The following is a 55,119-nucleotide window of genomic DNA, read 5'->3' as shown; positions in this document are numbered from 1 at the left end:
CGCGCTCTCGCTCGGCGCGAGCCAGGCGACGGTGTTCCGGCGCATCACGCTGCCGATGATCCTGCCGGGCGTCACGGGCGGCTGGATGCTGGCCTTCATCAACAGCTTCGACGAAGTGACGATGTCGATCTTCGTGACCTCGCCGAGCACGGTGACGCTGCCGGTGCGCATGTACATGTATGCGACCGAGTCGATCGATCCGCTGATGGCGGCGGTCTCGGCGCTGATGGTGGCGGTGACCGCCATCGCGATGGTGATCCTGGACCGGCTCTACGGGCTGGACCGCGTGCTGGTGGGGCGCAAGTAGATGGCATCGACCGCATCGCACGCGCTGCTGCATCGCGTGGCCGAGACCGGCCGCGCGGCCGTGGCCTTCACGCTCGATGGCGAGCCCGCTTCGGCGCTCGCCGGCGACACGGTGCTCACGGCCGTGCTCACGCAGGGCAGTCAACTTCGTCGCAACGAATTCAGCGACACGCCGCGCGCCGGCTTCTGCATGATGGGCGCCTGCCAGGACTGCTGGATCGCGACCGCCGAAGGCGAGCGCCTGCGCGCCTGCTCCACCTTCATCGCGCCGGGCATGGCGCTCGTGACCGGGCGGAGCGGCGCATGACGAATGCAGAACTTCAACCCGTGATTGTCGGCGCCGGACCGGCCGGCGTGCGCGCAGCACAAGCGTTGGTCGCGCACGGCTTGCGCCCCCTCGTGATCGACGAGGCCGCCCGTGCCGGTGGACAGATCTACCGCCGCCCGCCCGCCAACTTCATCCAGCGCACCGCGGCCACGCTCTACGGCTTCGAAGCCTCGCGCGCGAACGCGGTGCATGCCGCCTTCGATGCATTGCGCGATCGCATCGACTACCGCCCCGACAGCCTCGTGTGGAACGCGCAGGCCGGCGTGCTCGACGTGCTGCACAACCCCACGCGCACCACGACGCGCGTGCCGCATGGCGCGTTGATCGTCGCGACGGGCGCGACCGACCGCGTGCTGCCCGTGCCGGGCTGGACGCTGCCCGGCGTCTACACGCTCGGCGGCGCGCAGGTCGCGCTCAAGTTCCAGGGCTGCGCGATCGGGCAACGCGTGGTGTTCATGGGCACGGGGCCGCTGCTGTACCTCGTGGCCTACCAGTATGCGAAGGCCGGCGCGAAGGTCGCGGCCGTGCTCGACACCGCGCGCCTCTCGGACCAGATCGCCGCGACGCCCGCGATGCTGCGCCAACCCGCCGTGTTCGCGAAGGGCGTGTATTTCGTCGCGTGGCTGCGCGCGCACGGCGTGCCGCTGCACGGCGGCGTGCGTCCGTTGCGCGTGACCGGCGACGCCGATGCGCGCCGCGTCACCGGCGTCGCGTGGCACGACGGCCGCGAGGAGCGCACGCTCGACTGCGACGCCGTCGGCTTCGGCTACGCGCTGCGCTCGGAGACGCAACTCGCGGACCTGCTCGGCTGCCGCTTCGAGTTCGCGCCGATGCACCGCGCCCACCTGCCGATGCGCGATGCGGCGGGCCGCGCGAGCGCCCCCGGCGTGTACCTCGCGGGCGATGGCGCCGGCATCATGGGCGCCGATGCGGCCGAGTGGGCAGGCGAACGCGCCGCGCTCGCGCTGCTCGCAGATCGCGGTGTGGCCGTCGATGCCGCGCGCGCCGAAGCGCTCGAACGCAAGCTCGAAGGATTGACGGGCTTTCGCCGCGGACTGGAACGCGCCTTCCCGCTGCCGCAGGACTGGGCCGCGAACGCGCCCGACGACCTCGTCGTCTGCCGCTGCGAGAACGTCACCGCCGGCACGCTGCGCCAGACGGTCTCTTCCAACGGCGCCGACGAGATGAACCGCCTCAAGGCGCTGTCGCGCGTCGGCATGGGCCGTTGCCAGGGACGCATGTGCGGCGTGGCAGCGGCAGAGATCCTCGCGCATGCGACGGGCCAGCCGCTGCAGCAGGTGGGCCGGCTGCGCGGGCAGGCGCCGATCAAGCCGATTCCGATCCATCTCGCCGTGCATGCATCGGCCGAAGGAGCCGGCGCATGAGTTCGCTCCGCACCCTGCGCACCGATGTGGCCATCGTCGGCGGCGGCATCGTCGGCTCGTCGGCCGCGCTCGCGCTGCGGCACATGGGCATCGGCGTGGCGCTGCTGGAGCGCGACCTCTGCGGCTCGCGCTCTAGCGGCGTGAACTTCGGCGGCGTGCGGCGCCAGGGGCGGCCGCTGAGCCAGCTGCCGCTCGCGCAGCGCGCGCACCAGATATGGGGCCGCCTGCCCTCGCTGCTCGGCACCGACGGCGAGTACCTGCGCTCGGGCCATTTCAAGATCGCGCGCAGCGAATCGGACATGGCCTCGCTCGAACGCTACCGCGCACAGAGCCTCGATTTCGACCTCGGGCTCGAACTGATCTCCGCGGCGCGCCTGCGCGAGCGCTGCCCTTGGCTCGGCCCGCGCGCGGTCGGCGGCTCGCTGTGCGTGGAAGACGGGCAGGCCAATCCACGCCTCGTGTCGCCCGCGTTCGCGCTCGCGGCGCAGCGCGCGGGCGCGCAGATCTTCGAGCGCCACCCGGTCGACGAAGTGGCGCACGACGGCGCGATGTTCATGCTGCGCTCGGGCAATGCGCTCCAGGTGCATGCGCCGGTGCTGCTCAACTGCGCGGGCGCGTGGGCCGCGCCGTTCGCCGCCCAATTCGGCGAGATCGTTCCGCTGCGCGCGAGCCATCCCGTGATGGCGGTGACCGAGCCGATGCCGCACTTCATGGACTGGAGCCTCGGTGTCGAGGGCGGTGGCATCTACGGCCGGCAGGTGGCGCGCGGCAACCTCGTGCTCGGCGGCGGCCGGGGCTATGCGCTCGATGCCGACCGCGCCCGCGTCGACCGCGACGCCATCGCCACGCTCGCAATGCAGGCCATCGAGCTGCTGCCCGCGCTGCGCCATGCGCATTTCATCCGCACCTGGAGCGGCACCGAGGGCAACATGCCCGACCGCCAGCCGGTGCTCGGGCCCAGCCGCACGACGCCCGGCCTCTTTCATGGCTTCGGCTTCTCGGGCGCGGGCTTCCAGATCGGCCCCGCCGCGGGCGAGGTGCTGGCCGAGCTGGTGCGCGATGGCCGCAGCAGCACGCCGATCGATGCGTTCGCGGTCGACCGCTCCTTTCCCGACGAAGAGGGAGAAGGCGCGGACGAAGAACAAAGCCCTTCCTCGTCCGTCTCCAGTTCCACTTCCGTCCCCACCCTCCCCTGAAAGGCAACCACCATGTCCCGCACCATGTCCTGTTCCCAGAAGACCTTTTCCCTTCGCCGGACCCTGCTCGGGGCGGCGGCGGTGTCCTTGCTCGCGGCCACCGGCGCGGCCAGCGCGCAGACCAAGACGCTCTACATCGGCATGAACGGCGGCACCATGGAGAAGGCGTACACGCAGTACGTGTTCCCGGCCTTCGAGAAGCTGTACGGCGCGAAGGTGGTGGTGGTGCCGGGCACCTCGTCGGACATCCTCGCGAAGGCGCAGGCCAACAAGGACCGCCCGCAGATGCACGTGATGTTCCTGGACGACGGCATCATGGTGCGCGCCATCGGCATGGGCCTGTGCCAGAAGCAAAAGCCCAACCCGTCGCTCGCCGAGATCTACCCGGCCGCGCGCTTCAAGGACGACATGGCCAGCGGCGTGAGCCTGGGCATGACGGGTCTCGCCTACAACGCCAAGATGTTCAAGGAAAAGGGCTGGGCCGCGCCCACCTCGTGGATGGACCTGGCCGACCCGAAGTTCAAGGGCAAGGTGGTGTTCCAGTCGATGTCGTCCTCGTCGTTCGGGCTGCACGGCTTCTTGATGTTCAACCGCATCCAGGGCGGCAACGACAAGAACGTGGAGCCCGGCTTCAAGGCCTGGCCCACCACCGTCGGCCCCAACGTGCTGGAGTACATCCCCAGTTCGGCCAAGCTCTCGGAGATGGTGCAGACCGGCGAGGCGGCCATCTTCCCGCTCACGCCCACGGCCGTGGCCGCGCTCAAGACCAAGGGCATTCCGGTGGAGTACGCGCCGCCCAAGGAAGGCGCGGTGGTGCTGATGGTGGGCCAGTGCGTGATCGCCAACAACAGCGAGCCCGAGCTCTCGCAGAAGCTCGCCGAGTTCTTGCTCAGCCCGCTCGCGCAGGCCAACGTGCTCCAGTACGGCGCGCAGATCCCGACCAACCCGAAGGCGCCGGCCGTGGGCGAAGGCGCGACGCAGGTGGCGGACATCAACAAATGGATGAAGACTGCGATCACCATCGACTGGGAGAGCATCAACGCGAACCGGCCCGCATGGAACTCGCGCTGGAACAAGACGATTGAGAAATAGGCTCGCCCCCAGTCTTCGCGCACTTCGTGTCGCTTCGCCAACCCCCTACCGGGGGCAACACCTGAGGCCCGGCAAAGCCGGTTCCTCGGTGTTCTCGAAGGGGCGGGGCGGGCGGTTAGGTGGTTAGGCCTTCGTCTTTCGCATCAGCACCGGCAGACACAGCAGGTAGAGCACGGCGCCAACCAACCACACGATGCCCGGGAAGCGCACGCGGAACGCGAAGTAGAGCGAGCTGATCATGAGCGGGCCGACCACCGAGGCCAGGCTGGAGATGCTCGCGAGCACGCCTTGCAGCCGCCCCTGGTCGGCCTCGCCCACGCGCCGCGAGAGCATCGCCTGCAGCGCGGGCTGGCCGACGCCGCCCATGCACAGGAACGGCAGCAGCGCGAGCGCCATCCAGCCCTGCGAGGCGAAGGCGATCAACGCGTAGGCCGTGCAGTCCGAGAGCGTGCCGACCGCGATCGCCGCGCGCTCGCCCCAGCGCTCGACCAGCGGGCCCGCCAGGACGCCCTGCACCAGCGCATGGATCAGGCCGAAGCCCGCGAGCGAGAGGCCGACCGTGGTGCCGCTCCAGGCGTAGCGGTCTTCGCCGTGGATCACCCAGGTCGTGCCGGCCACTTCGCCCACCAGCACGAGCACCAGGAAGACACCGAGGATCGGCAGCAGCGCGGGAAAGCCTGCGGCCCAGCGCAGCGGCGCGAGCGGATGCAGCACGCCGCGGTCGAAGGGCTTGGACGCGAGCGCGGGCGGACGCGACTCGCGCAGCACCAGCAGGCCGACGAGAAAGGTGATGCCGTTGAGCACCGCGGCCGCCACGAACGGCAGCCGCACGCCGTGGTCGCCGAGCACGCCGCCGATCGCCGGTCCGGCGATGAAGCCCAAACCGAAGCACGCGCCCATGCGGCCGAACCAGCGCGCGCGCTGGTGCTCGGGCGTGAGGTCGGCGATGGCCGCCGAGGCCACCGCCATGCTCGCGCCGGTCATGCCCGCGATCGCGCGGCCCACGAACAGCATCCACAGCGAGGGCGCGAAGGCCATGAAGAGCGCATCGATCGCCGCGCCGGCCACCGAGACCAGCAGCACGGGCCGCCGTCCGAAGCGGTCGCTGAGCGCGCCGAGCACGGGCGCGCAGAGGAATTGCATCAGCGCGTAGAGCGAGAGAAAGGCGCCGAAGTGCCAGCCGAGGTCGCCCGTGTGGCCGACCTCGCGCAGCAGGCTCGGCAGGATGGGCATGACCAGGCTGATGCCGATGGCGTCGAGCGTGACGATCGCCAGGATCACCCCCTGCGCGTGGCGGCTGCCCGCGGCGGCAACCGAAGAAGATGTGTTGGAATTTATCATTGATAAGGAATTATCATCGATAAATTCCTGGCTGGGAAGTCCCCGTACCATCGGTCCGGAAACAGGCTTGGATCACAGGCACGGACATCGGCATGAAACTGGATAGCGAAACGATCCTCGAGGCGGCGCTCGCGCTGCTCGACGAGGTCGGCATGGACAAGCTCAGCACGCGGCTCCTGGCCGAGCGCCTGGGCGTGCAGCAGCCCGCGCTGTACTGGCATTTCAAGAACAAGCGCGCGCTGCTCGACGCGATGAGCGGCGAGATCCTGCGCCGCGCGCACGAGCGCCGGCTGCCGCTGGAAGGCGAGTCATGGGGAGAGTTCCTGCGCGAGAACGCGCGCAGCTTTCGCCGTGCGCTGCTGGCACGGCGCGACGGTGCGCGCCTGCATGCGGGCACGGAGCCCGATCCCGGCGACCTGGAAATGGTGGAGGCCCAGCTTGCAGCCGTGGTCAGCCGCGGCATGCCGGCGACAGATGCGATGGCGCTGATGATCGCGCTCGGCCGCTACACCGTGGGCTGCGTGCTGGAAGAGCAGGCCGCGCCCGACGACGCGCCAGCGCGCCAGCAGACGCTCGATGCCGCCGCGGCATCGCGGCCCCTGCTGGCCGAGGCGTTTGCCAGCTACCGCAAGGCCGGGCCCGATGCGATGTTCGACATCGGCGTGGAGTTCATGATCGAAGGCGCGAAGGCGCGCCTTGGGAACAAGAAAACCGAAGAGGGCAAGGAGCCCAAAGCCACGCGGCGCAAGCCGACACCGCGCCGCTGAGACGGCCTTTCACACGACCTCGCTTTGATCAACAAGAGCCGTTCGGGCTGAGCTTGTCGAAGCCTTGCGCGGCGCTTCGACAAGCTCAGCGTGAACGGATTTATTTTCTCAAGCGCAACTTGATTCAGCGGTTGGCTTCGACGATCCAGCCCGCGGCCTTCTCGGCCATCATCAACGTGGGGCTGTTGGTGTTGCCGCTCGTGATGGTCGGCATCGCGCCCGCATCCACCACGCGCAGGCCCTGGATGCCGCGCACGCGCAGCTTCGCATCGAGCACCGCCATCGCATCCCCGTCGGCGCCCATCTTGGTGGTGCCCACCGGATGGAAGATGGTGGTGGCAATGTCGCCGGCCAGGCGCGCGAGGTCTTCGTCGCTCTGGTACTGCACGCCGGGCTTCCACTCCTCGGGCTTGTACTTGGCGAGCGCGGGCTGCGAGGCGATGCGGCGCGTCACGCGCAGCGAATCGGCGGCCACCTTGCGGTCTTCGTCGGTGCTGAGGTAGTTGGGCGCGATGGCCGGTGCGTCCTCGAAGCGCCTGCTCTTGATGCGCACCGAGCCCCGGCTCGTCGGGTTGAGGTTGCACACGCTCGCGGTGAAGGCCGGAAAGCTGTGCAGCGGATCGCCGAAGGCATCGAGCGAAAGCGGCTGCACGTGGTATTCGAGGTTCGGCCACTCGTAGGCCTCGGAGCTGCGCGTGAAGGCGCCCAGCTGCGAGGGCGCCATGCTCATCGGGCCGCTGCGCTTCAAGAGGTATTCCAGGCCGATCTTCGCCTTGCCGACCATCGACGAGGCGAGCACGTTGAGCGTGGGCGCGCCGTCGATCTTGTAGACCGCGCGGATCTGCAGATGGTCCTGCAGGTTGGCGCCGACGCCGGGCGCATCGAGCACCACGTCGATGCCGTGCTGGCGCAAGAGCTCTGCCGGACCGACGCCCGAGAGCTGCAGGATCTGCGGCGAGCCGATGGCGCCCGCGGAGAGGATCACTTCGCGCTCGGCGCGCGCGGTGCTCATCTCGCTGCCGTTCCACACCTCGGCGCCGGTGCAGCGCTGCGTGCCGTCTTCGTTTTTCTCGAAGAGGAGGCGCGAGACCTGCGCGCCCGTCCACAGCTCGAAGTTGGGCCGGCCGTAGCAGGTGGGCCTGAGGAACGCCTTGGCCGTGTTCCAGCGCCAGCCGTTCTTCTGGTTGACCTGGAAGTAGCCCACGCCTTCGTTGCTGCCGCGGTTGAAGTCGGTGGTGTGCGGCACGCCGGCCTCGACCGCGGCTTCGGCGAACGCATCGAGGATGTCCCAGCGCAGGCGCTGCTTCTCCACGCGCCATTCGCCGCCGGCGCCGTGCAGCTCGTCGGCGCCCAGGTAGAAGTCCTCGTGCTTCTTGAACGCCGGCAGCACGTTCTGCCAGCGCCAGCTGTCGTCGCCGGTGAGGTCGGCCCACTGGTCGTAGTCGCGCGACTGGCCGCGCATGTAGATCATCCCGTTGATGCTGGAGCACCCGCCCAGCGTCTTGCCACGCGGATAGCGCAGCGCCCGGCCGTTGAGGCCCGCGTCGGGCTCGGTGTTGTAGAGCCAGTCGGTGCGCGGGTTGCCGATGCAGTAGAGATAACCGACCGGAATGTGGATCCAGTGGTAGTCGTCCTTGCGGCCGGCCTCGATGAGCAGCACGCGCTTGGTCTTGTCCGCGCTCAGGCGGTTGGCGATCAGCGAGCCCGCCGTGCCGGCGCCGATGATGATGTAGTCGAAGGTGTTGTCGTTGTCTCGCATGGTTCTTGTTGGTTGCTCAGGGTTGCACGGTCATCGATCTCTTGTTGCGGTCGGCCGCCATGCGCGCCGCTCAGGACTCCAGCATCGGGAACATCTCCGCCCAATTGCCGTGCGCCCCTTGTACCAGTGCGTTCAGCCGGGCCTGCAGCGCGCGTGCCACGTCGGCGACCTCGCGGCCCGGCGGCAGGGGTGTGTCGCCCGAGACGATGGCGATCTGTGCCTCGATGTCTTCCTGGCCATCGGCTGGTGGCGGCATGCCGTCTCCCGCAGCCACGAGCAGGTCGCACGGCAGCATGTCGAGCGCGAACTCGTACACGACGCGGTTCTCCCTAATCGCCAGCGCGAGCTTCGACACGCCCGCGACGAGCCGAATGCGAGTCAGCGCGCGGTCGAGCGGGTCCGGTCGCAGGTCGGAGGCGTTCTCGGACCACGTCACCAACTCCGCCCAGAAGGCCTCGTCCTTCGGTCCCGTCTTGCCGAGCAACCCGAACAGGCGCCCGGGAAAAATCGCCTGCATGTGGCGGCTGGCGAAGCGCGCCATCGCCGCGGCGTCGTCGATCGCCGGCGACAGCACCCGCCCTTGCTTGTGGTCGTAGCCGAAATAGAAGCGCTGGCGGTCGAGCGTGAACGACTCGATGCCGCCCGCAAGACCGGTGCGGCCGGCGATCGGTTCGGGTGCGTCGATATTTCCAGTATTCATGGACATGATGAGGGCTTCAGACCAGGATTTAGCCCGCGCTCCGAATGAAAGGCCAATGATTTCGGCGCCATTGGCTTATAAATCGGTCTTATATGACTGCCGCCGCCATCGATCTGCAGATTTTGCGCGCCTTCGTTCTCGCGGCGAAGGAAGGCAGCGTCTCGCGCGCCGCCGAGCGGCTGCACCTCACGCAGCCCGCGGTGAGCCTGCAGCTCAAGCGCCTGGCCGAGGAAACCGGGCTCGCGCTCTTCACGCGCACGCCGCACGGCCTGGCGCTCACGGCCGACGGCGCGGCGATGCTGCCGCAGGCCGAGCGGGTGCTGGCCGCCGTGGGCGATCTGCAGCAGGCCGCGCGCAAGCTCCAGGGCACGGTGCGCGGGGCGCTGCGCATCGGCACGATCCTCGATCCGGAATTCACCCGGCTGGGCGTGTTCCTGCGGGAGCTCGTCGAGGCCGCGCCGCAGATCGAGACCGAGCTGCGCCACGGCATGAGCGGCAGCGTGCTCGCGCAGGTGCTGCGCGGGGACCTGGACGTGGGGTTTCACCTCGATCCCGGCGAAGACGCTTCGAGCCCCACACCGGCTGCGCTCGCGGTCCGCACCCTCACCCGCTTCACCTACCGCGTGGTCGCGCCCGCCGGCTGGGGCCCGCAGGTGCAGGGCCGCGACTGGAAGGCGCTGGCCGCGCTGCCCTGGCTCGGGACGCCGCCCGAGTCGGCGCACCACCGGCTGCTGGAGCGCGTGTTCGCGCCGCTGGGCCTTTCGCCGCGGCGCGTGGCGCTGGTCGACCAGGAGGCGTCGATGCTCGACCTCTTGAAGTCGGGCATTGGCCTGAGCCTCGTGCGCGACTCGATCGCGATCCGCGAATGCCAGGCCCATGGCCTCGCGATGGCCGACCGGGTGCAGCTGGACTGCGCGCTGAATTTCGTCTCGCTGGCATCGCGGCGCGACGAGCCGGTGATCGCCAGCGCCTGGGACGCGCTGGGCAAGGCCTGGAGCTGAAGAAAAACTGAAGAAAACGGGGTGCCGCCCTACGTGAATGAGGGGTCTGGAGCACATGGGTGCCGGATGCACCCGGTTACGATGCGCGCATCCCCCGAACCCGGTTTTTTGTTTACTTTCCTGCTCATCCGTCCCATGCCTTCCGCCACCCCGACTGCCGACGCCCGAGCCGCCGACAGCGCGTTGCCGCGTGTCGCGCAGCAGGAGCAGGACGGCCGCTCCTGGACCGTGGCCAGCGGCCGCTGGACCGCGCTGGGCATGTCGTCGTTTCCCGCCTGGCAGGCGCTCTCCAAAAGCCTGGAAGCCGCGCCGCCCGCGGACGATCGCGCGTGGGACCTGCGCCCGATCGAGCAGCTCGACCACATCGGCGCGCAGCTCCTGTGGGAGCACTGGCGCCACGAATGGCCCGCCACGCTGGAGATGGAAGCGCAGCACAAGGCGGTGCTCGACCAGGTGGCGCAGTACACCGTCGCCACGCCGGACGAGCCGCCCAAGACGCTGGCCGACCGCATCCGCACCTTCTCGCACAACGGGCCGCGCGCGATGTACGTGGCGCGCGATTTCATCGGGCTGATCGGCCAGCTCGCGATCGACGTCGGCACGCTCATCCGCGCGCCGCACCGCGCGCCGTGGCGCGATTTCTCGGGGCACCTCTACCAGTTCGGCGCGACGGCGCTGCACATCACGGCGCTGGTGGGCCTTCTGATCGGCGTGGTGCTGGCCTACCTGATCTCGCAGCAGCTGCGCAACTACGGGGCCGAGGCCTTCGTGGTCAACATCCTGGGGCTCTCGCTGGTGCGCGAACTCGGGCCGGTGCTGGCCGCGGTGCTCATTGCCGGGCGCTCGGGCTCGGCCATCACCGCGCAGATCGGCGTGATGCGGGTGACCGAGGAGCTCGACGCAATGCGCGTCATGGGCATTCCGCACGGCTTTCGCCTGGTGATGCCGCGCGTGCTGGCGCTGGCGATCGCGATGCCGCTCATCAGCCTGTGGACCTCGATGGCGGCGCTGCTGGGCGGCATGCTCGCGGCCGATGCGGCGCTCGATATTTCGCCGGCGTACTTTCTCTCGGCACTGCCGCGCGCGGTGCCGATTTCGAACCTCTGGCTCGCGATGGCCAAGTCGGCGGTGTTCGGCATTTTGATCGCGCTGATCGGCTGCTACTTCGGCATGAAGGTCAAGCCCAACACCGAGAGCCTCGGGCGCGGCACCACCTCCTCGGTGGTGACATCGATCACCGCGGTGATCCTGGTGGACGCGCTCTTCGCGGTGCTCTTCAAGGGCATAGGGTTCCGCGGATGAACGCCGCGACGAACACCCGCGATGACCCGACCGTGGTCGACATCCGCAAGCTCTGGACGGTGTTCAAGAGCGCCGACGGCGAGCAGGTGGTGCACCGCAACCTGGACATGCACATCGACCGCGGCGAGGTGCTCTCGCTGGTGGGCGGCTCGGGCACCGGCAAGACGGTGCTCCTGCGCCAGATCCTCGGGCTGGAGAAGCCGACGCAGGGCGTGGTCGAGGTGCTGGGCCAGCAGCCGGGCGAGCTCAGCGCCTCGGGCGCGGCCAACGTGGGCATGCTGTTCCAGCACGGCGCGCTGTTCTCGGCCTTCAGCGTGCTGGAGAACATCGCCTTTCCGCTGCGCGAGCTCAAGCTCCTGCCCGACGAGCTGATCCGCCACGCGGCGCTCGTGAAGCTGCAGATGGTGGGCCTGGAGCCGCAGCATGCGAACAAGAGCCCGTCGGACCTCTCGGGCGGCATGATCAAGCGCGTGGCGCTGGCGCGCGCGCTCATCATGGACCCGCCGCTGCTCCTGCTCGACGAACCCACCGCGGGCCTGGACCCCGAGGCCTCCGACAGCTTCTGCAATCTCCTGCGCGGCCTGCACCGGGAACTCGGCCTCACGGTGGTGATGGTCACGCACGACCTGGACACGCTGTTCGACCTGAGCACCCGCATCGCGGTGCTGGCCGACCAGAAGGTCATCGTGAGCGGCACGGCGCGCGAGGTCATCGCCTACCCGCATCCGTTCATCCACGAATACTTTCTAGGGGGGCGCGGCCAGCGCGCCCTGGAGGCGCTGCATGACAAGCCAGCCACAGAACAACATGCGCCGCGGCCCGAAGCCGCGCGCGCCGAAAGGTAGGTAGCCACCATGGAAAACAAGGCCCATGCCCTCGCCGCCGGCGCCTTCGTGCTCGGCCTCCTGGCCGTGCTCGTCGCTCTGGTGATCTGGTTCACGCGCGACAACACCGTGCGCAACGTCTACGAGCTGTCCACCCGCGACGCGGTCAGCGGCCTGCAGCCGCAGGCCATGGTGCGCTACCGCGGCATCGCGGTGGGCAAGGTGGCGTCGATCGACTTCGACCCCAAGGTCAAAGGCAACGTGCGCGTGCGCATCACGGTGGACGAGCGCGTGCCGCTCACCACCTCCAGCTTCGCCACGCTGAGCTACCAGGGCGTGACGGGCCTGGCCTTCATCGCGCTGGACGACAAGGGCGAATCGCAGGTCGCGCTCAAGCCCAACGACGACGAGCCGCCGCGCATTCCGCTCAAGCCCTCGATGCTCGCGCAGCTGCAGGACCGCGGCGAAGCCATCATCAACCAGGTCGAGGAAGTGACCAAGCGCGCCAACCAGCTGCTCAGCGACCCGAACCAGAAGCGCGCGGCCGATGCGCTGGAGAACATCGCCGCCGCCTCGGCGAGCGCCAACACGCTGCTCAAGACGCTGGACAACACCGTGAAGACGGGCCTGAACCCGGCGCTGGAGAAGCTGCCCGACACGCTGGGCACGGTGAAGAAGGCCGCCAGCGACGTCTCGCGCGTGGCCAACAACTTCAACACCACCGTGGGCCGGCTGAACGCGCCCGACGGCCCGGTCGAGCGGCTGAGCGACGGCACCAAGGCGCTCGCGCAGGCGGTCGACTCGTTCAACGCGGCGACGCTGCCGCGCGTGAACCGCGTGGCCGACGACACCTCGCACGCCGTGCGGCGCCTCGGCCGCGCGGCGGACAGCATCAACGACAACCCGCAGTCGCTCCTGTTCGGCAACGGCGGCGCCGCGGCAGGGCCGGGCGAGCCGGGTTTCTCCGCGCCGGCCGCGCGTCCTTGATCGAAGGTGATGAGCATGAAGACAACCACCCATTCCCTTGCCGCTGCCTTCGCAGGCATGGCGCTGCTGGTCGCCGGCTGCGGCGCGCTGCCCGACAAGCCCGCGCGCGCGACGCTGTACGACTTCGGCCCCGGGCTCACCGCCACGGCGGCCGCTGCGGCCACGGCGCCGGCCGCCGCGCCCACTGCCGCGGCGCTGCCGACATTGGCGCTGGCCGAGTTCGAGAGCAACACGCGCCTGGACGGCACGCAGATCCTCTACCGCCTGGGCTACGCGGACGTCAACGAGCTGCGCCCCTACGGCCAGTCGCGCTGGAGCCAGCCGCCCGCGCAACTGCTGCGCCAGCGGCTGCGCGACAGCCTCGCCGAGCGCCGCATGGTGCTCGGCCCGGAAGAGAGCGCAACCATCGCCCGCAGCAAGGGCGAGGTGCCCGACACGTTGCGCATTTCGCTGGACGAATTCAGCCACTACTTCGATTCGCCCACGGCGAGCGTGGGCCTCGTGCGGCTGCGCGCCACGCTGATCCGCGGCACCACCGGCGGCGACCGGGTGCTGGGCCAGAAGACCATCACCGTGCGCCGCCCCGCGCCGAGCGCCGACGCGCCCGGCGGCGTGAAGGCGCTCGCGGCCGCCAGCGATGCGGCCGTGGCCGAGGTCACGCAGTGGATGGATGCGCTGCAGCGCCAGCCGCGGCAGTAAGCTGCGGCACCCACACACGAGGAGACCCGCCCCATGAACGCGACACGCATCGTCGGCATCCTGTTGATCGTGGCGGGCATCGCCGCGCTGGGCATGGGCAGCTTCAGCTTCACCAAGGAAACCCATCAGGCCAAGCTCGGGCCGCTGGAGTTCTCGGTGAAGGAAAAGCAGACCGTCAACTTCCCCGCCTGGGCCGGCGTGGCCGCCATCGTGGTGGGCGGCGCGCTGGTGCTGCTGGGCGGCAAGAAGGGCTGAGCGCCCAGCGCACCGCGAGCCCCAGGCAATACGTCACGCCGCGCGTGGCGCAATGGTTGCCGGATCATTTCCCGCGTTTTTTCGCCGCGAGCGCCCTCCCATAATCCGCCGCGACTCCCGATCCACGGGAGCGGGTTCACGGGAGGAACACATGTCCGCATTCCATGCCGCGCGAGCGCGCACCATCGCAACCAGCACCACGGTGATGCCGTCGGTTGCACACGGAAGGGCCACCGCATGAGCGCCCTTCAGATCATCCAGAACCACGACAAATGGCGCAAAGGCATCGGGGGCGCGCCGGCGGGCCTTGCAGGCGAGAGCGACGGCAATGCCTATGCCGGCCTCGATCTCAACCTGATCACCTTCGCGTCCAGCACGTTCAGCGGCAGCAGCTTCACATCGACCACTTTCCTGGATGCTGCCTTGACTTCGTGCCAGTTCAGCGCCTGCACATTCAGCCAGTGCGACATGCAGCGAATCAGCATCAGCGGCTGCGCCTTCGTGGGCTGCACCTTCGATGCATCGCTCCTGAAAGCCAGCACGCTCAGCCACTGCACCTTCACCCGATGCAACTGGACCGCACTGAATTTCGACGCGAGCCACTGGTCGCAGGTGAAGCTGCTCGACTGCAGGGGCCGGCAAGTGAACGCCACCGACCTGCAGGGCGAACAGGTCGACTTCACCGGCAGCCAGTTCGAGGACATGCAGCTCACCAACGCGCGCATCAACTGACTGAAGGGGCTGAAGGCGCGCGAAGCTAGGCGCCCATCATCCCCGCCAGCAATCGCGGCAGCAGGTCCTCCGAAGCGCCGCGCAACACCACCGCCGCCGCATCGTCCAGGTGCGGCAGCGGCTCCAGGTTCAGCGTGACGAGGCGGCTGCCGCGCGCCATCGCCAGCTCGGGCAGTTCGGCCGCCGGATAGACGATGGCCGTGCTGCCGACCACCAGGAAGAGGTCCGACTCCTGCGCGGCCACCTGCGCTTCGAGCAGCACGCCGGGGTTGAGCATCTCGCCGAACATCACCACGTCGGGCCGTGCGTGCGAGCCGCAGCGCAGGCACCGGTGAAAGGGCCACGGGCCGCTGCGGTTGCCGCAGTGGTCGCAGCGCCAGCGGCGCAGCGACCCGTGCAGCTCGAGCACGTCGAGCCCGCCCGCCTGGGTGAGGAGGCCGTCGACGTTCTGCGTGATGAGGCGCGTCGCCGGGCGCAGCCGCTGCAACTGCGCGAGCGCGCGATGGCCCGGGTTGGGCGCGGCCGATTCGACGACCGCCATGCGCCGGGCCCAGAACTTCGTGAAACCCGCCGGGTCGCGCTTCAGGTCTTCGGCGTGGGCGAACTGCAGGGCGTTCTGGCTTTTCCAGAGCCCGTCCGCGTCGCGGTAGGTCGGGATGCCGGAGGCGCGCGACAGGCCCGCGCCCGAGAAGACGACGATGCGCCGGGCGCCCCGCAGCAGCGCGACGGCGGATTCGAGCGGGGAAGAAGAGGGAATGCCGGTTGCGTCGGGTCGCGTCATCGCTCGGGTTTAGACGATCCGGAGGCGCCCGCGGCGGGCGCGCCGAGGCGCTGCGACACGGTGCCCGCGCAGGCCTTGAGTGCGCGCGAGAGCTCGCCGTCCCACGCGGTATCGAAGACGCCGGCCGGGCCGATGGCGGTCACGGCCAGCACGATGGCGCCGGTGTGGTCGAACACCGGCGCGGCCATGGCGCTCACGCCCTCGATCACCTCGCCATCGGAGCGGCTGATGCCGTGCGCGCGCACCTCCTTCAACTGGCGCTCGAAGTCGCTCCACGAGGGCAGCGGCTGCACCGGCGGCATGCCGGCAAGTGCCGCGAGCTCGGCGGCGCCCTTGCGCGGCTTCTGGCGCTGGCGCTCTTCCTCGAGCAGCTGCCGCACCGCGTCGGCATCCAGGTAGGCCGCGAAGATGCGGCCCGAGGCCGTGTTGGTCAGCGAGAACACCGTGCCGTGCCGCATGGTCACGTGCACCGGCGAGGGCGACTCGGCCGTGCGAACGATGGTCGCGCCGCGCGCGCCCCACACCGCCAGCGCCACCGTGTGCCCGATCTGCTGCGCCAGCGGGCTGAGCAGCGGGGTGGCCAGGTGCACCGGGTCGGCCTGCTGCAGGCTGATGAGCCCCAGTTGCAAGGCCAGCGGACCGAGCAGATAGTGGCCGCTGGCGCGGTCCTGCTCGATGAGCCCGAGCCGCCCGAAGCTCACCATGTAGGGGTGAGCCTTGGCGGGCGTCATGTCGGCTTCGCGCGCCAGGTCCTTCAGCGCCATCGGCCGGCCGTGGTGCACCAGCGCGCGCAGCAGTTGGCCGCCGACCTCGATGCTCTGGATGCCGCGCTGGGCGGCGCGGTCGGTGTCAGGGGCGTCGGGGGGGGTGTCGCCGCTGTCGCCGGTATGGCTGGAGTCCTTGGTCACAGGGCTGCCGATCGTTCGTTCATGAAGAAGGGATTAGACATTAACTGATCTGCGACGTACACTCCGAAAATTCGTTAACCGCAAATTCGTTCGCCTTAGACGAATTCAATTTCCACCCACACCCGACGGAGACAACACGATGAGCCAAGCCAAGAAGTTCGCCAGCCAGGCCGACATGGAAGAAAAGAAGATCACCTTCAGCCAGATCTCCGAGCACGCCTGGGCCTACACCGCCGAGGGCGACCCGAACACCGGCATCGTGATCGGCGACGACTGCGTGCTGGTGGCCGATACGCAAGCCACTCCCGCCATGGCGGCCGACGTGGTGCGCCGCATCCGCGAAGTGACCGACAAGCCGATCAAGTACGTGGTGCTCACCCACTACCACGCGGTGCGCGTGCTGGGCGCGGCAGGGTACTTTGAGAAGGGCGCCGGACACATCCTCGCGAGCCAGGACACCCGCGACCTGATCGTGGAGCGCGGCGAGGCCGACAAGGCCAGCGAAATCGGCCGCTTCCCGCGCCTCTTCCAGAACGTGGAAACCGTGCCCCCGGGCCTGACGTGGCCCACCATGACCTTCACCGGCAAGATGACGCTGTGGCTGGGCAAGCTGGAGGTGCAGCTGATCCAGCTGGGCCGCGGCCACACCAAGGGCGACACGGTCGTCTGGCTGCCAGAAGAGCGCACGCTGCTCTCGGGCGACCTGGTGGAATTCGGCGCCACGCCGTATGCCGGCGACGCCTACTTCCAGGACTGGCCGCAGACGCTGGACAACATCGCCGCGCTCAAGCCCGCCGCGCTGGTGCCGGGCCGCGGCGCCGCGCTCACCACGCCGGCCGAGGTGGCCGAGGGCCTCACGGGCACGCGCAACTTCATCTCCGACGTGTATGCCAGCGTGCAGGAAGGCGTGAAGGCCGGGCGCGACCTGAACACGGTCTACAAGGACACCTACGCCAAGCTCAAGCCCAAGTACAGCCAGTGGGTGATCTTCGATCACTGCATGCCGTTCGACGTGAGCCGGGCCTACGACGAGGCCTCGGGCCATGCCGATCCGCGCGTGTGGACGGCCGAGCGGGACATCGAGATGTGGAAGGCCCTGGAAGGCTGACAGGCCTTGCTCCCTCCCCCTCCGGGGGAGGGCTGGGGTGGGGGCAGGCAGAGCGCCCAAAGTGAACGCCGCTTGCCCCCATCCCAACCTTCCCCCAAAGGGGGAAGGAGCAAAGACCAAGGACACGGAGACAACACGTGATCGACTATCAAAGTCTGCGCTTCGACTACCGCCGCCACGCCGACCAGGACGCCGCGACGCCCGCCCATCACCCGGTGGTGATCGTGGGCGCCGGCCCGGTCGGCCTCACGCTGGCCATCGACCTCGCGCTGCGCCAGGTGCCTGTCGTGCTGCTGGACAACGACAACACCCTCTCCAGCGGCTCGCGCGCGATCTGCTTTGCCAAGCGCACGCTGGAGGTGTTCGACCGCCTGGGCTGCGGCGACCGCATGGTCGAGAAGGGCGTCTCGTGGAACGTGGGCAAGGTGTTCTTCCACGACGAGCAGGTCTACCGCTTCGACCTGCTGCCCGAGCCCGGCCACGAGCGGCCGGCCTTCATCAACCTGCAGCAGTACTACGTCGAGGGCTACCTCGTGGAGCGCGCCGCGGCGCTGCCGCTCATCGACCTGCGCTGGAACAACAAGGTAACGGGCATCGCGCAGCGCGACGACGGCGCCGTGCTCACCGTGGAGACGCCCGAGGGCGACTACCAGCTGTCGGCCGCCTATGTCGCGGCTTGCGACGGCTCGCGCTCCAACCTGCGCCAGTTGCTGGGCCAGGAGGCCAAAGGCCGCACCTTTCGCGACCGCTTCCTCATCGCCGACATCACGATGGATGCGCAGCTGCCGACCGAGCGCCGCTTCTGGTTCGACCCGTCATTCCATCCGGGACAGAGCGTGCTCCTGCACAAGCAGGCTGACGGCATGTGGCGCGTGGACTTCCAGCTCGGCTGGGACGCCGACCCGCTCGAAGAACGCAAGCCCGAGAACATCACGCCGCGCGTGCGCGCGCTGCTGGACAGCATCGGCTTTGCGGACGTGCAGTTCCAGATCGGCTGGGCCAGCGTCTACACCTTCGCGTGCCAGCGCATGGCGCGCTTTCGCCACGGCCGCGTGCTGTTCGCGGGCGACTCGGCGCATGGCGTGTCGCCCTTCGGCGCGCGCGGCGCCAACTCGGGCGTGCAGGACGCGGACAACCTCGCGTGGAAACTCGCCGCGGTGCTCCAGGGCGACGCGCCCGACGCGCTCATCGACAGCTACGCGAGCGAGCGCGAATTCGCGGCCGACGAGAACATCCGCCACTCCACGCGCGCGACCGACTTCATCACGCCCAAGAGCGACGTGAGCCGCCTGTTCCGCGACGCGGTGCTCGAGCTGACGAAGTACCACGCGTTCGCGCGCACGCTGGTCAACAGCGGCCGGCTCTCGGTGCCGGCGGTGCTGCGCGATTCGCCGCTCAACACGCCCGATGCCGACGCGTTCAAGGGCGCGATGGTGCCGGGTGCGGCAGCTGCCGACGCGCCGACCGTGCGCGCCGACGGCCGCACCGGCTGGCTGCTGCGCGAATGCCATGTGGCGCAGTTCACCGCGCTGGTGTTCGGCGCGGGCGAAGCCGCCGAGCGCAGCGCAGCGGCGCTGAAGGCGAGCGACCGCGCGCTGCACATCGTGCGCGTGCAGGACGCGACACCTGCGGGCGAGCTCGCCACCCAGCGCTACGACGCGCAGCCCGGCACCGTGTACCTGCTGCGGCCCGACCAGCACGTGTGCGCCCGGTGGCGGCACCCGACCGCCGCGGACATCCGCACGGCCATCGACCACGCATTGGCAAAGGCATGAACATGCAACACCTGAACACCGCGCCGAACCTGGAAGCGCCCGACGATTTCTACGAGGCGCTCATCGAGGCGCACCAAGGGCTTTCCGACGAAGAGAGCCACGCCTTCAACGCGCGCCTGGTGCTCGTGCTGGCCAACCACATCGGCTCGCTCGCCGTGCTGCGCGAGGCCTTCAAGGCCGCGCGCGGCTGAGCGGGGCACGCACCCCCATCTCATCGCGATTTTCGAAAGAGAACACCATGACCGACATTCACGCCACCGAACGGCGCTACCTGGGCGGCTTCGGCAACGAGCATGCCTCCGAGGCCGTGCCCGGTGCGTTGCCGCAAGGCCGCAACAACCCGCAGCGCGGACCGTTCGACCTCTACACCGAACTGCTCTCGGGCACCGCCTTCACCGCGCCGCGCCATGAGAACCGCCGCACCTGGCTCTATCGCCGCCAGCCCTCGGTGGTGTCCGGCCGCTACCAGCCCTATGCGCAGCCGCACTGGACGACCGGCGGCGACCGCGAAATCGCGCTGCCGCCTGAGCCGATGCGCTGGCACCCGATGCCGCTGGACGGCGCGGCCGAAGCGGACTTCGTCGATGGCATGCGCACGGTGGCGGCGAACGGCGATGCCGAATCGCAGGTCGGCATCGGCTCGCTGATGTACCTCGCAGGCCGCTCGATGGACAAGCGCGCCTTCGTCAACGCCGACGGCGAGATGCTGGTGGTGCCGCAACAAGGCCGCCTCGTCATCACGACCGAGCTCGGCGTGCTCGACGTGAAGCCCGGCGAAATCGCGGTGCTGCCGCGCGGCATGGTCTTCAAGGTGGCGTTGCCCGACGGTCTCTCGCGCGGCTATGTCTGCGAGAACTACGGCGCGCATTTCCGCCTGCCCGAACTGGGCCCGATCGGCTCGAACGGCCTGGCGAACGCGCGCGATTTCCAGGCGCCCGTGGCAGCGTTCGAAGAAGACGGCGGCGCCTATGAACTGGTCAAGAAATTCGCCGGCCGCTTCTGGAAGGCGCCGACGAAGCAGTCGCCCTTCAACGTGGTCGCCTGGCACGGCAACCTCGCGCCGGTGAAGTACGACACGGCGCACTTCATGGCGATCGGCTCGATCAGCTTCGACCATCCGGATCCGTCGATCTTCACGGTGCTGACCTCGCCGAGCGACACGCCCGGCACCGCGAACTGCGACTTCGTGATCTTCCCGCCGCGCTGGATGGTGATGGAGAACACCTTCCGTCCGCCCTGGTTCCACCGCAACCTCATGAGCGAATTCATGGGCCTGGTGCTGGGCGAATACGACGCCAAGCCAGGCGGCTTCAAGCCCGGCGGCGCGAGCCTGCACAACTGCATGGTGCCGCACGGGCCCGACGAGGAAGCCTTCGACAAGGCGACGCACGCGGACTTGAAGCCGCACAAGCTGGACAACACGCTGGCCTTCATGTTCGAGAGCCGCTACCGCTTCATTCCAACCAACTTTGCGCTGAAGAGCCCGGCGCTCGACACCGACTATGCCGACTGCTGGGCCGGCCTGAAAGATCAATTCAAGCCATGACGAAGAACGCCTTTGCCCTCACCCGCCGCGCGGCCGCCATCGCGTTGCTCGCCGCGCCCTTGCTGGCGCAGGCCGCGAACTTTCCTTCGAAGCCGATCCGCTTCATCGTGCCCTACACGCCCGGCGGCACCACCGACCTGGTGGCGCGCACCGTGGGCCAGAAGGTGTCGGAAAAGCTCGGCCAGCCGGTGCTCATCGACAACCGCGGCGGCGCGGGCGGCAACATCGGCATGGACGCCGTGGCCAAGGCCGCGCCCGACGGCTACACGATCGGCTTCGGCGCGATTTCGACCAATGCGCTGAACCCGCACATCTACAAGTCGATGGCCTTCGATCCGCGCCGCGACTTCACCGCGATCAGCCTGCTGGGCACCTCGACCATCGTGCTCGAAGTGCCGGCGAGCTCGCCGATCAAGTCGGTGCCCGACCTGATCGCCGCCGCAAAGAAGAACCCGGGCCTGCCCTACGCCACGGCCGGCGCGGGCACCTCGATGAACCTGGCGGGCGTGATGTTCGCGCAGATGACCGGCACCGAGCTCGTGCACGTCGCCTACAAGGGCAGCGGCCCGGCCATCACCGACATGCTGGGCAACAACATCGGCGTGATGTTCGACAACCTGCCCGCGTCGCTGCCGCACATCCAGGCCGGCAAGCTGCGCGCGCTGGCGGTCGCCGGGCCGTCGCGTTCGCCGTCATTGCCCGACGTGCCGACGATGGCCGAGGCGGGCCTGAAGGGCTATGCGCTCGATCCATGGTTCGGCGTGTACGGGCCGGCGAACCTGCCGGCGCCCATCGTGAAGGCGCTGAACGAAGCCTTCGTCGAAGCGCTTGCGATGCCCGACGTGAAGGCCAAGCTGCAGCAGGCCGGCTTCTCGCCGCGTGGCTCGACCGCGCAGGAGCTGGCGACGCTCACGCAGACCGAGTACCAGCGCCTGGGCGATGTGGCCAGGAAGGCCGGCATGACCGCGGACTGAAGCCACCCCAGCACCGTTCACGCTGAGCTTGTCGAAGCGCCGCGCAAGACTTCGACAAGCTCAGTCCGAACGGTTTCGCCACCGAACCGAACACAGAAAAGAAAGCCATCCATGACCATCGCACTGAACGCCACCCACGACCCGAAGCTGCGCAGCTGGGTCGCATCGGCCAACGACGCCGGCACCGACTTCCCGATCCAGAACCTGCCCTTCGGGCGCTTCCGCGCCGCGGGCAGCAGCGAGGCCTTTCGCATCGGCGTCGCCATCGGCGACCAGGTGCTCGACCTGAAGGCCGCGGGCCTTGTCGACACCGACGACATGAACGCGCTGATGAGCGCGAGCGCGAAGGACCGCCAGGCCCTGCGCGCGGCGATCTCCGCCGGCCTCGCCGAAGGCAGCGGCAAGGAGGCCACGTGGTCGAAGGCGCTTCTTGCACAAGCCAAGGCCGAGATGACGGTGCCCTGCCGCATCGGCGACTACACCGACTTCTACACGGGCATCCACCACGCGACCACCATCGGCAAGCTCTTCCGCCCTGACCAGCCGCTGATGCCCAACTACAAGTGGGTGCCCATCGGCTACCACGGCCGCGCCTCGTCCATTGGCGTGAGCGGCCAGGTCTTCAAGCGCCCGCAGGGCCAGACCAAGGCACCCGATGCGGCCGAGCCGAGTTTCGGCCCATCCAAGCGCCTGGACTACGAACTGGAGCTGGGCTTTCTGGTCGGCCGCGGCAACGCGCTGGGCGAGCCGATCGCCATCGGCGATGCCGAAGACCACCTGTTCGGCGTGACGCTGCTCAACGACTGGTCCGCGCGCGACCTGCAGGCCTGGGAATACCAGCCGCTCGGCCCGTTCCTCGCGAAGAACTTCGCGAGCACGCTGTCGCCGTGGATCGTGACGATGGAGGCGCTCGCGCCGTTCCGCGCGAAGTTCGAGCGGCCCGCGGGCGATCCGCAACCGCTGCCGTACCTCGATGCGCCATCGAACCGCGAGGCCGGCGCGCTCGACATCACGCTCGAAGTGCTGCTGCAGACCGCGAAGATGCGCGCGGCCGGCGAAGCGCCCGCGCGCCTCACGCGCGGCAACACCACCGAGGCCGCCTACTGGACCGCCGCGCAGCTGGTCACGCACCACACGGTGAACGGCTGCAACCTGCAGCCGGGCGACCTGCTCGGCTCGGGCACGCTCTCGGGGCCGAAGCCCGACGAGGCCGGCTCGCTGATCGAACTCACGCTGGGCGGCAAGCAGCAGATCACGCTGCCGAACGGCGAGAAGCGCACGTTCCTGGAAGACGGCGACACGCTGGTCATGCGCGGCTACTGCGAGCGCGCGGGGGCGGTGCGCATCGGCCTGGGGGAAGTCAGCGGCACCGTGGTGGCCTGAGGCTTTGTGTTGTCCCCTCTCCCTGCGGGAGAGGGAGCAAGAGGTTCAGGGTGCCGGAGCGGCAATCGTCGCCGCCACCGGCCACGCCACTTCGCTCGCCACGCGCGGCTTGCCCATCGGCGCGGTCGCCTTGCCGATCTTGATGGCGGCCATGTCCGCTTCGCTCGGGTACTGGTCCATGAGCCAGTAGTCGAACACGCGGCGCGCGATGGGGGCCGCGGCGCCAGCGCCCCAGCCGGCGTTTTCCACGATCACCGCGATGGCGATCTTCGGGTTGTTGACCGGCGCGAAGGCCATGAAGAGGGCGTGGTCCCGTTGATGCTCCTCGAGCGCGCGGGCGTTGTACTTGGTGTTCTGCGCCTGCGTCACCGCCTGCGCCGTGCCGGTCTTGCCGGCCGCCTGGTAGCCCGCGCCCGCGAACACGCCGCGCGCGGTGCCGCTGGTGACCACGCTGGTGAGGCCCTCGCGCACCACCGCGACGTTGGCCGCGGTGAAGCCGAGGTTTTCCGCCGGGGGCTGCGGCAGCGGCACCACCTGCCCGCTCACCGTGTTGCGCGTGGCCAGCACGAGGTGCGGCTTGTGCTTGATGCCGCCGTCGGCCACGATGGCCGTGGCCTGCGCGAGCTGCAGCATCGTGAAGGCGTTGTAGCCCTGGCCGATGCCCAGCGAAATGGTCTCGCCCGCATACCACTTCTTGGCCTCGGGCCGCTTGTAGGCATTGCGCTTCCACTCGGTGCTGGGCAGCACGCCGCGCACCTCGCCGCCCAGGTCGATGCCGGTGATCTGGCCGAAGCCCAGCGGCTTCATGAAGTCGTGGATCAGGTCCACGCCCATCTCGTTGGCCAGCGAGTAGTAGTAGATGTTGCTGGACAGCTGGATCGAGCGCCGCATGTCCACGCCGCCCAGGTTGCCCTCGGGGCTGCCGAAACGGTGGCCGCCGAAGTTGAAATAGCCGGGGTCGTTCACCACCACGCTGGCGCCGCGCTTGCCGGTCTGCAGCGCGGCCATGGCCATGAAGGGCTTGTAGGTGGAGCCGGGCGGGTAGGTGCCGCGCAGCGCGCGGTTCAGGAGCGGCTTGTCGAGCGATTCGCTCAGCTCTTTCCAGCTCTCGGTGTCGATGCCTTCGACGAAGAGGTTGGGGTCGAACGTGGGCTTGCTCACGAAGGCCAGCACCTCGCCGGTCTTGGGGTCGATGGCCACCAGCGCGCCGCGGCGGTCGCCGAACATGTCTTCCACCAGCTTCTGCAGCTTGATGTCCAGCGACAGCATCACGGTGTTGCCGGGCGTGGCCGGGTGGCTGGCGAGCCGGCGGATGGCGCGCCCGCCGGCGGAGGTTTCCATCTGCTCCACGCCGGTCTGGCCGTGCAGCGTTTTCTCGTAGCTCTGCTCGATGCCCAGCTTGCCGATGTAGTCGGTGCCCTTGTAGTTGGCCTGCTCTTCTTCTTCCCAGTCTTCCATCGCGGTCTTCTCGCGCTGGTTGATGCGGCCGATGTAGCCGAGCACGTGCGAGCCGGTCTCGCCGTTGGGGTAGTTGCGGAACAGGCGCGCCTTGATCTCCACGCCGGGGAAGCGATAGCGCTGGGCCGCGAAGCGCGCGACCTCTTCGTCGCTCAGGCGGGTGCGGATCGGAATGGAGTCGAAGCTGCGGGAGTCCTCGCGCAGGCGCTTGAAGCGGCGGCGGTCGCGCGGCGAGACCTCCAGCACCTGGGTGAGGTTGTCGATGGTTTCCTCGACATCGTTCACCTTCGACGGCGTGATCTCCAGCGTGTAGGCCGAGTAGTTCGAGGCCAGCACGATGCCGTTGCGGTCGAGGATCAGTCCCCGGTTGGGCACCACCGGCACGATGGCCGTGCGGTTGCTCTCGGCCTGCTCGGCCAGGTCTTCATGCCGCGTGACCTGCAGGTAGATCAGCCGCGCGCTCAGCAGGCTGAACGCGAACAGCACCGCCAGCCCGATCACGATCACGCGGCGCTTGAAGCGCGCGAGGTCGGCGGCGACGTTGCGGATTTCGGTCATGGCGGTGGGAGCTTAGGCGCGTGCTAGTGCAAGTCAAGTGCAATGGCGGATGCGCGAAGGACTCGGCTTAGAGAGGGCGGTTCTCGTCCGGTTCCGGCGTGCGGCGCTGAGGGGCGAGCAGCAGCGCGCTTGCCAGCGGCCACAGCGCAGCCTCCACGCCCGGCGAGATCAGCACCGTCCAGCCCGGGAACACGCCGCCGCCGATCATCCGCGTGATGACCTCGATCAGCTGCGACAGCGCAAAGAGCGGCAGCACTTGCAGCGCCTGCGACAGCACCGGGTACCAGAGCAGCCGCCGGTGGATCGTGATCGCGAAGAAGCCCAGCGTGGTGTAGGACAGCGCATGCTGGCCCAGCATGGAGGCCTGGTGCACGTCCATGCAGAGGCCAAACACGAAGGCCGCGCCGATGCCCACGCGCGAGGGCTGGTGCACGCCCCAGAACACGATCACCAGCGCCAGGAGGTCGGGCATCCAGGCGGCACGGCCGATGGGGATCATGTTGACCAGGAGCGCCACGATGAGGCTGGTCCACATGAAGAGCGGGCTGACGGGCAGCAGGAGCTGCTGCTGGCCGGGGCGCTTGATCATCGGCCTCCTCCTGCGGATGCAGCGGGTGCGGCGGGTTTCTTCTCGTTCTTGCCCGCGCCCGGCTTGCCTTCGGCGCGCTTTCTCTGCGTGGTCGCGGGAGCGGCGGGCGGCGCGGTCGGGGCGCCGGTGGGCTCGAGCACCAGCACGTAGCGCGCGGCGGTCACGCTGGCCAGCGGCACGCAGTAGATGCGGGCGAAGGCCGAATCGGCGCGGCGCTCGATGCGCTCGATCCTGGCGACCGGCAGGCCCGCCGGGTAGATGCCGTCGACGCCGCTGGTGGAGAGCAGGTCGCCCTCCTGCAGGTCGGCATTGGCGGCCATGAAACGCAGTTCCAGCCCGCCGCCGTGCGCCGAGGCGTCGCCGAAGGCCACGCTGCGCACGCCCGTGCGGGTGTTCTGCACGGGAATGGCCAGGTCGCGGTCGATCACCAGCGTGACTTCGCTCGTGAAGGGCAGCACCTGCGTGACCTGGCCGAGCACGCCGCGCGCATCGATCACCGGCGAACCGGCCGCCACGCCCTGCGTGAGGCCCTGGTCGATGACGATCTTGCGGGTGTACGGGTCGGCCGCGTCGTAGAGCACCTCGGCCGCGCGGCCCGGCGTCTGCGTGGTCTGGCGCAGCTCGAGCAACTCGCGAAGGCGCGCGTTGTCCTGCGCCAGCGTGTCGGCCTGGCTCGCGCGCTCGGCCTGCATCATGAGCGCCTTGCGGGCGTCGGCCTCGTTGCGCTGCGCGGTCTGCAGGTCTTCGAGGTAGCGGCCGCCGCCCATCATGATCTGCACGGGTTTGAGCGCCACCCATTGCACCGGATAGAGCACCGCGCCCAGGGTCGCGCGGATCGGCTGGACGATGTGAAAGCGTGCGTCGGCCACCATGAGGAACAGGGAGAGCGCGCCGAAGAAGATCAGCTTGCTGAGTGCCGACTGCCCCTGGTTGAACAGGGGTGGCGCTGTGCGATCGAGCGTGCCCAGAGGCATGAATTCAGACCCGGCGGTGGTGCGGAATCAAATAACAAAAAGCCGGCCTATGCAAGCAGAGGCCGGCCGATGATGGCTTTCGCCTTTTACTCGCTCGTGAAGATGCTGCCCAGACGGTCCATGCGCTCCAGGGCGATGCCGCAGCCGCGCACCACGCAGGTCAGCGGGTCTTCGGCCACGAGCACGGGCAGGCCCGTTTCCTCGGCCAGCAGGCGGTCCAGGTCACGCAACAGGGCGCCGCCGCCGGTGAGCATCATGCCGCGGTCGGCAATGTCGGCGCCCAGTTCGGGCGGCGTTTGCTCCAGCGCGTTCTTCACGGCCGAGACGATGTTGTTGAGCGGATCGGTCAGGGCTTCCAGCACTTCGTTGCTGCTGATGGTGAAGCTGCGCGGCACGCCTTCGGAGAGGTTGCGGCCCTTGACTTCCATCTCCTTGACTTCGGAGCCGGGGAAAGCCGAGCCGATGGTCTTCTTGATGACTTCGGCCGTCGGCTCGCCGATCAGCATGCCGTAGTTGCGGCGGATGTAGTTGATGATGGCTTCGTCGAAGCGGTCGCCGCCCACGCGCACCGAGCCCTTGTAGACCATGCCGCCCAGCGAGATGACGCCCACTTCGGTGGTACCGCCGCCGATGTCCACCACCATGGAGCCGGAGGCTTCGCTGACAGGCAGGCCCGCGCCGATGGCCGCGGCCATGGGTTCTTCGATGAGGTAGACGGACGTGGCGCCGGCCGCTTCGGCCGCGTCCTTGATGGCGCGGCGCTCGACCTGGGTCGAGCCGCAGGGCACGCAGATGATGATGCGCGGGCTCGGCGTGAGCAGCGTGCGCGGGTGCACCATCTTGATGAACTGCTTGATCATCTGCTCGGTGATCACGAAGTCGGCGATGACGCCGTCCTTCATCGGGCGGATCGCCTCGATGTTGCCGGGCACCTTGCCCAGCATGGCCTTGGCCTCGCGGCCGACGGCCTGGATCACCTTCTTGCCGTGCGGGCCGCCTTCGTGGCGGATCGCGACCACCGAGGGCTCGTCCAGCACGATGCCCTTGTTGCGGGCAAATATCAGGGTGTTGGCGGTGCCGAGGTCGATCGCAAGGTCGGTGGAAAAGTACCGACGGAAAGCTCCAAACATGTGCGGAATCCTCTGAGCACGGCCTGCGCATCGGCAGGTCGTCGCTCTATTTTTGGGTCGTTTGACGGGGTGAATTGATCGTTTTTGGCGCAAAAGCCGGCGCGTTCGCGGGGGTTGCGGCAAAGGCGGGATAATACCCGAATCCCCTCTGATTCCCGTGTTAGCACCCTCTTCGGCGTGCGATTACCTTCGGTTTTTTGACCGGTCCGACCCATGTCCCTTGACGCTTCAGATATCGCCCGCATCGCCTCCCTGGCGCGGCTGCAACTCGCTTCCGACGAAAGCGAGCGCATGCTCAGCCAGATCAATGGCTTCTTCGACCTGGTCGAACGCATGCGTTCGGTCGACACCACGGGCATCGAGCCCCTGGCCCATCCGGTGGCCGCGATCGAGGACATCACGCTGCGCCTGCGCGACGACGTGGTGAGCGAACCCAACAACCGCGAGGCCAACCAGAAGAGCGCCCCGGCCGTCGAAGCCGGCCTTTTCCTCGTGCCCAAGGTGATCGAGCAATGAGCGGCGAACTGCACCAGATGGGCGTGGTCGCCCTGGCCAAGGCATTGGCCGAACGCAAGGTCTCGGCCGTCGAAGCCTCCGAGGCGTTCCTCGGGCGCATGAAGGCCCACGAATCGCTCGGCACCTTCGTCGATGTGAACGAAGAAGTCACCCTCGCCCAGGCCCGCAAGGCCGACGCGCTCCTCGCCGCAGGCAACGCCCCGGCATTGGCCGGCGTGCCGATCGCGCACAAGGACATCTTCGTCACCACCGATTTCGCCACCACCGCCGGCTCCAGGATGCTCGCGGGCTACCGCTCGCCCTTCGACGCGACCGTGGTGCGCCGCCTGGCCGAGGCCGGCGCGGTCACGCTGGGCAAGTTGAGCTGCGACGAGTTCGCGATGGGCTCGGCCAACGAGAACGTCGCCGTGCCCGCCGTGGGCCACGACAAGGCCGTGCCGGTGCAGAACCCATGGAACCGCGAGCGCATTCCGGGCGGCTCCTCGGGCGCGAGCGCCGCGGCCGTCGCCGCGCGCCTGGCCCCCGCGGCCACCGGCACCGACACCGGCGGCTCGATCCGCCAGCCCGCCTCGTTCTGCGGCGTGACCGGCATCAAGCCGACCTACGGCCGCGCCTCGCGCTACGGCATGGTGGCCTTCGCGTCGAGCCTCGATCAGGCCGGCCCGATGGCGCGCTCGGCGGAAGACTGCGCGCTGCTGCTGTCGGCCTTCTGCGGCCCCGACCTCGATCGCGACTCGACCTCCATCGACAAGCCCGCCGAAGACTTCGGCCGCTCGCTGAACGACTCGCTCGAGGGCCTGCGCATCGGCGTGCCGAAGGAGTTCTTCGGCGAAGGCGTGGCACCCGGCGTGCGCGCCGCGATCGACGCGGCGCTCGCCCAGTACGAGAAGCTCGGCGCCAGGCGCGTCGAGGTGTCGCTGCCGCGCACCGAGCTGTCGATTCCCGTGTACTACATCCTCGCGGCTGCAGAAGCGTCGAGCAACCTGAGCCGTTTCGACGGCGTGAAGTTCGGGCATCGCGCGAAGCAGTACAAGGACCTGTCCGACATGTACGAACGCACGCGCGCCGAAGGCTTCGGCGACGAAGTCAAGCGCCGCATCATGATCGGCACCTACGTGCTCTCGCACGGCTACTACGACGCGTATTACCTGCAGGCGCAGAAGGTGCGCCGCATGATCGCGGACGACTTCCAGCAGGCATTGAAGCAATGCGACGTGATCGCCGGCCCCGCCGCGCCGACCACCGCATGGAAGATCGGCGAGCACGGCGACGATCCGGTGGCTGACTACCTCGCCGACATCTTCACGCTGCCCGCATCGCTGGCAGGCCTCCCGGGCATGAGCGTGCCCGCCGGCTTTGACAGCGGCATGCCCGTGGGCCTGCAGCTGATCGGCAACTACTTCGGCGAAGCCAAGCTGCTCAACGCAGCCCACCGCTTTCAGCAAGCCACCGACTGGCACACGCGCACGCCGGAGGGCTTCTGAAATGAGCGAGACCGTGAACACCTTCGAAGCACAGCAACAAGGCCGCCCGACCGGCCCGCTCGTGCGCGGCTATGAAGTCATCATCGGCTTCGAGACGCACGCGCAACTCTCGACCGCGAGCAAGATCTTCAGCCGCGCCTCCACCGCCTTCGGCGCCGAGCCCAACACGCAGGCCTGCGCGGTGGACCTCGCGCTCCCCGGCACGCTGCCGGTGATGAACAAGGGCGCGGTCGAACGCGCCATCAAGCTGGGCCTGGCGCTCGGCTCGCATGTCGCGCCGCGCAGCGTATTCGCGCGCAAGAACTACTTCTACCCCGACCTGCCCAAGGGCTACCAGATCAGCCAGTTCGAGATCCCGGTCGTGCAGGGCGGCTCGGTGTCGTTCTTCCTCGGCGAGGAGAAGAAGACCGTGCGCCTCGTGCGCGCGCACCTCGAGGAAGACGCGGGCAAGTCGCTGCACGAGGACTTCATCGGCCAGAGCGGCATCGACCTGAACCGCGCCGGCACGCCGCTGCTGGAAATCGTGACCGAGCCCGACATGCGCTCCACCGCCGAGGCCGTGGCCTATGCGAAGGAGCTGCACAAGATCGTGACGTGGATCGGCATCTGCGACGGCAACATGCAGGAAGGCAGCTTTCGCTGCGACGCCAACGTGTCGGTGCGCAAGCCCGGCGAAAAACTCGGCACGCGGCGCGAGATCAAGAACCTCAACAGCTTCAAGTTCATGCAGCAGGCGATCGACTACGAGATCCGCTGGCAGATCGAAGAAATCGAAGACGGCCGCCAGATCGAACAGGCCACGGTGCTCTTCAACCCCGACACCGGCGAGACGCGCGCGATGCGTGCGAAGGAAGACTCGGCCGACTACCGCTACTTTCCCGATCCGGACCTGCCGCCGCTGGTGATCGCGGCCGACTGGATCGAGCGCGTGCGCAGCGAGATGCCCGAGCTGCCAGATGTTGCCGCCGCGCGGCTGCAAACCCAGTTTTTCTACACGCCCTATGAGGCAGCGTTTGCTACACGGGACTACGAGACCTACACATACATCCGCGAATTGAATGCGGCACTGACGATCGATGATCTCGCGCCATATCGTGCGCAGTTCATCAAATACGATGAGCGTCGCTATTCAGCACCGTTCATTCAGGATCAAGTCGCTCAATTCGAGATGTACCGCATCGGGATTGCGTGGGCGATGAACGAGGTTGCTCGCCGGCTCAACGACGCGGAACTTAACTTCGGATCGACGCCCGTCTCGGCCACGCTGCTGGCCGCGCTTCTGTTGAGGCTTGGGTCCGCGAGCATTGCGCCAACTGCGGCGCGCCAGGTGTTCGACGCACTCTGGACCGGCGAAGGCAGCGATGTCGACGCGATCATCGAAGCCAAGGACCTGAAGCCGATGGCCGACACCGGCGCGCTCGACGCGATCCTGGACGAGGTCATCGCCAAGAACCAGAAGAACGTGGACGAGTACCGCGCCGGCAAGGAAAAGGCGCTGAACGGCCTCGTGGGCCAGGTGATGAAAGCCAGCGGCGGCAAGGCCAATCCGGCGCAGGTCACCGAACTGCTGAAAGCCAAGCTGGGCTGACGATCGACGAACCCCGGGGCCAATGCGGCCCCGGCGGGTTCAGCGCGGCGCCGCGGCGGCCGTGCTCGGGGCCGGACCCCAGAGCGGCTTCAAACGCGCGCGCTCTTCATCGAAGCGCGCATTCACGCGCTTCTTCTCTTCTTCCTGCTCGGCGATGAAGCGGTTCTGCACCGCCATGCTCTGCGTGTTGTCTTCGAACTTGCGGCGCGTGGCGCCCGGCGCCTTGCTCGTGTCGGCCTTGTAGAACTCGAGCTCCTCGTCGATCTTCTTGCGGTCGTCGGCCAGTTCGGCAATGCGCTTTTGCGCCGCCTGGATCACCGCATCGACCTGCGACAGCGCCTGGTTGCGCTCGCGGTCGTGCGAGGCGGCGCTCGGGTATCGCACGAGCAGCGCGCGCTCGCGACGGCGCTCATCGGTCGCCTTGGCGGCCTGCACGGCGGCTTCGCGCGCGCGGTCTTCGCGCTCGGCCATCTCGCGCGCCGAATACGTGGGTTCGATCTTGCGGCGCGTGAGGCCGCTCGGGCTCAGCTCGCGCTGCTCGCGGTCGCTGCAGGCAGCGATCGGACGGTCCGCCGTGAGCGTGCGGCCTTGCGCGTCGGTGCAGGTGTAGATGCCGCCGGCGGGTGCATCCTTGCCCTGTGCATGCACGGCGCCGCAGAGGGCGAGGCTCGCCAGGAGAAACGATGCCGCCGCCAGCAGGCGGACGGGCTTGCCGTGATCGCGTATACGCATTGCTGCGATCCTCAGTGGGCGCCGTAGCGCGCGCGGTAAGCCAGCACGCGCTCGCGGTGCGCGCCCAGATCGGCGGCGGCATTCCCCGAGAGGAAGCTCAGCAGATCGTCCAGCGTGGCAATCGCGATCACCGAAAGGCCCAGCTGGTTGCGCACGTACTGCACAGCGCTGTGGTCCACATCGACGCCGTTCTCGGTGGCCTTTTCCTGCCGGTCGAGGGCAATGGCCACGGCGTGCGGCGTGGCGCCCGCGGCCTCGATCGCGGCGATCGATTCGCGCACCGCGGTACCAGCGGACATCACGTCATCGACGATCAGCACGCGGCCCTTGAGCGGCGCGCCCACCAGGTTGCCGCCCTCGCCGTGCGCCTTGGCTTCCTTGCGGTTGTAGGCAAAGGGGTAGTTGCGGCCGCGCCGGGCCAGCTCGGCGGCCACCGTGGCGCCCAGCGGGATGCCCTTGTAGGCGGGGCCGAAGATCATGTCGAATTCCAGGCCGCTCTCGACGAGCCGGTCTGCATAGAATCCCGCGAGCCGCGCGATCTTGGCGCCGTCGTCGAAGAGCCCCGAATTGAAGAAGTAAGGGCTCATCCGCCCGGCCTTGGTCTTGAACTCGCCGAAGCGCAGCACGCCGGCGTCGAGCGCGAACTGGACGAAGTCCTGCGCCACCGCGCTGCTTTTTTCACCATCTACAGCCATCGGGAAATTCCTTGTGTTCAAACTGACCAGTCTCAATCTCAATGGCCTGCGTTCGGCGGCCACCAAGGGCGTCGCCGATTGGGTGGCCGAACTTGCGCCGGATTGTATTTGCATGCAGGAGATCCGGGTCCAGGCGAGCGACATCGAAGGCCGCTTCGAGGAAATGGCGGGCCTGAAGGGTCACTTCCACTTCGCCGAGAAGAAAGGCTACGCCGGCACCGCGATCTACACCAAGCATGCGCCGAGCCAGGTCATCGTGGGCTGGGGCGATGCCGAGTTCGACGCCGAGGGCCGCTACCTCGAACTGCGCTTCGACACGCCGGAGCGCAAGTTCTCGGTCATCAGCTGCTACTTCCCGAGCGGCAGCTCGGGCGAGGAGCGGCAGCAGGCCAAGTTCCGCTTCCTCAAGGGCTTCTTTCCGTACCTCATCGCACTCAAGAAAGAGCGCGAGTTCGTGCTGTGCGGCGACATCAACATCGCCCACAAGGAGATCGACCTGAAGAACTGGCGCGGCAACCAGAAGAACAGCGGCTTCCTGCCCGAGGAGCGCGCCTGGATGACGAAGCTGCTGGACGCCGGCGCCGAGGGCGCGGGCCTGGTGGACGTCTACCGCATGCTCAAGCCCGACACCACCGCCGAGGCCTACACCTGGTGGAGCAACCGCGGCCAAGCCTATGCGAACAACGTGGGGTGGCGGCTGGACTATCACCTGGCCACGCCGAAGACCGCCGCGCTCGCGCGCACCGAAGCGATCTACAAGACCATCAAGTTCAGCGACCACGCGCCGATCACGGTGGACTACGACTTCACGCTGTAGAGGAAAGCCAGCCGCGCTAGCCGCAGCAGCCGCCGATGCGCCCGCTGCGGTAGAACGGCCCGAGGTCGTCAGCCAGCGCCTTGACGGTCTCGCGCCACGACAGGGCGCCGCCGGCATCGGCCGCCAGCGCTGCGCGCATGCGCGCCAGCAGCTCGGCGCGCAGCGCTGGCTCGTCGATCCCCAGCACGCGGCCCCCGTCGACCACCATGCGCCCGCCGACCAGCACCTTGGCGATATGGCTGCCGTTGCCGCGCGCCAGCAGCAGGTCGAGCGGGTCGGTCTCCGCAAAGAGCGCGTCGTCGTCGAGCGCGTCCCAGTCCAGCAGCACCATGTCGGCCGGCGCACCGGGCTCGATGCGCCCGCCCCGGGCCAGCCCACCACGCACGCTGCGCGGGCCGTTGCCGGAGGCGAAGGCCCAGAGCTGCTCGCGCGTCATCGTGGTGTCGTAGCCCCAGCCGCGGTGCAGCGAATAAGCCAGCCGCATCTCGCGCAACGCGTCGTCGTCTTCGTCGAAGGCCATGCCGTCCAGGCCCATGGCCACGCGGCAACCGTGCTTGAGCATCTCGGGCACCGGCGCGATGCCCGACTTCAGGCCCAGGTTGGAGCTGGTGTTGACCGCGATCGTCGCGCCGCGCTCGGCGATCAGCGCCAACTCTTCCGGCCGCGCCCAGGCGCAATGCGCGAGCGTGAGGCGCGGCGTGAGCAGGCCGATGTCGTCCAGAAAACGAACGATGCCGCCGGGGTGGTTGGCATCGGCCCAGTCGCGCTGGTAGCGCGTCTCGAGCAGATGCATGTGGACCGGGCGGCCCGTGTCGGCAGAGGCCTGCGCGATGGCTTCGAGCAGCGGCGTGCTGCACCACTGCACCCCGGTCGGGCCGTACTGCACGGTCACATGCCCGCCGTGGCCGCCCTGCTCTATCCTGCGCGCGACCTCCTCGACCAGTGCGAGTTGCTGCGCGGGCGCCACCGGCTTCACCGCGAGCCGTTCGGCCACCGCGTCGCGAATGCCCGGGCGCAGCGCGGACAGCACGGCCGCGTCGTCGCAGTAGGCGATGCCATGACGGTCGCGCATCGCGATTGCGAAACCGATGCGCACGCCGACATCGCGAGCCGCGCGCGCCACCGCCTCGGCTTCGTCGGCATAGGCCATGCCGCCCTGCACGCGCGTGTAGTGGACCATCAGGTTCGCGACGCCGTGCCGCGCCGAACGCGCGAACGAAGTCGCGGCGCACAGGTAGGGGTCCATGCCCGGCACCACGCCCAGGAACGGCAGCCAGCTTTCCAGCGGTTGGCCGAAGGCGCCGAGCGTGGCGCTGCGAAAAGTGCGTGCATGGTCGTGCGCGTTGGCCAGCGCCGGCAGCGCGAGCAGGCGCGGTCCGCCGGTGCCGATGGCGGCTTTGTGCGCCAGTGGAGCGATCGACCCGATGCGGTCGCCCGCCAGTTCGATGCGCATGTCGGACTGCGCAGGCTCAGCGCCGGGATCGGCCAGCAGCCATGCGCAGTCGATCGGGCCTTCGTGCATCGCAGCGGGCATGGCGTTTCCTTCGTCGTCGGGTTGCGTGTGTCTGTTCCTGGGCCTACGGCGCGGCGATTCTGCGCTCCGCCAGCGGCGGCAGGAAGCGCCGGTCGAACACCTCGCCGGCGGCCGGCGCGCTCGCGAGGTCGAACGCCTCCTTCACCTGTCCGATCGCGCGCGCCATGCGCGCGTCGTTCACGTCGCCCAGGCCGGCGGCGGCGACCTCGGGTGTCAGCATCACGGTGCGCAGCGTGTAGAGCAGCCGCCGCTTCTCCAGCGCCGCGTTGAGCAGCGGCTCGCGCTTCATGAGCGCGGCAATGGCGGCGTCGGGATCGGCCACGGTGTCGCGCACCGCCTTGTTGACGGCACGCACCAGCCCGGCCACGGCCTGCGGCTTGTCCTTCAGGAGCTGGCGCGACACCACCACGCCGTTGCCGTACAGGTCGACGCCGTGGTCCGCGTAGTGGAACCAGCGGATGTCCTTGTCCGGGTCCACGCCCTGCGCCACCAGGTTCATGTAGCTGGTCACCGAGAACACGGCCGAGCCTTCGACATGGTCCTTCAGCAGCATCTGCTCCTGCAGGTTGGGCGCCATGTTCGTCCACTTGACCTTGCTCGCGTCCACGCCGCTCCTGGCCGCCATCAGCGGGAACATGCGCAGTGCGGCGCCACCCGCAGGCGACCCCAGCGTGCGGCCCTCCAGGTCCTTCAGCGTCCTGATCGGGCTGCCGGACTTGACGATGAGGGCGAAGGGCGCGCGGTTGTAGACCATGTAGACCATCACGGGCGCGGCGCCGGGCCTGGCGGCCGCGCTCTGCACGATCGCGTTGACGTCGCCGAAGCCCGCGTCGTAGGCGCCGGCCATCACCTTGGTCACGGTGGCCGCGGAGCCGTCGCCCTGGTCGATCGCCACCGCGAGCTTCTCGGCCGCGAAGTAGCCCCGGTCTTCTGCGAGGTAGTACCAGGCGTGGATGCCCTGCAGCTTCCAGTCGAGCACGAACTTGATGGGCGTGAGCGGCGGCTGCGGCTGCGCGCGCGCTTCGCGCACCGCGAGCAACGCGAGCGATGCGCCCAACGCGGCGGACACCGCGACCACCGCCGCGCGGCGGGACACTGGAGAAGAAGACATGCGAGGCTCCCTTGGGTGGATCAGATGGTTTCGAAGAGAACGTCCTGCGCGCCTTCCCACAGCACCTTGGTGCCGAGCGCGCGCAAGTGCTCCCGTCCTTCGACGATGGTGAGGAAGTGGTTGCCCGCCAGCGTGCCCATCTTGCTGGCGAAGCTGCAGGCGCCGTAGGCCAGGATGATCTCGGTCTCGCTGTAGCCGCCCGGGTAGAACAGGATGTCGCCCACCGAGGGGTGGCTGGTGTGGTTCTCGAAACCCACGCCCAACTGGAAATCGCCCAGCGGCACCCAGCAGCCTTCGCCGCTCCAGCGCACGTGGATGAGCTTCTGGCGATAAGGCAGCAGCTTGCGGAAGGCCGCCACGGTGAGCGGCGCGTCGGGGTTCGTCTGCGCCACGAAGCAGAGGCCCCCGGCGGTGATGCGGATGAGGTCGTTCGTCATGCCATCGCCATGTCGGTCTTGCGCTGCGCCCAGCCCGTCATTCGCCGCTCGACCAGCGAGGACACGGCGTACAGCGCCACGCCCATCGCCGCAAGGAGGAAGAGCCCCGCGAACACCATCGGCACGTCGAAGTTGCCGCTGGCGATCATCATCACCGTGCCGATGCCCTGGTTGGCCGCCACGGTTTCGCTCAGCACCGTGCCCACGAAGGCCAGCGTGATCGCGATCTTGAGCGAGGCGAAGAGATAGGGCAGCGCGCGCGGCAGCCCCACGTTCCAGAGGATGTCGCGCTTCCTCGCGCCGAGCACGCGCAGCACGTCTTCCAGTTCGGGCTCGGTGCTCGCCAGGCCGGTGGCCACGTTCACCACCACCGGAAAGACGCTGATCACCATCGAGGTCAGGATCGCCGGCACCGTGCCCGCGCCGAACCACACCACGAAGAGGGGCACCACCGCCACCTTCGGAATGCTGGAGAAACCCACCAGCAGCGGATAGGTCACGTCGTAGGCCAGCTTCGACGAGCCGATCACCACGCCGATGACGATGCCCGCGCCCACGCCGAGCACGAAGCCCGCGAGCGTGGTGTAGAGCGTCTGCACGGTGTGCGGCCACAAGAGCGGCATCTTCTGCAGGAGCACCAGCGCGATCTGGCTCGGGCGCGGCAGGATCAGGTCGGACACACCGAAGGCCAGGCAGACCACCTCCCACAGCACGAAGAAGCCGATGAGCGCGCCCGCGGAAAGCAGGCGCTGCCGTGCGAGCGGCGCGATCATGCGGCCACCTCTTCGAGCGAGCGCGTCTGGGCCTGTACGGGCGCCGCCGGCACGGCATCGCTCTCGCGGCGCGCCTCAGCAATGCGCATGCGCAGCTGCTGCACCAGCGCCGCGAACTCGGGCGCGTAGCTGCTCTCCAGCGTGCGCGGCCGCGCGAAGCCCACGTCGCGCGTCTCCAGGATGCGCCCCGGCCGCGCGCTCATCACGCAAATGCGGTTGGCCAGGTAGGCCGATTCGCGCAGGTCGTGCGTCACCAGCAGCACGGTCGGCCGCTTGGCGATCCACAGCGTCTGCATGATGTCCCAGAGCTCCTCGCGCGTGAACTGGTCGAGCGCGCCGAAGGGTTCGTCCAGCAGCAGCAGCTCGGGCTCGTGCACCAGCGCGCGGCAGAGCGACGCGCGCTGCAGCATGCCGCCCGACAGCTGCCAGGGCCGCTTGTCGCCGAAGCCCTTGAGGCCCACCTGCGCGAGCAGCGCGTCGGCGCGCTCGGCGTATTCGCCGCGCTTCTTGCTGCGGTAGTGCTGACGGAAGGGCTCGACGATCTTCAGCGGGATCATCACGTTCTCGCGGATCGTGAGCCACGGCAGCATGGTCGGGTTCTGGAAGGCCAGGCCGATGCGAAGGCGCGGCGCGGGCGATGCATGCGCGCCCGCCGCCACCGCGGTGCCGGCCGCGCCCACCTCGCGCCCGCCGGCGATCACCGCGCCCGCGCTCGGCCGCAAGAGGCCGGCCACCAGCTTCAGGATGGTCGACTTGCCGCAGCCGCTCGGGCCCACGAGCGCGACGAAGTCGCCCTTCTCGATGTCCAGCGTCGTGTGGTCCAGGGCGATGGTGCCGCCGCCGTAGCGCAGCATCACGTCGGACAGTTGGATGAATGCGTTGCCCATGAGGTCCTTCAGGAAAAGACGGGTGAAGTGGAAGAAGCCGTGTCGTCGTCCATCCGCAGGATCGCGGCCACCGGCCCGCCACCCGCGGGCCCCTGGTGCTCGGCGCCGCCCGACACGTACAGCGCGGTGTGGCCGGCCACCGAGGCCAGCACGCCGCCCACCACGGCGCGCGCATGGCGCGTCGAATGGATGTCCGAGTCGTTCAGCATGGTGTGGCGGGCGTCGCGCACGCGGCCGTCCGGGCTGGCCTCGGCCTTCGCGAGCAGGTTCACGAGGCGCGCGGCGAGCGCCTGCGCATCGCGTTCCGCATCGAGGCCGAAGGCATCGCGCAGCAGCGTGCGCACGCTCGCGGCGTCGATCGCATCGCGCATCACCGCGTGGGCGATGCGGAACGCCGACGCGCTGCCCTCCGCCTCGCCGAGCACGATGACGACATTGCCCTCCAGCTCGATGCCGGCCGACGCCGAGGCGCGCGCGGAGAACAGCCGCCAGTCGCTCATCACGCTCGCGTCGCCGATCTCTTCACGCGCGACCTCTCCCAATGCAACCGCCACGCCGAGCGCCGACGCGCCGCGCGAATAGCCCATCGACTCGTAGCTGTCGTGGGTGGCCGGCGAGGCGCCGCGCGCCAGCGCCGCCGCCACCTTGGCCGAGGTGAGCAGCGGGCACTTGACCTGCACGAAGTGCACATCGCTCGCGCTCTGGATGCCGGCATCGCGCATGGCCTTTGCAACCGCGTCGGCCGTGGCGTCGATCTGCGCGGCGCGGCCCATTTCTTCCGGCAGGAAATCGCGCGTCTGCGCGATGCCGATCACGAGGCGCTTGCCCTGCACTGCGGATGCACTCGACACCCAGCGCCGCGCGAACACGGTGAAGTGCGGCGACAGCACGCCCTCGGTGCCGCCCGACATCACCAGCGCCACGCGCCCATGCACCGCTTCGGGCGTGCAGCCGAGCGCAGGGGCGAGCAGGTGGCACCACGCCGTCGATGCGTACTCGCGCGTGAAGTCGTTGACGCAGCCGTTGCCTTCGGTCTTGCCCATCACGGCCACGATGTCGGCCGCGACGATCTCGCCCGCGTCGATCAGCGCCTTCACGCCGCCCAGGTCGCCCGGCCCGCTGCACGGAATGCGCCAGACCTGCACCTGCTGCACGCGCGCGGCGGTGCTCATGCCGCGTCCCAATCCACCGCGCCGACGGGCACGGCCGTCGCGGGCACCCCGGGCGGCGTCTGCAGGATCGCGCGGCTGTAGTGCGCGGTGTTGCGCGGCTTCGGGGTGGGCATCTTCTGCACGCCCTTGACCGAACGGCCCCAGCCCACCGCATCGGTCACCAGCTTGCCCTCGCGCATCACGAAGCGCCCGCGCAGCAGCGTGTGCAGCGGGTAGCCCTGCACCGCGCGGCCGTTCCACGGCGAGATCTTGCTGATGCTCTGCAGCTTGTTCTGCGACAGCGTGCCCGCGCGCTGCATGTCGACGATCGCGATGTCGGCGTGCGCGCCGGGTGCGATCACGCCCTTGGTGCCGTACAGCCCCCAGGCCTTGGCCGGGTTCACCGCGCTCCAGCGCACGTAGTCCATCAAGGTGGCGCGCGCGCGGTTCACCTCGGTCAGCATCAGCGGCATCTGGGTTTCCACGCCCGGGAAGCCGCAGTCGCAGTCCCAGATGCTCTCGCGCGTCTTCTCCTCCGGCGTGTGCGGCGCGTGGTCGGTGGCGATCATGTCGAGCGTGCCGTCCAGCAGCGCGTCCCACAGCGGCTGGTTGTGGCGCGCCTCGCGGATCGGCGGGTTCAGCCGCATCACACCGCCGAGCTTCAACATGTGGCCGGTGTTCAGCAGCAGGTACTGCGGGCAGGTCTCGGCCGTCACGTCGACGCCGCGGCGCTTGGCTTCGCGCAGCAGGAACAGCGAATCGGCCGCGCTGTGGTGCGCGATGTGCACGCGCGCGCCGGTCCACTCGGCCAGCGTGAGCACGCGGCCGATGGCCTCGATCTCGGCCACGGCGGGCCGCGCATCCAGGTGGGCCATGGCATCGATGCGGCCGGCCGCCTGCATCTTCTTCTGGCGGCGCTGCAGGATCGACGAATTCTCCGCATGCACCACCGTGCGGATGCCCAGCGGCGCGAGCGTCTCGAAGCCTTCGAGCAGCGCGCCGTCGGTGGGCGCGGGCAGGTTGCCGAAGGTGTTGCCGACGAAGGCCTTGAAGCTGGTGACGCCCGCGTCGAGCAGCTCTTCGAGCCGATCGACCGTGTCGTCGCCCAGCAGGCCGTGGATGCCGAAATCGCAGTACGACGACTCGGCCGCCTTCTGCTTGATGCGCAATGCCTCGACGGTGCCGGTCGACGGGTTGGTGTTGGGCATCTCGAACACGGTGGTCACGCCGCCCATCGCGGCGGCGGCCGAGCCGGTCTTCCAGGTTTCCTTGTTGGGGTAGCCGGGGTCGCGAAAGTGCACGTGGCTGTCGATGGCGCCCGGCAGCAGGTAGAGGCCGTCGGCACGCATTTCCTGGCGCGCCGGCGGCATGGTGTCGTCATGGCCGACGGCCACGATGTGCTCGCCGGCGATGGCCACGCTGGCTTCGATGATCTGGTCCGCGGAGACCACGCGGGCGCCGCGGATGACGAGGTCGACTTCTTTATGCATCGTGGCCTCCTCAGAGCATTGCCCAGCCGCCATCGACGGGCAGGTCGACGCCGGTGATCTGGCGCGACACGTCGCTGGCCAGGAAGAGGCAGACGTTGGCCACGTCCGCATCGGTGGAGACGCGGCGCAGCGCGTAGTCGGCCGCGTGGCGCGTCATCGCTTCTTCCAGCGTGATGCCGAGTTTTTCGGCCATGTTGGCGCACACCTTCTCGCGAAAGCGCGGTCCGTCGACCATGCCGGGCGCGACGCAGTTCACATTGATGCCGTGCGGCCCCGCCTCCAGCGCAAAGCTCTTTGTGATGCCGCGCAGGCCCCACTTGGAGGCCGAGTAGGCCATGCGGCCGGCGCGCCCACGCATGCCGAAGGTGCCGCCCACGTTCACCACCTTGCCGCTCTGGCGCGCGACCATGCCTGGCAGCACGGCGCGCATGGTGTTGAAGCAGCCGGTCATGTTGAGCTGCACGATCTCGTCGAACTCCTCGGTGGTGGTTTCCCAGCCGGTCTTGCCGATGGGTCCCGAGCCGCCGGCCACGTTCACCAGCACGTCGATGCGGCCGAAGGCTTCCAGCGCATGCGCCGCCAGCGCCTCGGTCTGCGCGCCCACGGTGAGGTCGCAGGGCACGACGATCGCCTGGACGCCGAGCGCGCGGGCTTCCGCCGCCACGGGCTCGATGGCGCCGGTGTCGCGCCCGGCCAGCACGAGCCTGGCGCCTTCGCGCGCGAAGGCCAGCGTCACGGCGCGGCCCATGCCCTTGGCCGGGCCGGTGATGAGCGTCACCTTGTCTTTGAGTTGCAGGTCCATGTCGTTTCTCGCTTTCAGTTCGATGCGTTCGATGTGTTCAATGTCTTGGAGGGGCGCTCGGCGCGCGCGGGCAGGAAGCCGCGGTCGAACACCTCGGCCGGTGCCGGCGTGCGCGGCAGCTGGTTGGCGTCCACCACGATGTCGATGGACTTCTTCAGCCGCGCGTCGTCCACGTCGCCCAGGCCGATGCGTGCCACTTCGGGGTGGCTCATGTCGTTGCGCAGGGTGGCGAAGAGCTTTTCCTTCTCGACCTCGCGCTTGAGCAGCGGCTCGCGCTTCATGACGTGGTCGATGCCCATGTCCGGGTCGGCGATCACTTCCTTGACCGCCCGGTTCAGCGCCTTCACGAAGCCTTGCACCGCCTTGGGGTTCTCCTTGGCGAAGGTGCGCGAGAAGAACACGGCGTTGGAGTACAGGTCCATGCCGTTGTCGCCGTAGCGGATGAAGCGCAGGTCCTTCGCGGGATCGAGCCCCATCGCCTTGGCGCTGAAGCTCACGGTGGTCACGTAGCCGAAGGCGGCGTCGATCTGCCCACGGGTGAGCATCTGCTCGCGCAGGTTGGGCGCCATGTTGGTGAGGGTCACCTTGGCCGCGTCGATCTTGGCGAGCTTGGCGAAGGCCGGGAACAGCTTCAGCGCGCCGTCGTTGGCCGGGCCGCCGACGGTCTTTCCTTCCAGGTCCCTGGGCGATTTGATCGGGCTGTCCTGCTTCACCACGATCGTGAAGGGCGGCGTGTTGTAGAGCATGTAGACCGCCACCGGCGCATCGGCCGGGCGCTTGGATGCGAGATCGATCAGCGCGTTCAGGTCGCCGAAGCCGGCCTGGTAGGCGCCGGCCGCGACCTTCGGGATCGAGGCGGCGGAGCCCTCGCCCTGGTCGATCTGCACGTCCAGGCCCTCGGCCTTGAAGTAGCCCTTGTCCTGGGCCACGAAAAACCAGGCCTGCGGGCCTTCGTACTTCCAGTTGAGCACGAGCTTGAGCGGCACCTGCGCGGCGGCGCAAGTGGCCGCCAAGGCCAGGCCGGCGGCGCCCAGCGAAGCGAGCGCGCGAGCGAGGCGCGGCTTGGAAAAGAAAGATAACGGCATGCGAAGGACTCCTAGCGTTTCTTGGAGGGAGAGGACAAAGAAGAAAGCGAATCGAGCAGCGACTCGGCGGTCGCAACGAACCCGTGCAGCTGCTGCACGATGAAATGAATGCCGCGCGTGACATAGGCGGGCGACGAGGTGCCGCACGCATCCTTCAGCAGCACGCAGTCGTAGCCGAGGAAGTTCGCGTCCTGCAACGTCGAGAACACGCAGCGGTCGGTGTTGATGCCCGCGAACAGCAGCGTGGTGATGCCCTGCTGGCGCAGGATGCTGTCGAGCTCGTTGTCCCAGAAGCCGCTCAGGCGGTGCTTGTGGACGGTGATGTCGCCGGGCGCGCCGGCCAACTCGTCGATCACCTGCGCGCCCCACTCGCCCTGCACCAGCGAAGGCCCGTGGTCGATGGGCGAATGCTCGGCGTAGCCGACGCCATCGGCGCTGCGCTTGCCCTTGAACTGCACCGTGGGCGACAGGTTGAGGCGGTCCGCGCGGATGCCCCAGTTGAGCCACACCACCGCGCCGCCGGCCGCGCGCCACGCCGGCAGCAGGCGGGCGATGGCCGCGATCGGCTTGCGCGCCGCGCGGATGCCGATGCCCTTCTGGGCGAACCAGCCCTCGGGGTGGCAGAAGTCGTTCTGCATGTCGATCACGACGAGCGCGCTGCGCGCGAGGTCGAACTCGATCGGCTGCGGCTCGGCGGGCATCTGCACCGGCAGCGGCCGTTTCGGTGCGCGCACCAGGCTGACGCGGCCACCGGCCAGCGTCCATGCGTTGTGGGGCACCGGGCCGAAGCGGGCGGACGGTTGCTCGGTGTTGGTGCGCGAAGGTGCGGATCGGCGTGTCATGCGATGCGGGCACGCAGCCGACGTGCCAGAAGGTGCTCTCGATCCGTACCGATTCACGTACTGTGCGTTGCCGTTGCGGCAACACGCAGCGCGGCATTCGTGGCGCGCTTCGTGCAACTGCAGCGGGCATGAACCACCTTCGCTTCCTGCGCTACGCCGACGAAGTCGCCCGCGCCGGCTCCATCCGCCAGGCGGCCGAGCGCCTGCATGTCGCGCCCTCGGCCGTCAACCGCCGCATCCAGGACCTGGAGGAAGAGCTGGGCACGCCGCTCTTCGAGCGATTGCCGCGCGGCATGCGGCTCACCGCGGCGGGCGAGCTGTTCGTGCGCTACATCCGCGGCCGCGCGTCGGAACTGGACCGCGTGCGCTCCGAGATCGAGGAGCTGCAGGGCTTGCGGCGCGGCGCGGTGCGGCTGGTGGCGAGCCAAGCGCTCGCGCCGCGCTTCCTGCCGGCCGCCATCAACGACTTCGGCCGCACGCATGCGCTGGTGGGTTTCGATGCGCGCATCGGCGATCACGTGCAGGCCGCGAGCGCGCTGCGCAGTTTCGAGACCGACCTCGCGCTGGTGTTCAACCTCGCGCCGGAGGCCGACATCGAGCGCGTGTGCGCGGTCGAGCAAAAGCTCATGGCGATCATGCACAGGCGCCATCCGCTCGCGAAGGCCAAGACCCTGCGCCTGCGCGACTGCGCCGACTTCCCGGTGGTGCTGCCGAACCGCGACACGGGCGGACGCCAACTGCTCGAGCGCTTTCTCGCGCGCAGCTCCACCTCGATCCGCGCCATGGTGGAGAGCAACAGCTTCGAATTTTTGCGCGGCTGCCTGTACGACGGCCAGTCGATCTCGTTCCAGATGGCCATCGGCACCTGGACCGACGACCCCAACATCGTGGCCCGTGACATCGAGGACCGCGGCTTTCCGCGCGGCGAACTGGTGCTGGCCAGCCTGCGCGGGCGGCAGCTGCCGGTGATCGCCTATGCCTTCGCGGAGTTCCTGCGCAAGCGGCTGGCCGAACCCTCCGGCGAGGATTAACGCGAGAGCGCGGGCAGCGCCTTCTCCAGCGTCGCCACGAAAGCCTGCATCGCCTCGGTCTCGTGCGCGCCGCGCTTGGCGATGCGATAGAAGTCCAGCCCTACTTTCGGCTTGACCAGCACGTCGGTGCGCACGCGGTGCCGCCGGCAGGCCGCGAGCGCGAAAGTCGGCATCACCGCGGTGCCGAAGCCAGCCTCCACCATCGAGATCAGCGTGCCGAAGAAATTGAAGGTGGGCCGCTGCGCATCGGCGCGGCCGATGGTGGCCACCAGGTGCTGGTCGATCACCTTCTGGATCGGGTTGCCCGGTGGCAGGCCGATGAGCTCGGCGGTGCGCAGCGCGGACCATGGCACCGTGCCGATGGCCGGCGCTTCATCGGCCTCATCTGCAGACGCCGCCACCCGCATCAGGTGAAAGCGTCCGACCGGCGTGCGCTCCAGGCCCGCCGCGGCCTTGAAGAAGAAGCCGAGGCCCACATCGGCATCGCCGGCCGCGACCATCGCCTCGACATCGCGCAGGTCGGCATCGAAGAGGCGCAGGCTCACCTGCGGATGCGCCTGGCGGAACGTGGTGAACACCTGCGGCAGCAGGTGCGACGACACCAGCGGCGTGGCCGCGATGCGCAAGGTCTGGCGCGCTTCGTCGCCTTCGGCACCGAGCTGCGCGGCCACGTCGTCGAGGTCGGTGACGAGCCGTTCCACCACCGGCAGCAACCGCCGCCCCGCGGGCGTGAGGTTCACCACGCGCGTGGTGCGGTCGAAGAGCCGGCAGCCCAGCTGCTTTTCCATCTCGCGGATCAGGATGCTCAGCCCCGCCTGCGTGATGTGCGCCTGCTCGGCCGCGCGCGTGAAGTTGCCCAGGCGCGCGACCTGCAGAAAGGCGCGCATCTGGCGGGTCGAAAGGTTCATAAGGATTCATGATAAATCCATAGCACATCTAAATTTCACAAATGGCGAACTTCCGTTCCCAATACGGCTGGAGACAAACGCAACCCATTCGACAGCCATGAACGACAAGCAAGTGATCATCCTGGGCGCCGGCATCGGCGGCCTGACCCTCGCGCTGAGCCTGCACCAGGCCGGCATTCCCTGCCGCGTGTACGAGGCCGTGCCCGAACTCAAGCCCATGGGCGTGGGCGTGAACCTGCTGCCGCATGCGGTGCGCGAGCTGACCGAACTCGGCCTGCTGCCGCAGCTGGACAAGGTGGGCGTGCGCACGAAGGAGTCGATCTTCTTCACCGAGCACGGCCAGCTGATCTTCCAGGAAGCCGCGGGCGAGCACGCGGGCTACGGCTGGCCGCAGTTCTCGATCCATCGCGGCGACCTGCAGACGGTGCTGCTCGAAGAGACGCTCAAGCGCCTGGGCCCCGACAGCGTGGTCTGCAACCACCGCTGCACCGGCGTCGCGCAGGATGCGGGCGGCGTCACCGTGCACTTCGCCGATGCGCCCACCGTGCAGGATGTGCGCGGCGCCGTGGCCATCGGTTGCGACGGCATCCACTCGGCCTTGCGCAAGCAGCTCTATCCGAACGAAGGCGCGCCGCGTTACTCGGGCGTGAACATGTGGCGCGGCACCGCGCGCTGGAAGCCCTTTCTCTCGGGCGCGAGCATGGTGCGCGCGGGCTGGCTCGCGGTCGGCAAGATGGTGATCTACCCGATCCGCAACGACATCGACGCCGAAGGCCACCAGCTGGTGAACTGGGTCGCCGAGATCCACGCGCCGCAGCCCGCGATGCGCGACTGGAGCCGTGCCGGCCGGCTCGAGGACTTTCTCCCCGCGTTCGCCGACTGGCACTTCGACTGGCTCGACGTGCCCGCGCTGATCCGCGCCTCGGACACCATCCTGGAGTACCCGATGGTCGACCAGGATCCGCTGCCGCGCTGGACGCACGGCCGCCTCACGCTGCTGGGCGACGCCGCGCACCCGATGGTGCCGCGCGGCTCCAACGGCGCGGGGCAGGCGATCATCGATGCGCGCTTTCTCGCAGGCGCGCTCAAGGACCTGGGCGTCGGCACCGCGGCGCTCGAGGACTACGACCGCGTGCGCGTGAAGGCCACCACCAACGTGGTGCTCACCAACCGCAGCAACCCGCCCGACGCGATCCTGCGCGAAGTGTTCGAGCGCTCGGGCGGAAAGCGCTTCGGGCAGATCGAGGACGTGGTGAGCCGCGCCGAGCTGCAGGCCATTTCGGACAACTACAAGCGCGTGGCCGGCTACGACCCGGTGGCGCTGAAGGCGCGCGCCTCGTACCTCTGAGCGCCGGCACTTCTCGATCACAGAACAAGACGGAGACCAACCCATGCGATTCATCACCAAGACCCTCGCCACCCTGCTCGTCGCGGCGAGTGCCGCCGCAGCCCATGCCTGGCCCGACCAGCCGATCACGCTCGTCGTGCCCTACACGCCGGGCACCGGCATCGACCTGGTTGCGCGCCAGCTCTCGGCCCGCCTGCCCGCGCTGCTGGGCCAGCCCGTGATCGTGGAAAACCTGGCAGGCGCCAGCGGCAACATCGGCAGCGAGAAGGTCGCGCGCGCCAAGCCCGACGGCTACACGCTGATGGTGCAGGTCAACACGCTGGTGATGAACCGCAGCCTCTACAAGTCGCTCGGCTACGACCCGGTAGCCGACTTCGCGCCGGTGTCGCTCACCTCGTGGGGCACGCTGCTGCTGGTGACCAACCCGAACGTGCAGAAGGCGACGTCGGTCGCACAGATGGTGAGCGCGGCCAAGGCGGAGCCGGCCAAGCTGACCTACGCCACGCCGGGCGTGGGCACGCCGCATCACCTGTCGATGGCGCTCCTGATGCAGGGCACCGGCACCGACCTGCTGCACGTGCCCTACAAGGGCACGGCCGGCGCGGTGACCGACCTCCTGGGCGGGCGCATCGACTACATGTTCCTGCCGGTGCACGTGGCGCTGCAGCACATCCAGGTCGGCAAGCTCAAGGCCATCGCCACCGGCAGCAGCAAGCGGCTGCCGCAACTGCCCGATGTGCCCACGCTCGCCGAGGCCGGCGTGACCGCCGACAACGTGGACATGTGGTACGGCGTGCTCGCGCCCAAGGGCACGCCGCCCGAGGTGGTCGCGCGGCTCAACAAGGAGATCGCGGCGGTGTTGAAGCAACCCGACGTGGCGAAGTCCTTCGAGTCGCAGGGCATGGTGCCGGCGAGCTCGACGCCGGCGGAGTTCGGGGCGCTGGTGAAGAAGGATGCGGACCGGTGGGCGGGGGTGGTCAAGCGCGGGAACATCACCGCGGACTGAATCCCCTCAGCGCGGCGCCGTCTTGCCCGCGTGCCGCGCCAGATGCACCTGGTGCAGCGTGATCTTGCGCACCTCCGCCTGGCTGGTCTCGATGTGCGCGCGCAGCAGCATCGCGGCCTGATCGCCGCGGTTCGCGCGAATCGCCTTGAGGATCTTCGCGTGCTCGTCATAGGTCGCCTCGATGCGCGGCTGCTGCGTGAAGTCGAGCCGGCGGATGATGCGGATGCGGTCGGTCACGTCGCTGTGCACGCGCGCCATCTCGGCGTTGCCGGCGGCCGCCACGAGCGAGCAGTGAAAGGCTTCGTCCCACTGCGCGACCTGGGCGGTGTCGGTGCTGCGCTCGGCCGCGGGCACGAGCCAGATGCCGGCCAGCGTGTCGAGCAGGCTGCGATCGACGCGGTGGTCGGCTTCGCAGATGCGATGCACCGCGGTGGTCTCCAGCACCATGCGCAAATCGTAGAGCTGCTCGAACTGGTCGAAATCGAACGGCAGCACGCGCCAGCCGCTGCGGAACAGCACCTCCACGAAACCCTCCTGCTGCAACCGGAAGAGCGCCTGCCGCACCGGCGTGCGCGACACGCCGAGCCGGTCGCTGATCTCGTTCTCGGTGAAGCGGTCGCCGGGCACGAGGATGAACTCGGCCACGTCGCGCTTGAGCTGCGCGTAGACCTCGTCGGCGCGTGTACGAAAAACGGCCGCATCGGCGGCGGCTGCGGGCGCGGGGGGTGCTGGGCGGGGTCGGACGGTAGACACGTGGGGGATGGTAGTCGCTGGCGCCGGCTTCACGCCGCGTGGTTCAGCGCGGCGAGCAACGCCGCGCTCGGCGCGGTCCAGCCGACGATGGCGCCCTGCGCGCGGATCATGTCGAGCGTCGCCGCCTTGAAGGCCGGGAAGTAGCTCTCGGTGCAGTCCTCCAGCAGCAGGCCGTCGTAGCCGCGGTCGTTGGCCTCGCGCATGCTGGTCTGCACGCAGACCTCGGTGGTGACGCCGCCGAACAGCAGGTGCGTGATGCCGCGCTGCTGCAGCAGTTCGTGCAGATCGGTCGCGTAGAACATGCCCTTGCCGGGCTTGTCGATGACGATCTCGCCCTCGACCGGCGCGAGCGCGTCGATGATCTGGTTGCCGGGCTCGCCGGCCACGAGGATGCGGCCCATCGGGCCTTCGTCGCCGATGCGCAGGCTCGGGTTGCCGCGGCTTCGCTTGGCGGGCGGACAGTCCGAGAGGTCCGCCTTGTGCGCCTCGCGCGTGTGGACCACCAGGCCGCCGGCCTTGCGCCATGCCGCCAGCGCGGCCTTGGTTGCAGGAACGATCGCTTCGAGCAGCGACACGTCGTTGCCCAGCGTTTCGCCGAAGCCGCCGGGCTCGATGAAATCGCGCTGCATGTCGATGAGGACCAGCGCGGTGTCCTTCAACGCGAACTCGTAGGCGAAGGGGTTGGCTTCGATGCGCATGCTGGCTCCGTTCAGTGGTGTCCACCGCCCATGTGCGCGCCGATCACGTGGCGCTCGGCACCGGCGGCCGGGGTCTCGAACACGATCTTTCCTTCGCTCATCACGACGATGCGGTCGGCCAGCTCGAGCAGTTCGTCCAGGTCTTCGCTGACCAGCAGCACCGCCCCGCCCTTCTCGCGCACCTGCACGATGCGCGCGTGAATCTCCGCGACGGCGGCGAAGTCCAGGCCGAACACGGGGTTCGCGGCGATCAGCACGTTGATGTCGCCGGCCAGTTCGCGCGCGAGCACCGCACGCTGCACATTGCCGCCCGAGAGGCTGCGGATCGGCGCGCCCTCGCCCTGCGTCTTGACGCCGTATTCGGCAATCCACTCGCGCGCACGACTTCGCCAGTACGGAAAGTTCAGCACGCCGCCGCGCGACAGGGGCGCCCTGTCGAAATCGCGCAGCGCCATGTTCTCGGCCACGCTGAGGTCGCCGACGCAGGCATTGCGCAGCGGCTCCTCGGGAAGGCTGCGCACCTTGAGGCTGCGGTTCTCGGCACGGCGTGCGTTGTACGGTTGGCTCATCACGGTCACGCGGCCGGCCAATCGTGGGCGCTGGCCGACCAGGGCTTCGACCAGCTCGCGCTGTCCGTTGCCGGAGACGCCTGCAACGCCGAGGATCTCGCCGGCACGCACGGACAGGCTCAGGTCATGCAGCGCGAGCGTGCCGCGGTCGCCCTGCGCCTTCAGGCCCTCGACCTTCAATGCAACCGGCGCCGCATGGGCCACGGGTTTCCTCACGACAGGCGATGAAGCCGGCGCGGCAACGGCCGCGTCTTCGCCACCCATCATGGCCTCGGCCAATTGCGCCGGGCTCGTGTCCGCCACGCGGCAGTGGTGCACCGCCTTGCCCCTGCGCAGCACCGTCACGCTGTCCGCATAGGCCATCACCTCGCGGAACTTGTGCGTGATGATGAGCACGGTGCACAGGCCACTGCGCGCGAACTCGCGCACATGGCCCAGCACCTCGTCGGCCTCCTGCGGCGTGAGCACCGAGGTGGGCTCGTCGAGGATCAGGAGGCGCGGCTTCAGGTACAGCTGCTTGAGCAGTTCGAGCTTCTGCTTCTCGCCCGCCGCGAGCTCCGACGGTCGCACATCGAGGTCGAGGCTGAAGGGCGTGGTTGCGAGAAACGCCTTCAGTTCCGCGCGCTTGGTCTTCCAGTCGATCAATGCGGGCGTCTTGCCGCCGGCCAGCAGCAGGTTCTCGGCCACCGTCATGCCCGGCGCGAGCGTGAAGTGCTGGTAGACCATGCCGATGCCCAGCGCGCGCGCGACGATGGGATTGGCGATGTCCTGCTCGCGTCCGTCGATCAGGATGCTGCCCTCCTCCGCGCGCTGGAAGCCGGCCACGCACTTCACCAGCGTGCTCTTGCCTGCACCGTTCTCGCCAAGCAATGCGTGGACTGTGCCGGGCTCGACGCGCATGGTCACCTTGTCCATTGCGGTGAAGGCGCCGAAGCGCTTGGTCAATTCGTAGGTGTCGAGCGCAAGGGCGCCGCTGCCCGCGGGCAGTGCGCCGATGGCGTGAGGAACTGCGGTCATTGGAGTGCCTCCGTGCTTCGCACTGCGGTGCGAGCTTGCTTGGGGTGGCCCGGCGCGGCGCTCATGCGTGCATCAGCCCAGCGCGGCCAGCAATTGCTGAGAGGTGGAGTGCGCGCCGAACACGCCGCCCTGCATCGTGATCATCTTCAGCGCGGCCAGGTGGTTGCCGTGGTCGGTGGCGGCCGTGCAGTCGGACAGCAAGAGGCACTCGAAGCCGCGGTCGTTCGCATCGCGCATCGTGGTGTGCACGCACACGTCGGTGGTGATGCCCGCGAGGATCAGGTTCTCGATGCCGCGCGTGCGCAGAATGAGCTCCAGGTCGGTCGCATAGAACGAGCCCTTGCCGGGCTTGTCGATCACCACTTCGTCGGGCAGCGGCGCCAGTTCGGGAATGAGCTCCCAGCCCGGCTCGCCGCGCACGAGGATGCGCCCGCACGGGCCGTCGTCGCCGATGCCTACGCCGTTGGCGCCGATCTGCCGCGAGCGCCAGCGCTTGTTGGCCGGCAGGTCCGCGAGGTCGGGCCGGTGGCCTTCGCGCGTATGGATGATGTGAAAGCCCAGCGGCCTCAAGGCGGCGAGCGTGCGCGCGATCGGCTGGATCGGCGCCTGCACCAGCGAAAGGTCGTAGCCCATCACGTCGACGTAGCCGCCCTTGCCGCAGAAGTCGGTCTGCATGTCGATCACGATCAGCGCGGTGTTCTCCGGGCGCAGGTCCCCGTTGTAGGGCCAGGCGTAGGGCTCGGCCGCCACGTGGCGTTCGGCGATTGCAGTGGTCATGGCCGTGTTCATCCTTGGTAATTGCGTTCCGGCGGCGCGAAGCCGCAGCCGGTGCCGTCGGTCACCTTCACGTCGGCGCTCCACGGCAGCCTGTAGGTGCCGGCGGCCATGTCGTGCATGTAGGTGTAGGGGCAGTCCTGCGCGCCGCCCTTCACCGCGACGTAGCCGCGGTGGTAGAGCTGGTAGATGTTGTTCTCCACGCCCCAGCCGGTGCGCGCCTCGCGCACGAGGTCGGGCCGCAGCTCGGCGGTGATGATCTCGTCCACGCGCCCGCCGCCCTCGGCCAGCACCGTGCCGTCGAAGTTGCAGAACATGCCTTCGCCCATCGAGTCGAAGCTGCCGTCGCTGCCGGTGAGGCACACGCTTGCGGTGTAGGCGAGGTTGCAGAAGGCGTTGGACTGGTTGGTGATCTTCCACGCATGGCGGATCGGCGCGGTGTAGCCGGCCGTGCGCAGGATGATGTCGGCGCCCTTGTACGCAGCCTCGCGCGCCATCTCGGGGAACATGCCGTCGTGGCAGATGATGAGTGCGAGCTTGCTGCCGTTGGGCCCGTCGCACACCGGAATGCCGAGGTTGCCCGGCTCCCAGGGCTCGACCGGCACCCACGGGTGCAGCTTGCGGTAGTAGAGCTTGATCTCACCCTGGTCGTCGATGATGAGCCCGCTGTTGTACGGGTTGCCGCCGGGGTTGGCCTCCATGATCGAGAAGCAGCCCCAGATGCGGTGTTCGACGCACGCGTTCTTGAAGGCCGCGACTTCGGGGCCGTCGAGCGTGCACATGATCTCGGGGTTGGTGTCCATCGAGAGGCCGTGCAGCGCGTACTCCGGAAACACCACGAGGTCCATGGTCGACTGGTTGCGGCGCGCCTTGCCCACCATCTCGCAGATGCGCTGCGCCTGCGCGGCGAGGTCGGCCGGCGTCTTCACGTTCGGCAGCTGCAATTGCACCAGCCCGACGACGACGCCGTGCGCCGATTTGTTGAGGCCACCCAGACCGCTCATGGTGTTCAGTTCCTTGTCGATGAAAGTTCGCCCGGGCTGCCGATGGCGGCGCTCCCCGGCTTGCAGGTGAGCACCAGGATCACCAGCGTGAGCACATAGGGCACGGTGTTGAAGAGGTGGTAGCCCCAGCCGATGCCGATGGATTGCAGCGCGGGCCCGATGGCCCCCGCGCCGCCGAAGAGAAAGGCCGCGCCCACGCAGCGCAGCGGGCTCCAGCGCGCGAAGATCACGAGCGCGACGGCGATGAGGCCCTGGCCGCTGGAGATGCCCTCGTTCCAGCTGCCCGGATAGAACAGCGTGAGCGATGCGCCACCGAGCCCGGCGATGAAGCCGCCGGCTGTCGTCGCCGCGATGCGCAGCCCCGAGACCGAGTAGCCGAGCGCGCGCGTGGCCTGTGCCGAATCGCCGGCCATGCGCACCAGCAGGCCCGCGCGCGTGCGGGCGAAGCCCCACCAGAGCAGCACCGCGAGCGCCACGCCGATGGGCACGAGCGCATTGAGCTGCAGCGCCGAGCGCACCACCGTGTTGTCGCTCCAGAAGCCCAGCGGAATCGCGGGGATCTGCGGCGCCTGCGGCTGGATCAGCGGCTTGCCCAGGTAGAACGCGAGGCCCGTGCCGAGCAGCATCAATGCGATGCCGGTCGCCACATCGTTGACGCGATCGAGCGAGCACAGGAGGCCGTGCAGCAGCGCGAGCACCGCGCCCGCCGTTGCGCCGATCAGCACGCCGAGCCAGGCCGAGTCGGTGAGGTACGCGCCGCCGAAGGCCGCCATCGCCGACAGCACCAGCACGCCTTCGAGCCCGAGGTTGATGCGGCCCGATTTCTCGGTGAGGCATTCGCCCAGGCTCACGAAAAGAAAGGGCGCGCCCACGCGCAGCGCGCCGCCGACGATGCCGGCCACGAGCGCGATCCATTGGTCGGCGGTCATGCCGGGCTCCCCGAAGCACGGAACAGGCGCGCGCGCAGCGCCTTCCAGTCGATCATGCGCAAGCCCTCGCTCGCCAGGATCAGCACGAACGCGATGCCCTGCAGCACCAGCACCGACGCATCGGGCAGCCCGAGCCGCCGCTGCAAAAGGCTCCCCGCCGCGCCGAAGCCGCCGAACAAAATCGCCACCGGCACGATGGCCACCGGGTTGTGCCGCGCGATGAACGACACGAGGATGCCCGCGTAGCCGTACCCCGCGATCAACGAAGCGTTGGCGTTGGTGTGCACCGCCGCCACCTCGATCGCGCCCGCGAGCCCCGCGCACGCGCCGCCCAGCGCGCAACTGCCCAGGATGAGCCGCGTAGCCGGCAGGCCCACGAGCTGCGCGGTGCGCGGATTGCCGCCGACCACCCGCACCGAAAAGCCCGAGGCGGTCGCGCGCAGCCACCAACCGAGCGCAAGGCAGACCACCACGCCGATCGCCAGGCCCCAATGCACGTCGGAACCGCCGATGCCGCCGATCAGCAGCCCGTCGTTCAGCGCGTACGTCGATGGCTTGTTCAGGCTCGCCGGATCGCGCAGCGGCCCCTCGACCAGGTGCTTGAAGATGCCGATCGCGATGTAGGCCAGCAGCAGGCTGCTGATGGTCTCGTTGATCCCGCGGTACTGGCGCAGCCACCCCGCGAGCACGATCCACAGCGCACCGGCGAGCGCCCCCGCGATGCAGACGACCACCGTGCCCACGACGTTGCCGGGCAGCGGCACCGCATGCGCGAGCGCCGCGCAGGCCAGGCCGCCCAGCACCAGCGCGCCTTCGCCGCCGATGACGATCAGCCCCGCGCGCGCCGGCAACGCCACGCACAGCGCGGTGAGCATCAGCGGCGCCGCGCGCTGCAGCGTGTTCTGCCACGAGAACCAGTCGCCGAACGCGCCCTTGAAGAGCGTCGCCCATACCTCCACCGGATCGACGCCGGCGAAGGCCACGAGCACGCCGAACAGCAGCAGCGCCGCCGCGATGGCGAACACCGGCAGGGCGAATTCCTTGAGGGCGCTGCGCATGAACCTGGACCTCAGGCCTGGCCGATGACGCCTTCGACGAGGTAGTTCATCTTCTCCAGCTCCAGGTCCGTCTGCTTCAGGACCTTGCCGGCCGGCACCACGACCGCGCCCTTGTTGTCCTTGATGCCGTCCTTGAAGATATCGAAGGTGCCCGCGATCATCTTGGCCTTGATGTCGTCGGCCTGCTTCTTCGCGGCGTCCGGCACCATCGGGCCGTAGGCG

Annotated in this window: 55 protein-coding genes and 1 pseudogene (1 of these 56 only partly in view); 26 read left to right on the top strand and 30 right to left on the bottom strand. The window is 68.8% G+C overall.

The genetic code is table 11. From position 1 onward, the window contains the following. The 5 genes in view from JC881_RS17600 to JC881_RS17580 are tightly spaced (at most 24 nt apart) and all read left to right on the top strand, a layout consistent with a single transcriptional unit that may run on beyond the window. Nucleotides 1-307 carry the end of an ABC transporter permease gene (locus tag JC881_RS17600; protein ID WP_198787004.1) on the top strand. It extends 488 nt beyond the left edge of the window, so the window shows 307 of its 795 coding nt (coding positions 489-795); the start codon falls outside the window, past its left edge; its stop codon occupies nt 305-307. Then, entirely contained in the window at nt 308-613 is a 306-nt protein-coding gene (locus JC881_RS17595) for a (2Fe-2S)-binding protein (RefSeq protein ID WP_198787003.1), read from the top strand. It begins immediately after the preceding gene. After that, nucleotides 610-2,019, top strand: coding sequence for an FAD/NAD(P)-dependent oxidoreductase (locus JC881_RS17590; protein ID WP_198787002.1), 1,410 nt, complete (start codon nt 610-612; stop codon nt 2,017-2,019). The genes JC881_RS17595 and JC881_RS17590 overlap by 4 nt, the downstream gene beginning before the upstream one ends. Then, nucleotides 2,016-3,215, top strand: coding sequence for an NAD(P)/FAD-dependent oxidoreductase (locus JC881_RS17585; protein WP_198787001.1), 1,200 nt, complete (start codon nt 2,016-2,018; stop codon nt 3,213-3,215). The genes JC881_RS17590 and JC881_RS17585 overlap by 4 nt, the downstream gene beginning before the upstream one ends. A 24-nt stretch (nt 3,216-3,239) precedes the next feature. Beyond that, nucleotides 3,240-4,307, top strand: coding sequence for an ABC transporter substrate-binding protein (locus tag JC881_RS17580; RefSeq protein ID WP_198787000.1), 1,068 nt, complete (start codon nt 3,240-3,242; stop codon nt 4,305-4,307). 123 nt (nt 4,308-4,430) lie between these two features. On the opposite strand, the gene tet is transcribed toward JC881_RS17580, so the two are convergent. Next, on the bottom strand, nt 4,431-5,648 hold the full coding sequence (gene tet / locus JC881_RS17575; protein ID WP_198786999.1) for a Tet(A)/Tet(B)/Tet(C) family tetracycline efflux MFS transporter: 1,218 nt from the start codon (nt 5,646-5,648) through the stop codon (nt 4,431-4,433). 92 nt (nt 5,649-5,740) lie between these two features. Between tet and tetR the strand changes: the two genes are divergently transcribed. Further along, nucleotides 5,741-6,415 carry a tetracycline resistance transcriptional repressor TetR gene (gene tetR, locus JC881_RS17570; RefSeq protein ID WP_198786998.1) on the top strand — a complete coding sequence of 225 codons (675 nt, stop codon included), beginning with the start codon at nt 5,741-5,743 and terminating at the stop codon, nt 6,413-6,415. Nucleotides 6,416-6,539: 124 nt separating this feature from the next. Here tetR and JC881_RS17565 read toward each other — a convergent pair whose 3' ends face one another. Beyond that, nucleotides 6,540-8,174 carry a GMC family oxidoreductase gene (locus tag JC881_RS17565; protein WP_198786997.1) on the bottom strand — a complete coding sequence of 545 codons (1,635 nt, stop codon included), beginning with the start codon at nt 8,172-8,174 and terminating at the stop codon, nt 6,540-6,542. Nucleotides 8,175-8,244: 70 nt separating this feature from the next. Next, nucleotides 8,245-8,880 carry a hypothetical protein gene (locus JC881_RS17560; protein ID WP_198786996.1) on the bottom strand — a complete coding sequence of 212 codons (636 nt, stop codon included), beginning with the start codon at nt 8,878-8,880 and terminating at the stop codon, nt 8,245-8,247. Nucleotides 8,881-8,966: 86 nt separating this feature from the next. On the opposite strand from JC881_RS17560, the gene JC881_RS17555 reads away from it, so the two are divergent. The 7 genes from JC881_RS17555 to JC881_RS17525 all read left to right on the top strand — a co-directional run bounded on the left by JC881_RS17555 (nt 8,967) and on the right by JC881_RS17525 (nt 14,674). Continuing rightward, nucleotides 8,967-9,875: a LysR family transcriptional regulator gene (locus JC881_RS17555; RefSeq protein ID WP_198786995.1), complete on the top strand. Its 909-nt coding sequence runs from the start codon at nt 8,967-8,969 to the stop codon at nt 9,873-9,875. Between the two features lie 135 nt (nt 9,876-10,010). After that, nucleotides 10,011-11,177: an MlaE family ABC transporter permease gene (locus tag JC881_RS17550; RefSeq protein WP_198786994.1), complete on the top strand. Its 1,167-nt coding sequence runs from the start codon at nt 10,011-10,013 to the stop codon at nt 11,175-11,177. Beyond that, nucleotides 11,174-12,022, top strand: coding sequence for an ABC transporter ATP-binding protein (locus JC881_RS17545; protein ID WP_198786993.1), 849 nt, complete (start codon nt 11,174-11,176; stop codon nt 12,020-12,022). Before JC881_RS17550 ends, JC881_RS17545 begins: the two co-directional genes overlap by 4 nt. 9 nt (nt 12,023-12,031) lie before the next feature. Further along, entirely contained in the window at nt 12,032-12,988 is a 957-nt protein-coding gene (locus tag JC881_RS17540; protein ID WP_198786992.1) for an MlaD family protein, read from the top strand. 15 nt (nt 12,989-13,003) lie between these two features. Beyond that, entirely contained in the window at nt 13,004-13,687 is a 684-nt protein-coding gene (locus tag JC881_RS17535; RefSeq protein WP_198786991.1) for an ABC-type transport auxiliary lipoprotein family protein, read from the top strand. A gap of 33 nt (nt 13,688-13,720) precedes the next feature. Next, nucleotides 13,721-13,942, top strand: a complete 222-nt coding sequence (locus JC881_RS17530) for a hypothetical protein (protein ID WP_198786990.1) — start codon at nt 13,721-13,723, stop codon at nt 13,940-13,942. 237 nt (nt 13,943-14,179) lie between these two features. After that, nucleotides 14,180-14,674 carry a pentapeptide repeat-containing protein gene (locus JC881_RS17525; RefSeq protein ID WP_198786989.1) on the top strand — a complete coding sequence of 165 codons (495 nt, stop codon included), beginning with the start codon at nt 14,180-14,182 and terminating at the stop codon, nt 14,672-14,674. Between the two features lie 25 nt (nt 14,675-14,699). On the opposite strand, the gene JC881_RS17520 is transcribed toward JC881_RS17525, so the two are convergent. Both JC881_RS17520 and JC881_RS17515 read right to left on the bottom strand, forming a co-directional pair. Then, nucleotides 14,700-15,455: an SIR2 family NAD-dependent protein deacylase gene (locus tag JC881_RS17520; protein WP_198786988.1), complete on the bottom strand. Its 756-nt coding sequence runs from the start codon at nt 15,453-15,455 to the stop codon at nt 14,700-14,702. Further along, a complete protein-coding gene (locus tag JC881_RS17515; RefSeq protein ID WP_198786987.1) occupies nt 15,452-16,363 on the bottom strand; it encodes an IclR family transcriptional regulator in 912 nt (303 codons plus the stop codon). Before JC881_RS17515 ends, JC881_RS17520 begins: the two co-directional genes overlap by 4 nt. Before the next feature lie 139 nt (nt 16,364-16,502). Here JC881_RS17515 and JC881_RS17510 point away from each other — a divergent pair, with 139 nt between their 5' ends. The 6 genes from JC881_RS17510 to fahA all read left to right on the top strand — a co-directional run bounded on the left by JC881_RS17510 (nt 16,503) and on the right by fahA (nt 23,149). After that, nucleotides 16,503-17,471 carry an MBL fold metallo-hydrolase gene (locus JC881_RS17510; protein WP_198786986.1) on the top strand — a complete coding sequence of 323 codons (969 nt, stop codon included), beginning with the start codon at nt 16,503-16,505 and terminating at the stop codon, nt 17,469-17,471. A 137-nt stretch (nt 17,472-17,608) separates the two neighbouring features. Further along, nucleotides 17,609-19,246, top strand: coding sequence for an FAD-dependent oxidoreductase (locus JC881_RS17505; protein ID WP_198786985.1), 1,638 nt, complete (start codon nt 17,609-17,611; stop codon nt 19,244-19,246). After that, the gene (locus JC881_RS17500) at nt 19,243-19,437 is read left to right on the top strand and encodes a DUF2783 domain-containing protein (protein ID WP_198786984.1); all 195 of its coding nucleotides are present in this window, start codon (nt 19,243-19,245) and stop codon (nt 19,435-19,437) included. Before JC881_RS17505 ends, JC881_RS17500 begins: the two co-directional genes overlap by 4 nt. Nucleotides 19,438-19,484: 47 nt before the next feature. Continuing rightward, nucleotides 19,485-20,792, top strand: a complete 1,308-nt coding sequence (gene hmgA / locus JC881_RS17495; RefSeq protein ID WP_198786983.1) for a homogentisate 1,2-dioxygenase — start codon at nt 19,485-19,487, stop codon at nt 20,790-20,792. Further along, nucleotides 20,789-21,766 carry a Bug family tripartite tricarboxylate transporter substrate binding protein gene (locus JC881_RS17490; RefSeq protein WP_198786982.1) on the top strand — a complete coding sequence of 326 codons (978 nt, stop codon included), beginning with the start codon at nt 20,789-20,791 and terminating at the stop codon, nt 21,764-21,766. Before hmgA ends, JC881_RS17490 begins: the two co-directional genes overlap by 4 nt. Nucleotides 21,767-21,877: 111 nt before the next feature. After that, nucleotides 21,878-23,149: a fumarylacetoacetase gene (gene fahA / locus JC881_RS17485; RefSeq protein WP_198786981.1), complete on the top strand. Its 1,272-nt coding sequence runs from the start codon at nt 21,878-21,880 to the stop codon at nt 23,147-23,149. Between the two features lie 45 nt (nt 23,150-23,194). On the opposite strand, the gene mrdA is transcribed toward fahA, so the two are convergent. The 4 genes from mrdA to JC881_RS17465 all read right to left on the bottom strand — a co-directional run bounded on the left by mrdA (nt 23,195) and on the right by JC881_RS17465 (nt 27,858). Continuing rightward, nucleotides 23,195-25,165 carry a penicillin-binding protein 2 gene (gene mrdA, locus JC881_RS17480; RefSeq protein ID WP_198786980.1) on the bottom strand — a complete coding sequence of 657 codons (1,971 nt, stop codon included), beginning with the start codon at nt 25,163-25,165 and terminating at the stop codon, nt 23,195-23,197. A gap of 67 nt (nt 25,166-25,232) precedes the next feature. After that, the gene (gene mreD / locus JC881_RS17475) at nt 25,233-25,754 is read right to left on the bottom strand and encodes a rod shape-determining protein MreD (protein ID WP_198786979.1); all 522 of its coding nucleotides are present in this window, start codon (nt 25,752-25,754) and stop codon (nt 25,233-25,235) included. After that, nucleotides 25,751-26,728 (bottom strand): rod shape-determining protein MreC, encoded by a 978-nt coding sequence (gene mreC / locus JC881_RS17470; protein WP_198786978.1) that lies wholly within the window; start codon nt 26,726-26,728, stop codon nt 25,751-25,753. The genes mreD and mreC overlap by 4 nt, the downstream gene beginning before the upstream one ends. An 86-nt stretch (nt 26,729-26,814) precedes the next feature. Then, nucleotides 26,815-27,858, bottom strand: coding sequence for a rod shape-determining protein (locus tag JC881_RS17465; protein ID WP_013538761.1), 1,044 nt, complete (start codon nt 27,856-27,858; stop codon nt 26,815-26,817). 213 nt (nt 27,859-28,071) lie between these two features. Between JC881_RS17465 and gatC the strand changes: the two genes are divergently transcribed. Genes gatC through gatB form a run of 3 tightly spaced genes read left to right on the top strand, consistent with a single transcriptional unit; the run spans nt 28,072 to nt 31,446 of the window. Next, complete coding sequence (gene gatC / locus JC881_RS17460) at nt 28,072-28,374, top strand: Asp-tRNA(Asn)/Glu-tRNA(Gln) amidotransferase subunit GatC (RefSeq protein WP_198786977.1); 303 nt, start codon at nt 28,072-28,074, stop codon at nt 28,372-28,374. Continuing rightward, nucleotides 28,371-29,858, top strand: a complete 1,488-nt coding sequence (gene gatA, locus JC881_RS17455; protein ID WP_198786976.1) for an Asp-tRNA(Asn)/Glu-tRNA(Gln) amidotransferase subunit GatA — start codon at nt 28,371-28,373, stop codon at nt 29,856-29,858. The genes gatC and gatA overlap by 4 nt, the downstream gene beginning before the upstream one ends. A 1-nt stretch (nt 29,859) precedes the next feature. Continuing rightward, the gene (gatB, locus tag JC881_RS17450; RefSeq protein WP_198786975.1) at nt 29,860-31,446 is read left to right on the top strand and encodes an Asp-tRNA(Asn)/Glu-tRNA(Gln) amidotransferase subunit GatB; all 1,587 of its coding nucleotides are present in this window, start codon (nt 29,860-29,862) and stop codon (nt 31,444-31,446) included. 39 nt (nt 31,447-31,485) lie between these two features. Here the strand turns inward: gatB and JC881_RS17445 are convergent, their stop codons facing one another. Continuing rightward, nucleotides 31,486-32,178 (bottom strand): DUF4124 domain-containing protein, encoded by a 693-nt coding sequence (locus tag JC881_RS17445; protein WP_198786974.1) that lies wholly within the window; start codon nt 32,176-32,178, stop codon nt 31,486-31,488. A gap of 11 nt (nt 32,179-32,189) precedes the next feature. Then, on the bottom strand, nt 32,190-32,873 hold the full coding sequence (gene pyrE / locus JC881_RS17440; protein WP_198786973.1) for an orotate phosphoribosyltransferase: 684 nt from the start codon (nt 32,871-32,873) through the stop codon (nt 32,190-32,192). A 13-nt stretch (nt 32,874-32,886) separates the two neighbouring features. Between pyrE and JC881_RS17435 the strand changes: the two genes are divergently transcribed. Continuing rightward, nucleotides 32,887-33,690: an exodeoxyribonuclease III gene (locus tag JC881_RS17435; RefSeq protein ID WP_198786972.1), complete on the top strand. Its 804-nt coding sequence runs from the start codon at nt 32,887-32,889 to the stop codon at nt 33,688-33,690. Nucleotides 33,691-33,706: 16 nt separating this feature from the next. Here JC881_RS17435 and JC881_RS17430 read toward each other — a convergent pair whose 3' ends face one another. Genes JC881_RS17430 through JC881_RS17385 form a run of 10 tightly spaced genes read right to left on the bottom strand, consistent with a single transcriptional unit; the run spans nt 33,707 to nt 43,802 of the window. Then, complete coding sequence (locus JC881_RS17430; RefSeq protein ID WP_233101865.1) at nt 33,707-35,224, bottom strand: amidohydrolase family protein; 1,518 nt, start codon at nt 35,222-35,224, stop codon at nt 33,707-33,709. Nucleotides 35,225-35,267: 43 nt separating this feature from the next. Then, nucleotides 35,268-36,335, bottom strand: a complete 1,068-nt coding sequence (locus JC881_RS17425) for an ABC transporter substrate-binding protein (RefSeq protein ID WP_198786971.1) — start codon at nt 36,333-36,335, stop codon at nt 35,268-35,270. 20 nt (nt 36,336-36,355) lie between these two features. Next, nucleotides 36,356-36,772, bottom strand: a complete 417-nt coding sequence (locus JC881_RS17420) for a DUF3830 family protein (RefSeq protein WP_198786970.1) — start codon at nt 36,770-36,772, stop codon at nt 36,356-36,358. Next, the gene (locus tag JC881_RS17415) at nt 36,769-37,545 is read right to left on the bottom strand and encodes an ABC transporter permease (protein WP_198786969.1); all 777 of its coding nucleotides are present in this window, start codon (nt 37,543-37,545) and stop codon (nt 36,769-36,771) included. The genes JC881_RS17420 and JC881_RS17415 overlap by 4 nt, the downstream gene beginning before the upstream one ends. Continuing rightward, nucleotides 37,542-38,432, bottom strand: a complete 891-nt coding sequence (locus JC881_RS17410; RefSeq protein ID WP_198786968.1) for an ABC transporter ATP-binding protein — start codon at nt 38,430-38,432, stop codon at nt 37,542-37,544. The genes JC881_RS17415 and JC881_RS17410 overlap by 4 nt, the downstream gene beginning before the upstream one ends. Before the next feature lie 8 nt (nt 38,433-38,440). After that, entirely contained in the window at nt 38,441-39,604 is a 1,164-nt protein-coding gene (locus JC881_RS17405; protein WP_233101864.1) for a ring-opening amidohydrolase, read from the bottom strand. Further along, on the bottom strand, nt 39,601-41,073 hold the full coding sequence (allB, locus tag JC881_RS17400) for an allantoinase AllB (RefSeq protein ID WP_198786967.1): 1,473 nt from the start codon (nt 41,071-41,073) through the stop codon (nt 39,601-39,603). Before allB ends, JC881_RS17405 begins: the two co-directional genes overlap by 4 nt. A 10-nt stretch (nt 41,074-41,083) precedes the next feature. Next, nucleotides 41,084-41,875 (bottom strand): SDR family NAD(P)-dependent oxidoreductase, encoded by a 792-nt coding sequence (locus tag JC881_RS17395; RefSeq protein WP_198786966.1) that lies wholly within the window; start codon nt 41,873-41,875, stop codon nt 41,084-41,086. 14 nt (nt 41,876-41,889) lie between these two features. Continuing rightward, nucleotides 41,890-42,960 carry an ABC transporter substrate-binding protein gene (locus JC881_RS17390; RefSeq protein ID WP_198786965.1) on the bottom strand — a complete coding sequence of 357 codons (1,071 nt, stop codon included), beginning with the start codon at nt 42,958-42,960 and terminating at the stop codon, nt 41,890-41,892. Between the two features lie 11 nt (nt 42,961-42,971). After that, the gene (locus JC881_RS17385; protein WP_198786964.1) at nt 42,972-43,802 is read right to left on the bottom strand and encodes a cysteine hydrolase family protein; all 831 of its coding nucleotides are present in this window, start codon (nt 43,800-43,802) and stop codon (nt 42,972-42,974) included. A gap of 128 nt (nt 43,803-43,930) precedes the next feature. Between JC881_RS17385 and JC881_RS17380 the strand changes: the two genes are divergently transcribed. Next, complete coding sequence (locus JC881_RS17380) at nt 43,931-44,833, top strand: LysR family transcriptional regulator (RefSeq protein WP_198786963.1); 903 nt, start codon at nt 43,931-43,933, stop codon at nt 44,831-44,833. Here JC881_RS17380 and JC881_RS17375 read toward each other — a convergent pair. Further along, the gene (locus JC881_RS17375; RefSeq protein ID WP_198786962.1) at nt 44,830-45,741 is read right to left on the bottom strand and encodes a LysR family transcriptional regulator; all 912 of its coding nucleotides are present in this window, start codon (nt 45,739-45,741) and stop codon (nt 44,830-44,832) included. The two genes, JC881_RS17380 and JC881_RS17375, sit on opposite strands and share 4 nt — an antisense overlap. Before the next feature lie 97 nt (nt 45,742-45,838). Here JC881_RS17375 and JC881_RS17370 point away from each other — a divergent pair, with 97 nt between their 5' ends. Both JC881_RS17370 and JC881_RS17365 read left to right on the top strand, forming a co-directional pair. Continuing rightward, nucleotides 45,839-47,089: a flavin-dependent oxidoreductase gene (locus JC881_RS17370; RefSeq protein WP_198786961.1), complete on the top strand. Its 1,251-nt coding sequence runs from the start codon at nt 45,839-45,841 to the stop codon at nt 47,087-47,089. A gap of 43 nt (nt 47,090-47,132) precedes the next feature. Continuing rightward, nucleotides 47,133-48,095 carry a tripartite tricarboxylate transporter substrate binding protein gene (locus JC881_RS17365; RefSeq protein WP_198786960.1) on the top strand — a complete coding sequence of 321 codons (963 nt, stop codon included), beginning with the start codon at nt 47,133-47,135 and terminating at the stop codon, nt 48,093-48,095. Nucleotides 48,096-48,101: 6 nt separating this feature from the next. Here JC881_RS17365 and JC881_RS17360 read toward each other — a convergent pair whose 3' ends face one another. The 8 genes and pseudogenes from JC881_RS17360 to JC881_RS17325 form a co-directional block, all read right to left on the bottom strand. Further along, a complete protein-coding gene (locus tag JC881_RS17360; protein ID WP_198786959.1) occupies nt 48,102-48,848 on the bottom strand; it encodes a GntR family transcriptional regulator in 747 nt (248 codons plus the stop codon). Nucleotides 48,849-48,877: 29 nt separating this feature from the next. Next, nucleotides 48,878-49,546, bottom strand: a complete 669-nt coding sequence (locus JC881_RS17355; RefSeq protein ID WP_198786958.1) for a cysteine hydrolase family protein — start codon at nt 49,544-49,546, stop codon at nt 48,878-48,880. Nucleotides 49,547-49,557: 11 nt separating this feature from the next. After that, on the bottom strand, nt 49,558-51,132 hold the full coding sequence (locus JC881_RS17350; protein ID WP_198786957.1) for an ABC transporter ATP-binding protein: 1,575 nt from the start codon (nt 51,130-51,132) through the stop codon (nt 49,558-49,560). Nucleotides 51,133-51,204: 72 nt separating this feature from the next. Continuing rightward, the gene (gene biuH / locus JC881_RS17345) at nt 51,205-51,921 is read right to left on the bottom strand and encodes a biuret amidohydrolase (protein WP_443083355.1); all 717 of its coding nucleotides are present in this window, start codon (nt 51,919-51,921) and stop codon (nt 51,205-51,207) included. Then, nucleotides 51,918-52,910: a formamidase gene (locus JC881_RS17340; protein WP_198786955.1), complete on the bottom strand. Its 993-nt coding sequence runs from the start codon at nt 52,908-52,910 to the stop codon at nt 51,918-51,920. Before JC881_RS17340 ends, biuH begins: the two co-directional genes overlap by 4 nt. Nucleotides 52,911-52,915: 5 nt before the next feature. After that, a complete protein-coding gene (locus JC881_RS17335; protein ID WP_198786954.1) occupies nt 52,916-53,839 on the bottom strand; it encodes an ABC transporter permease in 924 nt (307 codons plus the stop codon). Then, on the bottom strand, nt 53,836-54,897 hold the full coding sequence (locus JC881_RS17330; protein ID WP_198786953.1) for an ABC transporter permease: 1,062 nt from the start codon (nt 54,895-54,897) through the stop codon (nt 53,836-53,838). Before JC881_RS17330 ends, JC881_RS17335 begins: the two co-directional genes overlap by 4 nt. Nucleotides 54,898-54,908: 11 nt before the next feature. After that, nucleotides 54,909-55,119, bottom strand: a pseudogene (locus tag JC881_RS17325) (BMP family ABC transporter substrate-binding protein); the annotation flags it as partial.

Source organism: Variovorax sp. IB41 (assembly GCF_016405905.1).
Lineage (GTDB): Bacteria > Pseudomonadota > Gammaproteobacteria > Burkholderiales > Burkholderiaceae_C > Variovorax.
This window is presented reverse-complemented; position numbering and strand designations above follow the sequence as displayed.

Bases quoted from the DNA above. Each gene is read 5' to 3' on its own strand.
- JC881_RS17595 (WP_198787003.1), top strand. From the start codon at position 308: ATGGCATCGACCGCATCGCACGCGCTGCTGCATCGCGTGGCCGAGACC.
- JC881_RS17590 (WP_198787002.1), top strand. From the start codon at position 610: ATGACGAATGCAGAACTTCAACCCGTGATTGTCGGCGCCGGACCGGCC.
- JC881_RS17585 (WP_198787001.1), top strand. From the start codon at position 2,016: ATGAGTTCGCTCCGCACCCTGCGCACCGATGTGGCCATCGTCGGCGGC.
- JC881_RS17580 (WP_198787000.1), top strand. From the start codon at position 3,240: ATGTCCTGTTCCCAGAAGACCTTTTCCCTTCGCCGGACCCTGCTCGGG.
- tet (WP_198786999.1), bottom strand. From the start codon at position 5,648: ATGATAAATTCCAACACATCTTCTTCGGTTGCCGCCGCGGGCAGCCGC.
- tetR (WP_198786998.1), top strand. From the start codon at position 5,741: ATGAAACTGGATAGCGAAACGATCCTCGAGGCGGCGCTCGCGCTGCTC.
- JC881_RS17565 (WP_198786997.1), bottom strand. From the start codon at position 8,174: ATGCGAGACAACGACAACACCTTCGACTACATCATCATCGGCGCCGGC.
- JC881_RS17560 (WP_198786996.1), bottom strand. From the start codon at position 8,880: ATGTCCATGAATACTGGAAATATCGACGCACCCGAACCGATCGCCGGC.
- JC881_RS17555 (WP_198786995.1), top strand. From the start codon at position 8,967: ATGACTGCCGCCGCCATCGATCTGCAGATTTTGCGCGCCTTCGTTCTC.
- JC881_RS17550 (WP_198786994.1), top strand. From the start codon at position 10,011: ATGCCTTCCGCCACCCCGACTGCCGACGCCCGAGCCGCCGACAGCGCG.
- JC881_RS17545 (WP_198786993.1), top strand. From the start codon at position 11,174: ATGAACGCCGCGACGAACACCCGCGATGACCCGACCGTGGTCGACATC.
- JC881_RS17540 (WP_198786992.1), top strand. From the start codon at position 12,032: ATGGAAAACAAGGCCCATGCCCTCGCCGCCGGCGCCTTCGTGCTCGGC.
- JC881_RS17535 (WP_198786991.1), top strand. From the start codon at position 13,004: ATGAAGACAACCACCCATTCCCTTGCCGCTGCCTTCGCAGGCATGGCG.
- JC881_RS17530 (WP_198786990.1), top strand. From the start codon at position 13,721: ATGAACGCGACACGCATCGTCGGCATCCTGTTGATCGTGGCGGGCATC.
- JC881_RS17525 (WP_198786989.1), top strand. From the start codon at position 14,180: ATGAGCGCCCTTCAGATCATCCAGAACCACGACAAATGGCGCAAAGGC.
- JC881_RS17520 (WP_198786988.1), bottom strand. From the start codon at position 15,455: ATGACGCGACCCGACGCAACCGGCATTCCCTCTTCTTCCCCGCTCGAA.
- JC881_RS17510 (WP_198786986.1), top strand. From the start codon at position 16,503: ATGAGCCAAGCCAAGAAGTTCGCCAGCCAGGCCGACATGGAAGAAAAG.
- JC881_RS17500 (WP_198786984.1), top strand. From the start codon at position 19,243: ATGAACATGCAACACCTGAACACCGCGCCGAACCTGGAAGCGCCCGAC.
- hmgA (WP_198786983.1), top strand. From the start codon at position 19,485: ATGACCGACATTCACGCCACCGAACGGCGCTACCTGGGCGGCTTCGGC.
- JC881_RS17490 (WP_198786982.1), top strand. From the start codon at position 20,789: ATGACGAAGAACGCCTTTGCCCTCACCCGCCGCGCGGCCGCCATCGCG.
- fahA (WP_198786981.1), top strand. From the start codon at position 21,878: ATGACCATCGCACTGAACGCCACCCACGACCCGAAGCTGCGCAGCTGG.
- mrdA (WP_198786980.1), bottom strand. From the start codon at position 25,165: ATGACCGAAATCCGCAACGTCGCCGCCGACCTCGCGCGCTTCAAGCGC.
- mreD (WP_198786979.1), bottom strand. From the start codon at position 25,754: ATGATCAAGCGCCCCGGCCAGCAGCAGCTCCTGCTGCCCGTCAGCCCG.
- mreC (WP_198786978.1), bottom strand. From the start codon at position 26,728: ATGCCTCTGGGCACGCTCGATCGCACAGCGCCACCCCTGTTCAACCAG.
- JC881_RS17465 (WP_013538761.1), bottom strand. From the start codon at position 27,858: ATGTTTGGAGCTTTCCGTCGGTACTTTTCCACCGACCTTGCGATCGAC.
- gatC (WP_198786977.1), top strand. From the start codon at position 28,072: ATGTCCCTTGACGCTTCAGATATCGCCCGCATCGCCTCCCTGGCGCGG.
- gatA (WP_198786976.1), top strand. From the start codon at position 28,371: ATGAGCGGCGAACTGCACCAGATGGGCGTGGTCGCCCTGGCCAAGGCA.
- gatB (WP_198786975.1), top strand. From the start codon at position 29,860: ATGAGCGAGACCGTGAACACCTTCGAAGCACAGCAACAAGGCCGCCCG.
- JC881_RS17445 (WP_198786974.1), bottom strand. From the start codon at position 32,178: ATGCGTATACGCGATCACGGCAAGCCCGTCCGCCTGCTGGCGGCGGCA.
- pyrE (WP_198786973.1), bottom strand. From the start codon at position 32,873: ATGGCTGTAGATGGTGAAAAAAGCAGCGCGGTGGCGCAGGACTTCGTC.
- JC881_RS17430 (WP_233101865.1), bottom strand. From the start codon at position 35,224: ATGCCCGCTGCGATGCACGAAGGCCCGATCGACTGCGCATGGCTGCTG.
- JC881_RS17425 (WP_198786971.1), bottom strand. From the start codon at position 36,335: ATGTCTTCTTCTCCAGTGTCCCGCCGCGCGGCGGTGGTCGCGGTGTCC.
- JC881_RS17420 (WP_198786970.1), bottom strand. From the start codon at position 36,772: ATGACGAACGACCTCATCCGCATCACCGCCGGGGGCCTCTGCTTCGTG.
- JC881_RS17415 (WP_198786969.1), bottom strand. From the start codon at position 37,545: ATGATCGCGCCGCTCGCACGGCAGCGCCTGCTTTCCGCGGGCGCGCTC.
- JC881_RS17410 (WP_198786968.1), bottom strand. From the start codon at position 38,432: ATGGGCAACGCATTCATCCAACTGTCCGACGTGATGCTGCGCTACGGC.
- JC881_RS17405 (WP_233101864.1), bottom strand. From the start codon at position 39,604: ATGAGCACCGCCGCGCGCGTGCAGCAGGTGCAGGTCTGGCGCATTCCG.
- allB (WP_198786967.1), bottom strand. From the start codon at position 41,073: ATGCATAAAGAAGTCGACCTCGTCATCCGCGGCGCCCGCGTGGTCTCC.
- JC881_RS17395 (WP_198786966.1), bottom strand. From the start codon at position 41,875: ATGGACCTGCAACTCAAAGACAAGGTGACGCTCATCACCGGCCCGGCC.
- JC881_RS17390 (WP_198786965.1), bottom strand. From the start codon at position 42,960: ATGCCGTTATCTTTCTTTTCCAAGCCGCGCCTCGCTCGCGCGCTCGCT.
- JC881_RS17385 (WP_198786964.1), bottom strand. From the start codon at position 43,802: ATGACACGCCGATCCGCACCTTCGCGCACCAACACCGAGCAACCGTCC.
- JC881_RS17380 (WP_198786963.1), top strand. From the start codon at position 43,931: ATGAACCACCTTCGCTTCCTGCGCTACGCCGACGAAGTCGCCCGCGCC.
- JC881_RS17375 (WP_198786962.1), bottom strand. From the start codon at position 45,741: ATGAACCTTTCGACCCGCCAGATGCGCGCCTTTCTGCAGGTCGCGCGC.
- JC881_RS17370 (WP_198786961.1), top strand. From the start codon at position 45,839: ATGAACGACAAGCAAGTGATCATCCTGGGCGCCGGCATCGGCGGCCTG.
- JC881_RS17365 (WP_198786960.1), top strand. From the start codon at position 47,133: ATGCGATTCATCACCAAGACCCTCGCCACCCTGCTCGTCGCGGCGAGT.
- JC881_RS17355 (WP_198786958.1), bottom strand. From the start codon at position 49,546: ATGCGCATCGAAGCCAACCCCTTCGCCTACGAGTTCGCGTTGAAGGAC.
- JC881_RS17350 (WP_198786957.1), bottom strand. From the start codon at position 51,132: ATGACCGCAGTTCCTCACGCCATCGGCGCACTGCCCGCGGGCAGCGGC.
- biuH (WP_443083355.1), bottom strand. From the start codon at position 51,921: ATGAACACGGCCATGACCACTGCAATCGCCGAACGCCACGTGGCGGCC.
- JC881_RS17340 (WP_198786955.1), bottom strand. From the start codon at position 52,910: ATGAGCGGTCTGGGTGGCCTCAACAAATCGGCGCACGGCGTCGTCGTC.
- JC881_RS17335 (WP_198786954.1), bottom strand. From the start codon at position 53,839: ATGACCGCCGACCAATGGATCGCGCTCGTGGCCGGCATCGTCGGCGGC.
- JC881_RS17330 (WP_198786953.1), bottom strand. From the start codon at position 54,897: ATGCGCAGCGCCCTCAAGGAATTCGCCCTGCCGGTGTTCGCCATCGCG.